The 57,671-nt window shown below is 46.6% G+C and carries 48 protein-coding genes (2 of these 48 cut by a window edge); 32 read left to right on the plus strand and 16 right to left on the minus strand.

Translation table 11 applies throughout. The annotated features are described in order from the left end of the window. On the minus strand, nt 1–807 hold the 5' portion of the coding sequence (locus DES35_RS09960; protein ID WP_114366511.1) for a glycosyltransferase family 4 protein. The gene continues 324 nt to the left of window position 1, outside the view; only the first 807 of its 1,131 coding nucleotides appear in the window; its start codon is at nt 805–807; its stop codon lies beyond the left edge, outside the window. 4 nt (nt 808–811) lie between these two features. Continuing rightward, nucleotides 812–1,729, minus strand: coding sequence for a glycosyltransferase family 2 protein (locus DES35_RS09965; protein ID WP_114366483.1), 918 nt, complete (start codon nt 1,727–1,729; stop codon nt 812–814). 270 nt (nt 1,730–1,999) lie between these two features. Between DES35_RS09965 and DES35_RS09970 the strand changes: the two genes are divergently transcribed. The 5 genes from DES35_RS09970 to DES35_RS09990 all read left to right on the plus strand — a co-directional run bounded on the left by DES35_RS09970 (nt 2,000) and on the right by DES35_RS09990 (nt 6,251). Further along, nucleotides 2,000–2,812 (plus strand): hypothetical protein, encoded by an 813-nt coding sequence (locus DES35_RS09970; protein ID WP_114366484.1) that lies wholly within the window; start codon nt 2,000–2,002, stop codon nt 2,810–2,812. Beyond that, the gene (locus tag DES35_RS09975; RefSeq protein ID WP_051889384.1) at nt 2,787–4,271 is read left to right on the plus strand and encodes an O-antigen ligase family protein; all 1,485 of its coding nucleotides are present in this window, start codon (nt 2,787–2,789) and stop codon (nt 4,269–4,271) included. Before DES35_RS09970 ends, DES35_RS09975 begins: the two co-directional genes overlap by 26 nt. A gap of 56 nt (nt 4,272–4,327) precedes the next feature. After that, entirely contained in the window at nt 4,328–4,918 is a 591-nt protein-coding gene (locus DES35_RS09980; RefSeq protein WP_160171994.1) for an NADPH-dependent FMN reductase, read from the plus strand. Between the two features lie 26 nt (nt 4,919–4,944). Further along, nucleotides 4,945–5,418, plus strand: a complete 474-nt coding sequence (locus tag DES35_RS09985) for a hypothetical protein (protein ID WP_125039463.1) — start codon at nt 4,945–4,947, stop codon at nt 5,416–5,418. An 83-nt stretch (nt 5,419–5,501) separates the two neighbouring features. After that, nucleotides 5,502–6,251, plus strand: a complete 750-nt coding sequence (locus DES35_RS09990) for a TrmH family RNA methyltransferase (RefSeq protein ID WP_051889383.1) — start codon at nt 5,502–5,504, stop codon at nt 6,249–6,251. Here DES35_RS09990 and DES35_RS09995 read toward each other — a convergent pair. After that, on the minus strand, nt 6,241–6,549 hold the full coding sequence (locus DES35_RS09995; RefSeq protein WP_037359897.1) for an isoamylase early set domain-containing protein: 309 nt from the start codon (nt 6,547–6,549) through the stop codon (nt 6,241–6,243). The genes DES35_RS09990 and DES35_RS09995 overlap by 11 nt on opposite strands. 773 nt (nt 6,550–7,322) lie before the next feature. On the opposite strand from DES35_RS09995, the gene DES35_RS10000 reads away from it, so the two are divergent. The 9 genes from DES35_RS10000 to DES35_RS10045 all read left to right on the plus strand — a co-directional run bounded on the left by DES35_RS10000 (nt 7,323) and on the right by DES35_RS10045 (nt 17,042). After that, on the plus strand, nt 7,323–9,146 hold the full coding sequence (locus DES35_RS10000; RefSeq protein ID WP_114366485.1) for a RecQ family ATP-dependent DNA helicase: 1,824 nt from the start codon (nt 7,323–7,325) through the stop codon (nt 9,144–9,146). Between the two features lie 59 nt (nt 9,147–9,205). Then, nucleotides 9,206–10,348: an acyl-CoA dehydrogenase gene (locus DES35_RS10005; RefSeq protein WP_037359895.1), complete on the plus strand. Its 1,143-nt coding sequence runs from the start codon at nt 9,206–9,208 to the stop codon at nt 10,346–10,348. Nucleotides 10,349–10,432: 84 nt separating this feature from the next. After that, nucleotides 10,433–11,485 carry a uroporphyrinogen decarboxylase gene (gene hemE, locus DES35_RS10010; protein ID WP_037359893.1) on the plus strand — a complete coding sequence of 351 codons (1,053 nt, stop codon included), beginning with the start codon at nt 10,433–10,435 and terminating at the stop codon, nt 11,483–11,485. A 77-nt stretch (nt 11,486–11,562) separates the two neighbouring features. After that, nucleotides 11,563–12,645: a cytochrome-c peroxidase gene (locus DES35_RS10015; protein ID WP_037359891.1), complete on the plus strand. Its 1,083-nt coding sequence runs from the start codon at nt 11,563–11,565 to the stop codon at nt 12,643–12,645. A gap of 149 nt (nt 12,646–12,794) precedes the next feature. Next, nucleotides 12,795–13,262 carry a hypothetical protein gene (locus DES35_RS10020; protein WP_037359889.1) on the plus strand — a complete coding sequence of 156 codons (468 nt, stop codon included), beginning with the start codon at nt 12,795–12,797 and terminating at the stop codon, nt 13,260–13,262. Further along, nucleotides 13,255–14,295, plus strand: a complete 1,041-nt coding sequence (locus DES35_RS10025) for a hypothetical protein (RefSeq protein WP_037359888.1) — start codon at nt 13,255–13,257, stop codon at nt 14,293–14,295. Before DES35_RS10020 ends, DES35_RS10025 begins: the two co-directional genes overlap by 8 nt. After that, nucleotides 14,249–14,629, plus strand: a complete 381-nt coding sequence (locus DES35_RS10030; RefSeq protein WP_114366486.1) for a hypothetical protein — start codon at nt 14,249–14,251, stop codon at nt 14,627–14,629. The genes DES35_RS10025 and DES35_RS10030 overlap by 47 nt, the downstream gene beginning before the upstream one ends. Nucleotides 14,630–14,950: 321 nt before the next feature. Next, nucleotides 14,951–15,766 (plus strand): enoyl-ACP reductase FabI, encoded by an 816-nt coding sequence (locus DES35_RS10040; RefSeq protein WP_037359882.1) that lies wholly within the window; start codon nt 14,951–14,953, stop codon nt 15,764–15,766. 85 nt (nt 15,767–15,851) lie between these two features. Then, nucleotides 15,852–17,042, plus strand: a complete 1,191-nt coding sequence (locus tag DES35_RS10045; RefSeq protein WP_051889381.1) for a hypothetical protein — start codon at nt 15,852–15,854, stop codon at nt 17,040–17,042. A gap of 64 nt (nt 17,043–17,106) precedes the next feature. On the opposite strand, the gene DES35_RS10050 is transcribed toward DES35_RS10045, so the two are convergent. Further along, nucleotides 17,107–19,983 (minus strand): DUF4961 domain-containing protein, encoded by a 2,877-nt coding sequence (locus DES35_RS10050; protein ID WP_051889380.1) that lies wholly within the window; start codon nt 19,981–19,983, stop codon nt 17,107–17,109. A 119-nt stretch (nt 19,984–20,102) separates the two neighbouring features. Here DES35_RS10050 and DES35_RS10055 point away from each other — a divergent pair, with 119 nt between their 5' ends. Together DES35_RS10055 and DES35_RS10060 are read left to right on the plus strand one after the other, a co-directional pair. Continuing rightward, complete coding sequence (locus DES35_RS10055) at nt 20,103–20,525, plus strand: hypothetical protein (RefSeq protein ID WP_125039464.1); 423 nt, start codon at nt 20,103–20,105, stop codon at nt 20,523–20,525. Further along, nucleotides 20,479–21,549, plus strand: a complete 1,071-nt coding sequence (locus DES35_RS10060) for a pyruvate kinase (protein WP_114366488.1) — start codon at nt 20,479–20,481, stop codon at nt 21,547–21,549. The genes DES35_RS10055 and DES35_RS10060 overlap by 47 nt, the downstream gene beginning before the upstream one ends. A gap of 6 nt (nt 21,550–21,555) precedes the next feature. Here the strand turns inward: DES35_RS10060 and clpX are convergent, their stop codons facing one another. Genes clpX through DES35_RS10075 form a run of 3 tightly spaced genes read right to left on the minus strand, consistent with a single transcriptional unit; the run spans nt 21,556 to nt 24,811 of the window. Continuing rightward, nucleotides 21,556–22,812 carry an ATP-dependent Clp protease ATP-binding subunit ClpX gene (clpX, locus tag DES35_RS10065; RefSeq protein ID WP_114366489.1) on the minus strand — a complete coding sequence of 419 codons (1,257 nt, stop codon included), beginning with the start codon at nt 22,810–22,812 and terminating at the stop codon, nt 21,556–21,558. After that, on the minus strand, nt 22,812–23,492 hold the full coding sequence (clpP, locus tag DES35_RS10070) for an ATP-dependent Clp endopeptidase proteolytic subunit ClpP (RefSeq protein WP_037359878.1): 681 nt from the start codon (nt 23,490–23,492) through the stop codon (nt 22,812–22,814). Before clpP ends, clpX begins: the two co-directional genes overlap by 1 nt. A gap of 8 nt (nt 23,493–23,500) precedes the next feature. After that, entirely contained in the window at nt 23,501–24,811 is a 1,311-nt protein-coding gene (locus tag DES35_RS10075; protein WP_037359877.1) for a trigger factor, read from the minus strand. Between the two features lie 166 nt (nt 24,812–24,977). On the opposite strand from DES35_RS10075, the gene DES35_RS10080 reads away from it, so the two are divergent. Further along, entirely contained in the window at nt 24,978–26,123 is a 1,146-nt protein-coding gene (locus DES35_RS10080) for an SPOR domain-containing protein (protein WP_125039465.1), read from the plus strand. Between the two features lie 601 nt (nt 26,124–26,724). On the opposite strand, the gene DES35_RS11565 is transcribed toward DES35_RS10080, so the two are convergent. Both DES35_RS11565 and DES35_RS10085 read right to left on the minus strand, forming a co-directional pair. Beyond that, on the minus strand, nt 26,725–26,898 hold the full coding sequence (locus DES35_RS11565; RefSeq protein WP_170125736.1) for a PID-CTERM protein-sorting domain-containing protein: 174 nt from the start codon (nt 26,896–26,898) through the stop codon (nt 26,725–26,727). Between the two features lie 20 nt (nt 26,899–26,918). Continuing rightward, nucleotides 26,919–34,838, minus strand: coding sequence for a beta strand repeat-containing protein (locus tag DES35_RS10085; protein WP_114366491.1), 7,920 nt, complete (start codon nt 34,836–34,838; stop codon nt 26,919–26,921). Nucleotides 34,839–35,119: 281 nt separating this feature from the next. Between DES35_RS10085 and DES35_RS10090 the strand changes: the two genes are divergently transcribed. From DES35_RS10090 to DES35_RS10130, 8 genes are all read left to right on the plus strand, one after another. Then, nucleotides 35,120–35,383 (plus strand): Lacal_2735 family protein, encoded by a 264-nt coding sequence (locus DES35_RS10090; protein ID WP_244906344.1) that lies wholly within the window; start codon nt 35,120–35,122, stop codon nt 35,381–35,383. A gap of 247 nt (nt 35,384–35,630) precedes the next feature. Beyond that, nucleotides 35,631–36,011 (plus strand): glycine cleavage system protein GcvH, encoded by a 381-nt coding sequence (gcvH, locus tag DES35_RS10100; RefSeq protein ID WP_114366493.1) that lies wholly within the window; start codon nt 35,631–35,633, stop codon nt 36,009–36,011. An 85-nt stretch (nt 36,012–36,096) separates the two neighbouring features. Next, nucleotides 36,097–36,534 (plus strand): VanZ family protein, encoded by a 438-nt coding sequence (locus tag DES35_RS10105; RefSeq protein ID WP_307718911.1) that lies wholly within the window; start codon nt 36,097–36,099, stop codon nt 36,532–36,534. A gap of 303 nt (nt 36,535–36,837) precedes the next feature. Next, complete coding sequence (locus tag DES35_RS10110) at nt 36,838–37,848, plus strand: ribonucleotide-diphosphate reductase subunit beta (RefSeq protein ID WP_037359865.1); 1,011 nt, start codon at nt 36,838–36,840, stop codon at nt 37,846–37,848. 31 nt (nt 37,849–37,879) lie between these two features. Then, complete coding sequence (locus DES35_RS10115; RefSeq protein WP_084180198.1) at nt 37,880–40,432, plus strand: ribonucleoside-diphosphate reductase subunit alpha; 2,553 nt, start codon at nt 37,880–37,882, stop codon at nt 40,430–40,432. A gap of 73 nt (nt 40,433–40,505) precedes the next feature. Next, nucleotides 40,506–41,012: a dihydrofolate reductase gene (locus tag DES35_RS10120; protein WP_170125738.1), complete on the plus strand. Its 507-nt coding sequence runs from the start codon at nt 40,506–40,508 to the stop codon at nt 41,010–41,012. Nucleotides 41,013–41,162: 150 nt separating this feature from the next. Further along, nucleotides 41,163–42,128, plus strand: coding sequence for a polyprenyl synthetase family protein (locus tag DES35_RS10125; RefSeq protein ID WP_235183086.1), 966 nt, complete (start codon nt 41,163–41,165; stop codon nt 42,126–42,128). A gap of 37 nt (nt 42,129–42,165) precedes the next feature. Beyond that, nucleotides 42,166–42,762, plus strand: a complete 597-nt coding sequence (locus DES35_RS10130; protein WP_037359861.1) for a riboflavin synthase — start codon at nt 42,166–42,168, stop codon at nt 42,760–42,762. Nucleotides 42,763–42,873: 111 nt separating this feature from the next. Here the strand turns inward: DES35_RS10130 and accC are convergent, their stop codons facing one another. Genes accC through DES35_RS10145 form a run of 3 tightly spaced genes read right to left on the minus strand, consistent with a single transcriptional unit; the run spans nt 42,874 to nt 45,795 of the window. Then, nucleotides 42,874–44,211: an acetyl-CoA carboxylase biotin carboxylase subunit gene (gene accC / locus DES35_RS10135; protein WP_037359859.1), complete on the minus strand. Its 1,338-nt coding sequence runs from the start codon at nt 44,209–44,211 to the stop codon at nt 42,874–42,876. 32 nt (nt 44,212–44,243) lie between these two features. Next, on the minus strand, nt 44,244–44,735 hold the full coding sequence (gene accB / locus DES35_RS10140; RefSeq protein WP_037359857.1) for an acetyl-CoA carboxylase biotin carboxyl carrier protein: 492 nt from the start codon (nt 44,733–44,735) through the stop codon (nt 44,244–44,246). Nucleotides 44,736–44,769: 34 nt separating this feature from the next. Continuing rightward, nucleotides 44,770–45,795 carry a beta-ketoacyl-ACP synthase III gene (locus DES35_RS10145; protein ID WP_114366496.1) on the minus strand — a complete coding sequence of 342 codons (1,026 nt, stop codon included), beginning with the start codon at nt 45,793–45,795 and terminating at the stop codon, nt 44,770–44,772. A gap of 396 nt (nt 45,796–46,191) precedes the next feature. Between DES35_RS10145 and DES35_RS10150 the strand changes: the two genes are divergently transcribed. From DES35_RS10150 to DES35_RS10160, 3 genes are read left to right on the plus strand one after another with little or no spacing between them, the layout of a single operon-like run. After that, nucleotides 46,192–46,914 (plus strand): alpha/beta hydrolase-fold protein, encoded by a 723-nt coding sequence (locus DES35_RS10150; protein WP_037359853.1) that lies wholly within the window; start codon nt 46,192–46,194, stop codon nt 46,912–46,914. A gap of 18 nt (nt 46,915–46,932) precedes the next feature. Next, entirely contained in the window at nt 46,933–47,955 is a 1,023-nt protein-coding gene (locus DES35_RS10155; protein WP_037359851.1) for an ATP-grasp domain-containing protein, read from the plus strand. Between the two features lie 17 nt (nt 47,956–47,972). Further along, a complete protein-coding gene (locus DES35_RS10160) occupies nt 47,973–49,076 on the plus strand; it encodes a carboxylate-amine ligase (RefSeq protein ID WP_037360000.1) in 1,104 nt (367 codons plus the stop codon). 271 nt (nt 49,077–49,347) lie between these two features. On the opposite strand, the gene DES35_RS10165 is transcribed toward DES35_RS10160, so the two are convergent. Together DES35_RS10165 and folK are read right to left on the minus strand one after the other, a co-directional pair. Continuing rightward, nucleotides 49,348–50,004, minus strand: a complete 657-nt coding sequence (locus DES35_RS10165) for a deoxynucleoside kinase (RefSeq protein ID WP_051889378.1) — start codon at nt 50,002–50,004, stop codon at nt 49,348–49,350. Next, a complete protein-coding gene (folK, locus tag DES35_RS10170) occupies nt 50,001–50,498 on the minus strand; it encodes a 2-amino-4-hydroxy-6-hydroxymethyldihydropteridine diphosphokinase (protein ID WP_037359996.1) in 498 nt (165 codons plus the stop codon). Before folK ends, DES35_RS10165 begins: the two co-directional genes overlap by 4 nt. A 61-nt stretch (nt 50,499–50,559) precedes the next feature. Between folK and sppA the strand changes: the two genes are divergently transcribed. Genes sppA through DES35_RS10190 form a run of 4 tightly spaced genes read left to right on the plus strand, consistent with a single transcriptional unit; the run spans nt 50,560 to nt 54,849 of the window. Then, the gene (gene sppA / locus DES35_RS10175) at nt 50,560–52,317 is read left to right on the plus strand and encodes a signal peptide peptidase SppA (RefSeq protein WP_114366497.1); all 1,758 of its coding nucleotides are present in this window, start codon (nt 50,560–50,562) and stop codon (nt 52,315–52,317) included. Between the two features lie 6 nt (nt 52,318–52,323). Continuing rightward, nucleotides 52,324–53,019 carry a queuosine precursor transporter gene (locus DES35_RS10180; RefSeq protein WP_235183085.1) on the plus strand — a complete coding sequence of 232 codons (696 nt, stop codon included), beginning with the start codon at nt 52,324–52,326 and terminating at the stop codon, nt 53,017–53,019. Between the two features lie 5 nt (nt 53,020–53,024). Continuing rightward, nucleotides 53,025–54,428, plus strand: a complete 1,404-nt coding sequence (locus DES35_RS10185; RefSeq protein WP_037359847.1) for a glycosyltransferase family protein — start codon at nt 53,025–53,027, stop codon at nt 54,426–54,428. Further along, complete coding sequence (locus DES35_RS10190) at nt 54,418–54,849, plus strand: RidA family protein (RefSeq protein WP_037359846.1); 432 nt, start codon at nt 54,418–54,420, stop codon at nt 54,847–54,849. Before DES35_RS10185 ends, DES35_RS10190 begins: the two co-directional genes overlap by 11 nt. A gap of 633 nt (nt 54,850–55,482) precedes the next feature. Here DES35_RS10190 and ychF read toward each other — a convergent pair. Continuing rightward, nucleotides 55,483–56,577, minus strand: a complete 1,095-nt coding sequence (gene ychF / locus DES35_RS10195; RefSeq protein WP_037359844.1) for a redox-regulated ATPase YchF — start codon at nt 56,575–56,577, stop codon at nt 55,483–55,485. A gap of 154 nt (nt 56,578–56,731) precedes the next feature. Continuing rightward, on the minus strand, nt 56,732–57,671 hold the 3' portion of the coding sequence (locus DES35_RS10200) for a threonine aldolase family protein (protein WP_037359842.1). Its footprint extends 104 nt past the window's final position; the window shows 940 of its 1,044 coding nt (coding positions 105–1,044); its start codon lies off the right edge, out of view — the gene reads right to left on this strand; it ends in the stop codon at nt 56,732–56,734.

The raw sequence follows: 57,671 nt of genomic DNA on the forward strand, positions 1-57,671 counted from the left end.
TGTGTTTTTGATATAGCCGGTAAAATGTATTTGACCGATGATCTCAGGGATTCCATTTTTTTCCAAAAGGTTCTTGACAAAATCCCGATTGAGGTCCCCCAAAAGCAATTTATGTGACTGATTTGATTGTTTACTGAATTCGGCAAATGCTTTCAGGGTGTTTTCTGTATTTTTTTTGGGATCTGTATTGCCCAGAAATACGATGTACCTCTCCGGAAGGCGATATTTTTCGGTCACTTCCTGCAATTTCCGGCGATCGGTAATTTTTTTGAAATGACTGCCCACTCCATTGTATATCACATATAGTCTATCCTTGATGGAAGGTAAAAAACGCAGGACATTTTCAACCTCGTACTGACTGACGGTAAGTACCCTGTTGGCCGCAGGTATGGCAGCTTTGACAACCCATCTCCTGTACATATTGCCAAATCGCTGGTAGGGAGTATATCCTGGAGCAAACAAAGGAAACTTTTCCAGGTAGATGACATCGTGAAGTGTGACCAAAAGCGGGATGCTGTGCCAGACCGGTGCAGTATTGGAAGTGCAGTGCAACAAGTGCACCCGGTCGCGCTCTGCACGGCGAGGCAACCAGACTTGCTCCCACAGCGGATACGGCGCTTTATGCACTATCACCTGAAAATTGCCTCCGGACTCGATGCACGGGTCATCGCCTTCATTTACATAGATAAAATATTCATTTTCATTGTCAATTTTTCTCAGTGCTTTCAACAATTCCAAGGCAACGAAATCCATTCCGTGCTTTTTTCTTCTGAAAATCCGCTGAGCTTCAAATCCGATTCGAGCCATCGCATTAAATTTTTTCAACGACCAAAGGCCTGACTTTGGCCGAATGTGTCAGATTCCAAAAAAATGCTTTCCAGAGGGCTTTGAGCAATCTGTATTCTCCTTTTGACAGAAATCTAAAAGTATTTACAGGCATTGAGACGAGGGTAAAAAAAATCCAGGCCGAGAGCAATCGTGTGCCACTGAAATTCCTCCTGGCAAAAAGGAGTCTGTTTCTGTTGAGATAATATACTTTGAGAGGACTCATTCCGCCCACTGACACAGACTCGCGGTGAATAATCTGCGATGTGCCCACATACCAGATTTCATAGCCGGCCTTCCTGATTCGTTCATTCCAGTCCACCTCTTCATAATACAAAAAGTAATCTTCGTACATTTCTCCTACTTTTTCAATTACTTTACGTGGGACAATCATGGCAGCTCCATGAATGTATGAAGTAGGTCGTATATCGCGATATTGACCCACGTCCGGCTCCTTGTAGCCGATTCCTTTGTTTCTCACAGTGTAAGGATTGATTGGCGTAGTACCGGCATACTGCAGCAATCCGGGAGGCTGATGATAGACTATTCGCGGACTGGCCATACCACATTCGGGGTGCTGTTGGAAGTGTGTGACCAGAGGTTCAAGAAATCCGGGTGTTACCAGCACATCGTTGTTGACAAAAAAAATATACTCTCCTGTGCAGTGCTTCAGACCAAAGTTATTGCCGCCGGCGAAGCCAAGGTTTTTACCAGTTTTTACAAACTTTATTTCGGGAAAAGTCTTCGGTATTGCATCAGGAGAATCCTTCTCACTGCCATTATCAACGATAACTATCTCTACATTTGGGTAGCTGACTTTTTTTAGTGAGTCGATTAGCTCAAGTGTCATTTGTGTCTGATTAAAATTGACAGACAAGACACTTACCAGCGGAAAGGATTTCATTCAGGTAAATTCTGGCAGTAAATGTATTTAATCCCCTCAAATACAATAAATGATTTTCTACATAGAAGTTCTATGGGTTCGCAATAAAAAATCCACTTTTATGCTGCGCAAAGGGGTTATTGCAGTCTGTAGTATCGAAATTTTTCAAGGTGTTAAGTGTTCAAAATTAAGTTTAGCCGCACATTGTTTGTTGACACTGAGCCTTTGGAAGAAAAAATAGTTAGATAGTAGCAACATCGAGGTATTTTTGTGTGAAAGTTTTTCGAAGGAATGAAGCAATTCCAATTGATACTGTTGTGCATTGGTTTTTTGTCCACCCAAAGTCAGCCCAAAAATCCGGAGCCTCTGATTGAACCCCTTGGCAAAAAGTATGTTCTTATCGATCGTGGCATTACAGGTTTTATGTACAGCATCGATGGTCAGTGGATCAGCAGCCCGATGAAAATTCCTGCTCGACTAAATTCCAGAGATAAAGAGGGCTTTAAAGTAAAAGACAATTCTCTGGGTACAGACAATATCAAATATCTCTACATGCATCGAATCAAATACGGCAACACCCAACTCTATGTATTGTACAAATTTTACACTGTGGGGTATTATAAATATGAAGCTACGAAGAAAGGTTGGAAAGAGGAAATCAGAGCATACTATTATGTACTTGATGATGAAGGGATTCAAAGTATTTTGAACTCTCCGAAAGAAGATGTGATGCTCAAAATAAAGATTTACGATTCTGGTGAAATTGGCCATACCAAACCCTCCAATGTTCAGAAAAAAGCATTGCTTCAAATCCGGATAAAAAAAGAATATGACAGGCAGTTGATCTTTCACATTGACAGGTCTCAGCCAGACGGATTGGTAAGGTTTTTCTTCTACTCACAGCACAAAGTATTTAAGGATACGGAAGGAGTTATTAAGCCTGATTTTAAGATTTCAGGCAGATCTCTATATGCTCAGCAAACCTTGCTTCAGTACATGTATTATCAGTTAGAGGCAGAGGAATTGGACAATTTTTTAAAATTGATCAATCCAAAGTTCAAAGACGACGAAGAAGAACATGTCTCAAACGCAGGACAGAATTAATCGATTCTTTCAAAACGATGTCGTAGCAGAACTGCTTCGATGGTTGGCTTTTTTGGGTTTAGCAGCTTTCACTGCTGTCCTCATCGCAAAAAAAGGCATCGCCATTGGGGCCGTACTATTGGCATTGCCGGTAGTGGTCGCCTATTTTCTTCTGTTTTTCAGGTATCCCAAGTTGGGTATATATACTTCCCTGGTTATCAGTTTTGTGCTTCCGATGGTCAACCGCTGGGGCGATTATTACGGCATTCCTCTGCCTCCCCTTGGATTGGGGGTGGACATCCTGCTTGTACTTACCTACGTGGTTGTGATTCTGAAATACTGGAGGCGGGTTGATTTTTCGGCATTGAGCAATGATGTAATGCTTCTTCTTACCATATGGATGGCTTATATCATCCTACAAGTTGCCAACCCACTGGCCTACAGCTTCGCGGCCTGGTTTTACTCCATGAGGGGTATTGCATTGTACCAGTTGCTGATCATCGGGCTGGGATTTTGGATGTTCAATAGTAAAAAAGACTTTTACAACTGGCTTCATTTGTTTCTCGCCTTCTCAGCCCTGGGCATTTTGTGGGCCATTAAACAAAAGTTCATCGGAGTATCTCCGGCTGAGCAAAAGTGGCTGGACGACGGAGAGGCCACCACACATGTGCTCTTTGGCAAGCTGAGAATTTTTTCCTATTATTTTGATGCGGGCACTTTTGGGGCAGCCATGGGGCATGTAAGCATCGTGTCAGCGGTGCTTTTTCTAGGACCCTATTCCAGGGTAAGGAAGACCTTTTACTTCTTGATGGCATTGTTTGGTTTTTATGCGATGATGCTCAGCGGCACCCGTGGTGCACTGGCTGTACCCGGATTGGGCGGCATAGCTTTTTTGGTAATGTCAAAAAATGTGAGACTTCTGCTGGCTGGAGCATTGGTCATGATCAGCGGCTTTGTATTCTTGAAATACACCACTCTGCTCCAGAGCAACTATGAGGTCAATCGACTTCGAACAGCACTGGATAGCGACGATCCCTCACTCAACACCCGAAAACGAAATCGAAAACGACTGACCGAATATCTTAGAGATAAACCTATAGGTGGAGGTGTGGGGACTACTGGTAGTTGGGGTAAAAGATTTTCACCTGGCACCTGGCTGGCTGATTTTGAACCCGATGGTCTCTACACCCGAATCAGGGCGGAAACCGGCCTTATCGGCCGTCAGTTTTATGTTTGGATGTGGCTGTATATACTCTTTAAAGCTATCTGGAAAATCTGGAAAATGCCTGCCGGCACAGAAGAGCACAATGTATCCATGGCTCTCATGGCCGGCTACGCCGGCATTCTGATGGCCAACTATGGCAATGCTGTCATGACACAGCACCCGATAAGCCTGGTCACTTTTCTGTCCATCTCCACAGTGTATACCATCCATCGCTGGAACAATCCGACCAAGCCCTATCGCGACAAGGAATGGTAGCCTGTTGCCTGAAAACAAAAGAACCACATATGCCGTATCTAAGTAAACACAAAGCAATGAACATTACCATCCTCTCCGGAGCTACGCGCGGTTACAGCAATTCTGTTTACGTGGCTACGCGAATCAAAGATATACTAACCTCTATTGATCGCAATCTGGATGTATTGCTGATCAACAACAGGGAAGTCCAGCTACCGGTATATGAAGACAACGATTTTCTCGACAGCCGGGAACTGGAAGCCATCCAAAAGGTTTCATCCCAGCTAAAAAGCGCTGATGCGCTGGTCATCGTTTCTCCGGAATACAACGGAGGAATGGCAGGAGCTCTTAAAAACACCCTTGACTACTTCAGAAAAGAATACGAATGGAAACCTATGGGCCTGGTCAGTGTCACATCTGGTACGCTTGGCGGCCAAAATGCCATGAATCAAATGGCTGCCTTCGCAAGCTATGTGGGAGCATGCCTGTGTCCTACCCGATTGCTCGTAAGCCAGGTCGATTCGGTGGTCAAAGCTCCGGCTTCTCCAGAAGCGTTGAGATTTGAAACCAATGCAAAAAAGTTTTGCAATGATTTGCTTTACTTTACAGAAGTTGTAAAAACCGGCATGTTAAATCTTAAAAACAAGGAATTTCTTAAGCAGATCTAATTACCTTTGTTAAAATGTTTACTCCCATGAAAAAAATTAAAATTTTTGCTTTTGTCTCCGCATTAGCGCTCTTCTACGCCTGCAATTCCAGTCAAAAAGAGGAAGAAACCAGTGAACAAAACACGGAGATGTACGAAGAAGAAAATGAGGATGCGCATCACGACCACGATCACGACCACGGTCAACACACAGACCACCATGGTGCCGACCAGGCAAATGCAGATCAGTCAACTCCCGCCCAGCAACAGCAAACAAGCTCCCGTACCAAAAGAACTGCTACCAGCCAGGAAGAACAACCCGGACAAACAACTACTCTAAAAGAAGCTATACAGCAACAAGGCACACAACTTCAAACGCCACAGACCCAGGAACCTGGGGAAAAAAAGACTCAGGCCTCTGATGATGCCCAAAAAGCCACTCAGGAGCAGCAGAAAGAGTACCGCAAAGATTTGATGCGCAGAAGCCGAAACAATACTGAAAAGACTGGCGAAGGCCAATAAATTATCTGCTTAATTTGGAAAGAAGCCGCCCCAAATGGTGGCTTTTTTATTTTTGAACACCCTATAAAGCCTGGTTGTCAGCTATGCCGCTCTCTAAAAGTGAAATCAAACTGATACGGTCCCTACGACTTAAAAAATACAGGTATCAGCACCAACTTTTCGTAGCCGAAGGAAAAAAATTAGTAGAAGATCTCTTGCTTTCGAACGCAATTCCTTACAAACTACTCTCCACCGATGAAACAGACAGCCATACCTATCAATATATCAGCCCGAAGGATATGGCGTCGATTAGTCTACTGGAAGCACCCTCAACTCATTTAGGCGTATTCCACATACCTGCTGAAGTCCATATTGAGCAACTACAACCCAAACAATTTTTTGCCCTTCATGCCCTGCAAGACCCTGGAAATCTCGGTACTATCATTCGCTCAATGGATTGGTTTGGTCCGGTACCTGTAGTCATTTTACCGGGCACTACCGATCCATTTTCACCCAAAGTAGTTCAGGCTTCAATGGGAAGTATCTACAGGGTCCCAATCATCAGATGCCGGCCTGATGAGCTGTTGAATTATCTAAAAAAAGAAAACATATCTCTCCTTGCTGCCCATATGACCGGACATCCTATTGACCAGTTTTCGGTTCCAGCCCGTTTTTGTCTGGTTATAGGCAATGAGGGAAAAGGACTGACAGACTTTTCTCTTCTGCCAGACTTTTTGGTAAGCATCCCACCTTCGCCACTTTCAAAAGCCGAGAGCCTTAATGCCTCCGTATCGGCAGGAATCCTGGCTTACCGGCTATTTAGCTCAGGGAGCAGAGATATTCTTACAGTTTGAGAACCCCGTTTTGTGCGTCGCCTATACCAGCCGGCACCAGATCATCGGCCTGGCTGTCGTTGATGTAGTCGGTTCCGTTAATTACGTATCTAAACTGATACGTAGAATCTTTTGGAAGCTCTACCTGAAGGCTGAATCCACCGGACTTGAGCTTTTTCATCGGGTGAGCAGAAGGGTCCCAGCCATTGAAATCGCCAACCAATGAGGCGGTCTCAGCATTGTGCACTTCGGAAGCATCAAGGGTGAAGCTCACCTTGCACACATCTTTGGTCTTAAAGTATTGCTTTTTGATTGCCATAGCAAGAAAATTTGTTGACAAAATTAGCAATCAAAAATTCTAAAGCAAACTTAATCAATATTTTACACATTTCCTTAAGCGTACCCAACTCCTGTACATTTCGTACTACTTTTCTGTTGTTTTCAAAGTTTGGTTTTGTTTTTCCAACGATAGCTTAAACATCATGTAAAGAAAACCATGTACAAAGTACACGACTCTTCTCCAGATCTGCCAAATCCTTTTACATTAGTTTTGATCATACTCACATCAGGGCCAGTAGTGTACTTAGGTACATTCGTATAGAAAAATTAGAAAATATCCGTCCATTCTTTTTTACATTTGAGAGATTTGAAACTGTTGTAAATTTTTTATTTTTTTTTGACGGAAAATATTCACCATTAAAGAGTCCAATAAGCTTTGGTTTTAACTAAGTTTTTTGATTTGCCGGTGAAAAACTTCCTGGGTTCCTATTTCAAAATCAGCTGATGCGTGATATCGTTCCTTTAGTAGTTGCACATCAGATGGAAGGGGCTTTAGAATAGGCGATTTTCCTTAGTAATCCGAGATATTGAAAAGGATACATTCATTTTTTGGTTGCGCAGAGAACAATATTTAATTCGCATGCTATACGCGTTCCTACTCTACAACCTATCAAATCCCCGGTCTTGGACAGCGGAAGGGATACGTGTAGGGCATTGTGCTGTGCAATACATCGCAGAAGTAAACTTATCTGCCTCCTTGACAGCCATTGATCTCATGTACCTTTGTTGTTGAGACCAGGAGTAATTTGAACGTTGACACCGATAGAAGCACTTCGACAGTATTGGGGGTTTGATGCATTCCGGCCATTACAGGAAGAAATTATTTCCTCCTCAATGAACGGCGTGGATACCCTTGCTCTGCTTCCGACGGGAGGAGGAAAATCGCTGTGCTACCAGGTGCCGGCACTTTGCCTGCCAGGGTTGGCGCTTGTTATATCTCCTTTGATAGCTCTGATGAACGATCAGGTAGCTAACCTGAAAATGAAAGGAATAAAGGCAGCAGCCATCACCTCACATCTCTCGAAGCGGGAATGGATTGATGTGCTCGACTCCAGCGAGAGGGAAGATCTGAAACTTCTCTATCTGAGCCCGGAAAGACTCCTGCATCCCCTGGTACTGGAAAAAATCACTGCTAAAAAAATTTCCTTGATAGCAGTAGATGAAGCCCACTGCATCTCCCAATGGGGTCACGATTTCAGACCAGCCTACAGGAAAATCGCTCAATTCAGAAACGCCCTTGGTATCGACATTCCTTGCCTGGCACTCACAGCTACAGCCACACCCCGGGTCGTGGACGACATCGTTCGATCGCTCAACTTCAGAAATGGCTATCAGGTGTTTAAAAAAAGCTTTCACCGACCCAATCTCAGCTACAACATCCGTCTGGTCGAAAACAAGGTTGACGCTCTTATAGAAGCCTTGCGGGCCGTACCTGGAAGCGCAATTGTATTTATGCGCCAAAGACTAAAAACCGCGGAAGTGGCCCAAGTACTCAAAGCCAGAGGCATCAGCGCTGATTTTTATCATGCAGGGCTTCCGGCTCAGCTACGAAAGGAAAAGCAACAAGCCTGGATGGACGATAAAATCCGGGTAATGGCTGCGACCAATGCTTTTGGTATGGGAATCGACAAACCGGATGTACGTCTGGTGGTCCACCTCGACATAGTCCCCTCGCTTGAAGAATACTTTCAAGAGGCCGGCAGAGCCGGCCGTGACGAAAAGAAGGCCTATGCAGTCTCCTTTATCACTGCAGCTGATCTCAGGAAAATAGAGCAACTGTTGCAAACAGGCTATCCCACCATCGATGAGATCACCACCCTCTACCAAAAGCTCCACGAATTTCTACGATGTGCTGTCGGACAAGGACAATGGGATAAATTTCCATTTTCAATTCAGAAATTCGCACAATATGTCAATCTCCCCAAAAGCAAATGTTACGAAATCCTCAGTTGGCTGGAGCGGGAAGGTTATATTGCCCTTGACGATGAAGTACTCCAACAATCAAAATTAAAGCTGTATCTGGACTTCAGAGATTTTGACAAGCGATATGCTGCCCACTCGGATATGGTAGATGTGGTAAAAGCAGTCCTGAGACTTTATGAAGGGGTCAAGCATTCATCTGTTGATATCGAAGAAAGCCGCATCGCCTATGCAGCAGAACGCTCCGAAAAACTGGTCAGACGTGTACTGTACCAATTGAGCAGAACCGGCGACGCTGACTACCACCCTAAAGAAACAGACGGATATATCACATTGCTCACCAATCGAATTGAAAAAAAATACTTTACCATCAATCATAAAGAATATAACGAAAGAAAACGACACTACCTCGACCGACTGAAAGCAGTTAAAAGTTTCTATCAAAGCACAACTGAATGCCGGGTGACCATGCTGCTACGCTATCTTGGCGAACATCGCCCGCAACCCTGTGGGTGCTGCGACTTTTGCAGAGATGCCCGAAAAGCCCGTAATAACGACCTCAACCCTGACCTGCTGCGCAAAGCCTCTGAAAATGAATGGATCATACGAGATAATACGGGTAAAATACTTTGGAAAAATTCGGTGAACAAGTCATAAATAGCCCTTGTATCGACATTACATTTGCCCGGATAACCAATCGATAAACGAGAAGAAAAATGAATTTTCAACTGACCGAAGAACACATAATGATCCAGCAGGCTGCAAGGGATTTTGCACAGAATGAGCTGTTGCCCGGTGTCATTGAAAGAGATACTCATGAAAAATTCCCCGCCGAGCAAATTAAAAAAATGGGTGAACTCGGATTTATGGGCATGATGGTCGATCCTAAATACGGAGGTGCAGGGCTGGATACCATCAGCTATGTACTGGCCATGGAGGAAATTTCTAAGATCGATGCATCCGCTTCCGTATGTATGAGTGTCAACAATTCACTGGTATGCTGGGGACTGGAAAAATATGGAACCGAAGAACAGAAACAAAAATACCTGGTTCCCCTGGCCAAAGGTGAGATCATCGGTGCCTTTTGCCTCTCCGAACCTGAAGCCGGTAGTGATGCTACCTCCCAAAAAACCACCGCCATCGACATGGGCGACTATTACCTGCTCAACGGTACCAAAAACTGGATTACCAACGGCAACTCGGCCAGCGTATATCTGGTCATGGCGCAAACCCACCCCGAAAAAGGCCATCGCGGAATCAACTGCCTGATTGTCGAAAGAGGCATGGAAGGTTTTGTCGTAGGTAAAAAAGAAGAAAAAATGGGCATACGTGGCTCCGATACACATTCGCTCATGTTTACAGATGTGAAAGTTCCCAAAGAAAATCGCATTGGCGAAGACGGATTCGGATTCAAATTTGCCATGAAGACCCTCTCCGGCGGACGCATTGGGATTGCTGCCCAGGCACTGGGAATCGCTTCAGGAGCCTACGAGCTTGCCCTTAAGTACAGCAAAGAGCGCAAAGCCTTTGGCAAAGAAATCTATAAGCATCAGGCCGTTGCCTTTAAGCTCGCCGATATGGCCACTGAAATAGAGGCTGCCCGCCTGATGACCCTTCGCGCTGCATGGCTCAAGGATCAAGGTCTTCCCTTTGACAAAGAAAGTGCCATGGCCAAGCTCTTCGCCTCTGAAATAGCTATGAAAACCACGGTCGAAGCTGTGCAAGTCCACGGCGGATATGGCTATGTAAAAGAATTTCACGTAGAACGACTGATGCGCGATGCCAAGATCACTCAAATCTATGAGGGCACCTCAGAAATTCAGCGTATCGTCATTTCCAGAGCCATCCTTGACCAGTAACTGTTCAAGCTCACAGGCAGGTGCTTCAGCCTCTGAAAAATCTCAGAGGCTTACTTAGAATTCCATTTACTTGAGTTTGAATCCATGACTTTACAAAATACATTTCAATCAGACCATTTATTGCTCAAAGCCCTCCGCGGTCAAGAGGTTTCAAGACCCCCGGTGTGGATGATGCGCCAGGCCGGCCGATACTTGCCGTCCTACATGCAATTGAGAAGAAAATACGATTTTTTTACCCGGGTCCAGACACCAGAACTCGCCTGTGAAATCACCCTCCAGCCTGTAGACCAAATAGGGGTGGATGCAGCCATTCTGTTTAGCGACATTTTGGTAGTGCCTCAAGCCATGGGTCTTGAAGTCCAGTTAGTGGAAAACAAAGGCCCCTACCTTCCAAAAACCATTGAAAACCGCTCCGACATCAATTCACTCGTAGTATCCGAAGCAGCCGATCGACTAGGCTACGTCTATGAGGCTATACGGCTGATAAAGTCTGAGCTCAATGGCAAAGTACCTCTAATCGGTTTTGCCGGAGCACCATTTACCCTACTGTGCTACATGGTAGAAGGCAAAGGCTCAAAAAACTTTGACAAAGCAAGGCAATTTTGCATTCGCCGGCCGGATCTGGCACACATGCTACTTGCCTCCGTTACAGAGGTCACAACAGAATATCTGAAACGCCAGGTACAGGCCGGAGCCGATGTGGTTCAGGTCTTCGATTCCTGGAGCGGACTGCTCTCACCGGATGATTTCAAAGCATTTGCTGAGCCGTATTTGCTATCCATAGCGGAGGCACTGGCGCCATTAGCTCCTGTCATATTATATCCAAAAGGCTCCTGGTATGCGCTACAAGACCTCTCCAATTCGCCTTACGTCGCTGCCCTGGGAGTAGACTGGTGCATCAGTCCGTCAATGGCCCGCAAATTAACCGGTAGTACTATCACCTTGCAGGGCAATTTTGACCCGGCACATTTGCATGCCCCCGTCGATCAGATTAAGAAGGAAGTTCACCGTATGATCCGGGAATTTGGCCATCGCCGTTACATCGCCAATCTCGGCCACGGCATCACTCCCGATGTGCCGGTTGACCATGCCAGAGCCTTTGTAGATGCCGTAAAAAGCTATACGCCGGATATGTGATGTTCAACGCATTTTTGCTTTGAATTGAAACAAATAAGATGGGTTTTGACTTAAATTTGTAGTCAAGGTCGCCGATAATGAGAGGTAATGCACTTGTTTTTTGGATGATTGTCGGGCTGGTGGTTGTTGCAGCCTGTTCCAAAGATACCAAAGGGGCTGAACCTGTCCATACACCGACGCCGTATCAGCTGAAGGTTCCAAGAGGGTTTCCTCCCCCATTGCTCAACCCCGACAATCCACTCACTGTAGAAGGAGTTGAGCTCGGACGTCATCTTTTTTACGAAAAAAAACTCTCCCGCGACAATACCTTGAGCTGCGCCAGCTGCCACAAGCAGGAATTTGCATTTTCCGATGCTCCTAATCGCTTCAGCAAAGGGGTAGATGGACTCAGCGGCAGTTTCAATGCCATGCACATTGTCAATATGGCATGGCTGCAACACTTTTTTTGGGATGGCCGCTCTCCAAGTCTCGAAGAACAGTCCTTTCATCCGGTGGTCGACCCTCTGGAACTGAATACTACCTGGGAATCTGTGTTGGAAAAGCTCCGGCAGACCCCCAAATATCCGCCTATGTTTAAAAAGGCCTTTGGCACAGAAGAAATTACAGTGGAAAGAGTCACTAAAGCCATCGCCCAATTCGAACGCACGCTGATATCAGGCAACTCCAAATTTGACCAGTGGCAGAGAGGTGAAGCTCAACTCACTGAGCTGGAGCTGTTTGGTTTTACCCTTTTTGAAACCGAAAGAGGAGACTGCTTCCACTGCCATGGCTCCACCACCACAGGCAATCTTTTTGGCGCTTTTGGTCAATTGGTCTTTACCAACAATGGCCTCGAACCTGACGCCACCATGCCCCCAGGCCGAATGAATGTAACCGGTAATCCCGCTGACCGCGGGAAATTTAAAATTCCTTCCCTCCGCAATGTAGCCGTTACCTTTCCCTACTTCCACGATGGCAGATTCCAAAACCTCCAGGAAGTCATCGAATTCTACAACATGGGCGGGCACCCCTCCAACACCATTGATCCCAATATGAAAGCTGCGGGTGTAGGTCGCAACTGGACTCAATACGAAAAAAGCGCCTTACTGGCTTTTTTAAACACCCTCACTGATGTGGAATTCCTTACCAATCCTGCCTTCTCCGATCCAAATGAAGAGTAAACAAGATTATACGACACTTTATTTTTAGATATTATTTAACATTATTCATTTGGAAATATACCCCCCCCCCTCATATTTGCAAAGCTTTAACTAAAAGTGGCCATCTGGTTAAGCACTTCAACCCATTGTTTAACCAAAAAGTTAACGTAATGAAAAATGCAATTTTTGCCCTATTGGCCATGGCAGCCATCTCCTTCAGCTGTCAAAAAACCGAGCCATTCACGCCCCAAGCCCAAGTACCTGAGTTGAGTCGTGTACCCGATACCATTTACCGGGCTACGTTTCTGCCTAATAAATGGAGTGGTACAAAATTAGAATGCATAAATGAAAAAGGTGATTGCTTTGATGAGGTGGAAGTCAGAACCATCCCCTCGGATCAACGAGACCTGCTGGCAGCTATGCTCACCATGGAGCCGGCACAAGTAGCCGAAGTATTTGCCAACAACCGGCTCAGTGCATTCGCTGACTTTGCCAGACCTGAATTTGAAGACATTCTTCAATACCTCAGCGCCCAGGGCGCAGTGGTAGAAAAAGTACTTGCTCAAAACACAGATTTTTATAAATTTAGCTCCACAGAAGGTACGCTCTTGTTCGTAATTCCAGTGGTCAATGATTAAAACATACTATTTACCTACAGCACAGGCAGGTTTACTGCTTGTGCTTTTTCTCTTTGCATCATGCAGTCAAAAAAAGCAAGAAAAAGCACCCAATATGGTGCTTGAAAGAGAAATCTATCTGGGCGATCAGCTGTATGAAAAAATACAAATCAACTCAATAACCGATGAGGGAGTTTTTATTCTAAACAAAGGAAAACAACAAATATGTCTGCATACCGAGGATACTGTGCTATACTGTGTTGATTTAAAAAGATATACCAATGGCAGGCCTGTTTTTTCGTGCTCATTTCTCGATACGTGCAACTTTATGCTTGATGTACTTAATTATAATGACACTACAAAAAGTTTCATGGGGATATTATATGATGACAGAACATACATCAATTACATTGTTTCGAAAAATTGCGTCCTGAAAGAATTTATAATCGACGATTTTTCAGGCCATGAAGATGCAATACATTTATTGTATGGATTAAAAAATTTTTCGGACAAGTATGTTGTACTGGAAAGACTGCCCCAGGAAATAAATTATTCAAAAGTTAATCAAGCTTCTTATTTGGAATTGCGTGATTTTGAAGGGAATCTTTTAAACAAAATCACAGAAGACCCCAGTAAAATAAAATACAATTTTTTATACGCTGTTTGTGAAGATGGGCTATATTTTGTAAAAGCTGAAGATTCCTGGAAAACAAACAAACTTTTAGGTTTAGATACCGTGTATTTCATGAATGAACATGAAATAAAACCGGTATTTTGCTTCCCAATGAAACCATATAAATCAACGTTAATTGCCTACTGTCCTGACACAAGGTCTATTGCATTGCTCTACATTATATTGGATGAAACTTCTGAACACTACAACCGGAAAGTAGTACTTATCTATAACCTGGACAAAAAAACACACTATTACTTTCCTGTTCGCCGGGATTTAGTATTTATCCCCTTTCAAATTCACAAGGGAAAACTATATTTTCACAAATACAACCATGAAAACCATACAATCAGCCTTTATTCTCATACTATTCGGCATTAAAACCATCGGGTGTTCTTCAGAAAATCGCGATTTTCTGGACATTTCACCCCAATCCGAAATCACTGATAAAAACTACAACCTCATAGTCATCAACCCCAAGCAATGCTTCTCCTGCATCAGAAAAAACGAAGAACTCATTGAACAAGCCAGAAAAGACACTTCACAAGAATATGTAATACTCCTGCCAACCAATTTTTCATGCGTTAACCCGGCCTACAAAGGATTTACTTTAGTCTACTACGAATTAAACCGCTCTACCTTCCCATTCGATGAGTCGTTTATTGCCAACAAATACAAGCCGAAAGGAAATAATCTGATAGTGTATAAAAATTAATCCACCTGCACAAGCAGTATGAAAAACAGAAGAATTCTGAAAATATCTATCCTTAGCTAATTAAAAGCTCTTCACTGTAAGAGGTTAAGCCCGTCCAGGCTATTGGTTCTGAGTCACCTGCACAGTAAGAATAGCTTCAGTGAATTCGCTGTATGTATGACACCAGGAATCGCATGATTGCTGTTTGTTTATCAATTTCTCGAAGAGCATATTCTGCCGGGATTGTGGTGAATGCCGGAAAAATCAGTTTGTCCGATATTTCAATGACTGTGAAACCCGAAAAGAAAAAATTGCTCTACTTTTGGCCAAAAGCAATAAGCAATGGCATTTAATTTATTGAAAGGAAAAAAAGGGATCATTTTCGGAGCTCTTGATTCCAACTCCATCGCCTGGAAAGTAGCAGAGCGTGCTTTTGAAGAGGGAGCGAAATTTACACTGACCAACGCTCCAGTAGCCATGCGCATGGGTGAAATACAAAAACTGGCCGAAAAAACAGGTTCAGAAATCATTCCGGCAGATGCTACATCGGTCGAAGACCTGGAAAATCTCTTTGCGAAATCCGTTGAAATACTCGGTGGTCCGGTCGATTTTGTTTTGCATTCGGTTGGCATGTCGGTCAATGTGCGCAAAGGCCGCCCATACACGGATCTCAACTACGACTGGCTGGCCAAAGGATGGGATGTATCGGCGGTATCTTTTCACAAAGTACTTCAGACCGCCTGGAAACTAGATGCCATTGCCGAATGGGGCAGCGTAGTGGCTCTTACGTACATAGCAGCGCAGCGCACCTTTCCCGACTACAGCGATATGGCCGAAAATAAAGCCTATCTGGAATCCATTGCCAGATCCTTTGGGTATCACTACGGAATCAGGAAGAAGGTTAGAATAAACACCATATCGCAATCCCCTACACGTACCACGGCCGGCAGTGGTGTCAAAGGGTTTGACGCTTTCATTGATTACGCAGAGAAAATGTCGCCTCTCGGCAATGCTACCGCCGATGACTGTGCCAACTACTGTGTAGCGCTCTTCAGCGACCTGATGCGACGGGTGACCATGCAAAACCTTTATAACGACGGAGGCTTTAGCAGCATGGGCGTGTCCGAACTGGTGATGAAGCACTTCGGAACCGACTAAGTCTCGTTGACCAAAATTTTTTGGCAGAAACCGGCATCTGTACAGCCGGTTTTTTTGTTTAAGACGGTACAATGGCAAATCATACATGAAAAAGTTCGCAACCGTTATTTTTTCTTTGATAAGTTTCACACTTGGAATGAGTACACATCCGGCTACAGCACAGCCATCGCTGCAAGGTTATGTGCGTTACTTTCCGCTGCTAAGCATGGATCGCAGAGATTTCAGCTTTTCACCAGTCAATCATACGATTCACAACAGAATAAACTTCAGTTATTCGCATAGCTTTATTAGGGTATATGCCGGCCAGCGAACCAGGCTTTTTTCAGGCCCCAACGCTTCCAATCCTTTTTTTAAAGCCTTCCTGGAAAATGACCTGAATGGCCCGATTGACATGAGCTTTGTGCTGCATCAACGAGGTGATTTTCTGGCCCATACCATTACTGATAGATTTTACCTGGATTTTATGGGCGATACCTGGCAGTTGTCCATCGGTCGTCAACGCATCAATTGGGGTATCAATCTTGCAACCAACCCGCAGGATTTGTTTAACAATTACTCCTTTTTTGACTTTGACTATCCGGAGCGACCGGGGGCCGATGCCATCCGGGTTCAACGATTTCTTAGCCCAACCTCCCGAATAGAAGTAGCTGCTGCTCCCGGGCGAAAGAGATCTGCCGCAACACCCGGCAGGTGGGAAGTGCAGAATTCGGTGCTTGCCGCCTTATGGGCGTTTAACAGCAACGGCTATGATGTTCAACTGACAGCCGGCTACTTCAGACACCGGTGGCATGGTGGCATCGGCTGGGCCGGACATTTGTGGAATGCAGGCTTCAAAGGCGAAATCAGCTATTTTCACGATATCGAGCCACTGCAGGGTGTTCGGCCCGGAAATATAACCGCTACCATCAGTGCTGATTACAGTTTTGAAAATGGAGTTTTCCTGACCCTTGAAACTACTTTTAATCAGAGAAGATCCTCCGGCGGTGGGTTAAATCCGCTTACAGCCCTCATCCCCCGCAGCGCTGATGATGTGGCTTTTTCACAATGGCAGGTGCTGGCCGTAGCAACCTATCCGATTAGCCCGGTGCAGAGTTTTACCTTATCAGGCATCTGGCTCCCGGAGGAGAAATTGCTCTTTGCCGGCCCCTCTTATGTGTACAGTGTTTGGAAAAATGTGGACATTAACTGCCTGGCACAGCTCTTCTTCGCTCCAAAAGACAACCCCATCAATGCCGCAGGGTATACGCTGGCACTACTCGCCACATGGAGTTTTTGAAAGACTTCGGATTTCTGAATTGAAAAAAGCCGGACTTTGCCGGCTCTTTGCTCTGTGTACATGTTCATCTGGTCAACTTGTTGATCCGGTAGGTAGCGCTATGGTGTTTTCCGGACAGCTTTAAAATATACAATCCCGGGCGCAATTTGGCACCAGAGTCGTCTGCCCCGTTCCACCAGTAAAGTTGATTTCCAGCTTCTAGCTTCTCTCCTTTGAGTAAGGTGTGCACCTTTCTGCCACCCAGATCATATATTTCCAGGGTAATTTCATCGGGCAGAGAGAGGTAAAAGTCGATGGAGGTCCCGGCTGAGGTCATGGGATTGGGATATGTCCTGAGGCCCGGATCGTCTAAAAACCTGGTAATTTCGATTTCATCCGTTGATAGTGGTATGACGGGAGACAAGTCAGGAGCAGGAAGCTGCAGAGTCGTGTAAATGCGGTATTCGCCCGGCTGAAGGGTGATTTGTGCATTCAGATCGGTCACATTCAGGCTGGTGCTGGTAAAATATTCATACCAGGTGCCCGTCTTGTTAAATCCCGGAACAAAGGAAATGGGTTGTACGTGAATGTTTCCAAGAATGACCACATCCATGGTCGGGTGGTAAAGAAAAATTCTCTTGATCAGGCCTCCAACATCGAGGTTAAAATTATTGGTCGAAAAAGCAGGATATTGGGTTTTAAGTTTTGAAACCGCTGCATACACTTTATAGAGGCGGGCCCTGTTGGTCACCTGAATGTAATCCCAACGTATGGGCTTGCGATCGGTACGGCAGTTGGGACTTATTGTTCCGTTCGAACAATAATTGATTGAATAGGGATACCCCAATTCGTCAAACTGCCACCACATTTTAGGACCAGGAATGGGAATCAGCAAAGCAGCGATCATCTCAGAGCGTTTCAAGGCTGTGTTGAGCTCCCTTACATTATGGGCCTGATTGGAAGTATTGCCAAAGTTGAGCGCTTCATACACCAGTCTTTCCTCGTCATGGCTCACGGCATATCCTATCAGATGGGGATGATTCCATCCTCTGGCTTGATGGGATACCCAGCTGAAATTGCTATTGGACTGAAAACCCAGGATGCTTTGCTTGTATTGCTCGTGCATCATTCCCCAGAGCATCATTCCGTTGTTGGCAAGTACGGTTTCTTCGTCGTTGTCGGCAAAGTGCTCCAGAATCACATAAGCAGTGGAATCGACACTCCAGATGTGTGACGAATAGTCCAGCCAAATGTTGATACGGCTCTGGTCGTACTGATTCCAGGCAGCTATATTGCCAAGGGTGAAGTTTTGGGTAAATCCCTTGGAAAGGTCAAACCGATAGCCGTCGATCTTAAATTCTCTGATCCAATACTCCATTACGCGTTTTGAGAATTGGCGGGTGTGCGGACTTTCGTGATTGTAGTCATAGCCTACGCCAAAAGGATGGCGGTCGGTTTCGTTAAACCACGGATTGTCGGGCGTTGGCTGTCCAAACTGGCCGGCATTGGGATTGAAATACATCCGGACCTGCGGATTCTGACCAAAGGAATGGTTCAGCGCAATATCGAGTATTACGGCGATGCCGTTGCGATGGCACTCTTCTACAAAGCGTTTAAAATCGTTTTTTGTTCCGTAATATTTGTCTACAGCAAAGTAAAACATGGGGTTGTACCCCCAGCTTTCGTTGCCTTCAAACTCCATGATCGGCATGATTTTCACGGCATTGATGCCCAGTTCCTTCAAATAAGGGAGGGTGTCTTTCAGCGATTTGAAATTGTGGGAATGGATAAAATCTCTTACCAGCAGTTCATAAATCACGAGTTTTTCCTTCGGAGGCCTTTGATAGCTGATGGTGGTATCCCATTGATACGGCTCTTCACCCGGTTGCAGTACGGATACCACATGCGAAGTTTTTCCATAAGGATAGCCGATCAGATTGGGATATACGGTTGGAGGGATAAAGGGATCGTTCCAGGGATCGAGTTGCAGATCGGCGTATACATCCCCCACTTGTAGCAGGGTTGAGTCGATCCAATATTGATATCGGTATTGCTGTTTTGGGGTAAGGCCATTGATTTGAATCCACCAAATATCTCCGTTTTGGTTTTTTTTCATGAAATACTTGGGATCGAGCTCCCAATCGCTCCAATCGCCTACTGCATACACAAATTGTTTATTAGGTGCATGCAGACAGAGGATCAATGACGAGTCGTTTAAGTAATTGATTCCATACTTAATGTTGGCCGGAGGATTTTGCACAGATACAGGTGGCTGTACGATAAAATAAATTGAATCGTGAACAGTGGTTGAGCCATTGGAAGCCTCGAGCGAAATGTAGTGTTTTCCAAACCCTAGCAAATTGGTATTGATGCTGGCTGTGATGGTTTTAGCATTGGTTTGCTGACTGATTGTAGTGCCGTTTACTTTAATGCTCAAAGTTCCAAAGTCGCTGGAAGCACCTTCAATTTCGATCACCTGATTGATTTGCCGGATTTGATGGTTTCCGAAAGGTTTAATAAGCTTCGCTGCAAATTGGCCCGGCTGGTAGACATCTACGAAGATGTCGCTTCCATCGGCATTGCGCCCTACCCTGGTGCCAGAAGCATTCCGGAAAACAAAAGCCATCTTATGCACTATGGTGCCGGTAGGCAGGTTGTAAAAGGTAGGGATGTGATAGGTGATTTGATGTTTGTTGTTGCCAATTGGAGTCATGAGCACTTTTGGGTCTGCCGTACCCCAATTGCCCTGCACATGCATCCAGGAAGTGGGTGTAGGACTAGTATTGGTGATGACTCCAGTGTGAGCGTAAATGGGCACGAAACCAGCAAGAGCACCATTGCCTTGGGTAGCATCGTAAATGATCGTGACCGTATCGTTTTGAGTCGGAAAAACAGGGATTGTAGTTATTACCTGGGCATGCACCCCAATCCCTGCCAGGCATACAAACAATATTTTCCTCATGTCTGCTAAAATAAAATTGCTAATATAGTGTAATAATTACACTAACCGAACAGCATTAGGTAAATCATATCATTTTTCTTTTCTATATACAAAAATTGGCCTTTCAAAGTCTTCATCTTATGAACGAAAGCCCGCACCTAGTCAAATTTTTGCAAGATTTGGAACACCAGTTTTGCCAAGCCGAAGCATCCGAAATATGTACAGCAGTACACGAACAGATGCGTAGCTCTGCAAAAAATCTGTACAAATACCTAATCCTGAGAAGCTACGATATGCGACAGGCTCAACAAGAGCTCCACCATCTGGGTCTGTCTTCTTTAGCGGCCGCTGAAAGTCATATCCACTATCAGCTGAGCAAAGTGCTGGGATGGCTCTGTCCTGAGTACATATCAAATCCCTGTTCTATTGACGATTTTACAGGGAGAAAATTGATTGCCGATAGGACTGAGATGCTTTTTGGTCCAAAAAAATCAACCCACGGAGACCCCTTACCTGATGGTTACCATAGACGAAAAAGCATTTGGCGATCCCCGATATTTTGATCAGCTGCTGCTCCACGGAATGAATGTGGCCAGGATCAATTTTGCTCATACTGATGAAGCAACGGCAAGGTCTATGATTGCGGCTCTCAGAAAATCCTCGGCCAGGGTAGGTATTGCTTGTAAAATCTACATGGACCTGGCCGGTCCAAAAATCCGGACCGTGATACCAGGGAACAAAAAAAAGATCAAAATTCAAGCAGGCGAAATAGTGAACCTGTGCACGCTCAACTCAGAACCGAGAGATAAAAAAACGATATGGGTAAGCGAAGCATCCATCTTTCAGACCGTATCGCCGGGCGACAGGGTCTTTATCGACGATGGAAAATTCTATGGAATTGTCGAAAAAAACGACTGCGATAAAGTAGCGGTCAGAATCCTTCGAACCCCTCAGGAAAAAGCTGAAATAAAATCCGATAAAGGAATCAACCTGCCCGATACACAGCTAAATACACCGTCTCTGACATCCGAAGACATAAAACATCTCCGATTAGCCGGGGAGTTTGCTGATCTTATTGGGTATTCATTTGTGCGAAAAAGGGAAGACATCAAAGTGTTGCGAACCTACATGCGAGAACTTAACATTCAGGTTCCGGTCATTTATAAAATCGAAACATCAGAAGCGGTTGAAAATTTCCCGGATTTGCTCATAGAGGCCATGCGCGAACCTTTGTTTGGAGTAATGATTGCCCGGGGAGACCTGGCAGTAGAGATAGGGTTTGAGCGGTTGGCTGAGATTCAGGAGGAATTGCTTTGGCTGGCAGAGGCGGCCCACATTCCCATGATCTGGGCCACACAAGTGTTGGAAAACCTCAACAAAACCGGGATATTGACGCGCAGCGAGATATCAGACGCCGTAATGGCTTCCATGTCCGAATGTGTGATGCTCAACAAAGGAAGGAACATCCATCAGACCATGAGGACCTTATCCGACATATTACAGCGCGAAACATCACATCGACAAAAAAAGCGCTTCACCATGCGATCCCTCAGCATAGCAAAGCGCTTTCTGCACAAAATTCAATAGCCAAAATCAGGACACGGCCTTGAGATGTTTGAACACATCGGAGTGTTCCAGCTGCATGGAGGCATATTCCACGCTGAGCACAAAGGTGTTTTCCTTAATTTGCATGGATGGCAGCTCAAACATGGCTTCCGTGAGAATGGTTTCACAAATGGATCTCAATCCTCTGGCTCCCAGCTTATAGCTTACCGCTTTATCCACGATGTAGTCAATGGTTTCGTCCGGTACTATCAATTCAATGCCATCGAGGGCAAAGAGCTTTTTATACTGCTTGAGCAATGCATTTTTGGGTTCTGTAAGTACTCTGCGCAGCGCCTCTGCGTCCAAGGGTTTGAGATGGCACACCACAGGAAGGCGCCCCAGCAATTCGGGAATCAGACCAAAAGTCCTGAGATCGGAGTGATTGACATATTCGAGCAGCTGCTCTTTGCCAAGAGACCTCTGAAGGCTGGAGTGATAGCCTACGGTTGTGGTGTTCAGTCTTCGGCCGATGATTTTGTCGATTCCCTCAAAGGCACCTCCGGCGATAAACAGGATGTTGCGCGTATCGACTTCGATAAACTTTTGCTCAGGGTGTTTTCTGCCGCCCTGTGGCGGTACATTTACCTTACTGCCTTCCAGCAGTTTCAGCAAGGCTTGCTGTACACCCTCGCCCGATACATCCCGGGTGATGGAGGGATTGTCACCTTTTCTGGCAATTTTGTCGATTTCGTCAATAAATACAATGCCTTTTTGTACTGCTTCCACGTTGTAGTCAGCAGCTTGCAACAAGCGTGTGAGAATGCTTTCCACATCTTCGCCCACATAGCCGGCTTCAGTGAGTACAGTGGCATCAACCATCGCAAAAGGCACGTCGAGCAGCTTAGCCACTGTACGTGCCAGAAGGGTTTTACCGGTACCCGTCTCACCGACGAGTATGATGTTGGATTTTTCCAGTTCTACATCATCAACTTCCGCACTTTCGCTAAAAATTCGCTTGTAGTGATTATATACAGCCACAGAAATGACTTTCTTGGCCATGTCTTGTCCGATCACATATTCATCGAGATACGACTTGATTTCGGAGGGTTTGTATATCTTGGTTTTTTTCTGACCGGAGCCGGGTTTGCGTTTTTTAGGTTCCTCACCCATTTCAGCACTTACCAGGTCATAGGCCTGCATCACACAATAGTCGCAGATCAGGCCGTTAATGCCTGTGATGAGCATGTTTACATCATTCTTTTCCCTCCCACAGAAAGAGCAAAACTGATGGTCAGGACTTTTCATCAGGAGTTTGCATTTGTTTTTTTAGAGAGCAGAATATCGTCGATCATGCCATATTCTTTGGCTTCTTCGCTGCGCATCCAGTAGTCGCGGTCGCTGTCAGCCGATATTTTTTCAAAAGGCTGTCCGGTGTGTTGTGCCAGGATGTTGTAAAGCTCATCGCGAACCCTGAGCGTTTCCTTCAGGGCAATTTCCATATCAGAAACCTGCCCCTGAGTACCGCTCATCGGCTGGTGTATCATGATGCGGCTGTGCTTCAGTGCAGTTCTCTTGCCTTTGGTTCCTGCACACAGCAGTACGGCAGCCATAGAAGCAGCGATGCCCGTGCAGATTGTGGCTACATCGGGTGCCACCACTTGCATTGTATCGTAAATCCCTAAGCCTGCATACACCGATCCGCCGGGTGAATTCAGATAAATCTGAATGTCCTTTTTCGGGTCAACGCTCTCTAAAAACAACAGCTGTGCCTGCACTATGTTGGCTACCTGGTCGTTTATAGCGGTTCCCAGGAATATAATCCTGTCCATCATCAGACGGCTGAATACATCCATCTGGGCCACATTCAACTGACGCTCTTCGATGATGTAAGGAGTCAACGAATTGGCCAGATACGATTCCACGTTCAGAGATGAAATGGATTTATGTTTTATGGCATATTTTTTAAATTCTTTACCGAAGTCCATTGTCAAAGCTATTTTTGATTAGAAAGTATTTCTTTGAATTGGGTAAACGTCACTTGGAAGGGGTTTGTTTTTACGGATTTAATTTTCTCAAAAAGAGCCTCTTCATACACCCGATCATACATGGTTTCGGATTGACGACTGTCGTTGAGGTTGTTTTCCACAATTTGGACGATCAAATCCTTAAGGGCCTCCCTTTTTTCTTCATCAATGCTGTTCAGGTGTTGATTGACATAATAATCTCTGACCTGCTCCCTGGAAATTTGTATATCCAGAAGCTTATTTATGGCTTTGCTGATGATGTTGCTTTTGATTTCGTACTCAAGCTGAGGGTATATGGATTCGAACTTTATTTCTTTGTTTTTTTCCTCCCGACTCCACCATTTTTCTAAAAATTCTTTCGGAATTCCATTGATTTTCGCTTCTGCTTTGGTCTTTATGTGTTGTATGTACACCCTTAAGGCGTCTTCGTTCAGATACTTTTCTATTTGTTCACGAATGGCGCTTAAAAGCTCCTCTTCGTTGTCAAACTTTCTGCTGTGTCCGAAGATCAAATCTTTCAACTCATCCATGGAAGGATCTTCGAAGCGGACCATTGCATCAAAGTGCAGATGATGCGCGGCTGTCAGTTCAGAAAATTTTTTATCATCCGGATTGACCAGAAATTCAGCAATGCGAATTTCCGTGTTTTGTTGGTCAAAAGCACTTTTAAATTCATCCAGTTTTTCGGGCAGGATGTCGGATTTGAGCACTACAACTGCATGGTCATGCGGCTGGCCGGGCTGCTGGTGGTCGTCATGTGCTGAGGTATGAACCAGAACTCTGAATCCATCGGCTTGAGAAAAATCATCGGTTGTTACGGTTTTCTTGTTTCGGATTTTGATGTTTTCCAACTCTTGTGCAAACTCCTCATCCGTCAGATACACCTGATAGAGGACTTCGCTGTGCAAATCCTCTGTGGAGAGCTCCAAGTCAGGTTCTAAGGCATATTCAAAGTGAAAGGCAAGATGTTCACCTGTGGTAAAATCTGCCTCCGGTGCCAACTCAGCCAAAGGCTCGAGTAGCAATTTCAGATTTTTTTCTTTCAATTCTTGATTGAAATAGGAATAGACCTTTTGGTATGTTTCATCAAAACCCAAACCTTGTCCATACATTTTCAGCACTACAGCTTCCGGTGCTTTGCCCGGACGAAAACCCGGTATGTTGGCAGTGCTTTGTACTTTTTTTAAGGCTTTTTTTCTCTCAGCAAGGTATTCTTCTTTCGACACAGTTATGGTCATTCGCTGATGATTATCAGAAAGTTCTACGGTCGTATTTTCCATTGTACGCTAATCAGTTTGAACCGACAAAACTATCCAATTCCAGGGTATTTTATTGGACTTTGTTAAAAAACCACGTAGTCAAAAAAAATAAAAAGGTGTTTTTAACAACTTTGTTTTATTTCCTTTAAAATTATTCTACTTTTACCGCATTATTAATCCCATCCAAATGAAAAATATGTTACATTCCGTAACTCTACTCCTATCAGTATTTTTTTCAACTTTGAATTCCATAGCTCAGCATGGACATTTTGTAGTGAGCAGTACCATAAGCTTTCTGCAGAATAGCTCTCCACTTGATTCGAGGGAATTTGCCAGATATAAACTAAACACTGCTCTGACCCCTGAAATTGGCTATCAATTCAATGATAACTTTTATGCAGGCGCTTTTTTGTCCGTTGGGATCTTGAACGGTGCAGACATCACGCGCTATTACGAAACTACTTTTTTCTCCCCCGGAGTTAACGGTCGTTTCAATTTTATGCCGCTGATTAGTAATCGTACGAAAGTCAGGTTGGAAGCTGACGCTGGCCTACAAGTGTTGTCCTTCTACGGCACATTGTACAACAGAAATTCCAATGCCCGCCTTAGCCAGGTGCCTGCCAACAGAAATACCCTGAGTTTTGGACCGGGTGGATATTTAGGTGCGCGCATGGCCTTCCCGGTATCGAAAAGTCTCGGAGTTACAGTGGGCTACCGATGGCATGTGCTTAACAATCCATGGATCGATTTGGTCAAAAAAACTACGGACGAGTCTTTTTCATTCATACACGATGTGCATGTAGATTTGAGACTTTCCTTAGAAAATATGCTGAAGGGTAATGAAGTTCGAGTGGACAGAAAAAAATACCAAAACCTGAACACCCAATTACAAGACCTGCAGCAAAATCAACAAAGACTGGTTGCCAGCAATGAAGCCAGACTTAAAGAGAAAGACGACCAAATCGTGGCAATGGCTCGCGAAATCGACAGCCTGAGGGCTTACATCGCCTCCATGCCCGAGAGGGAAACGGATAGCGACATGGCTCCTGCTGTTTCCTCATCGACCAGAAGTCCCGGAAAACAAGTTGACCCTATGGATGCGGTCAAGACCAAAGCCTTCCGAATCGTCGTCGGCAGCTTCCCCACTCAGCTCATGGCTCAATCCTATATGGAAAAATCCCCGCTGAACAATCCGGATATGTTTGTGGTGTATGTAGAAGACCTCAAAACCTACAGGGTCATTTACAAATCGTATCCTACACGCGAAGCCGCTGCAAAAGACCTTGGAAAGGTGCGTGAATCTGTGAAAACTGCCTGGATCATCTATTTTTGAGTGCTTTTAATTTAGGTTCTATTTACTTCAAAACTCTGTGGTTGGATGTTCTTCTTCCACAGAGTTTTTTATTTTGATGCTGCTATTCTTTTATTCTCCGACTCTGGAAATCTAAAGCTTTTAGCCCTGTAAGTACTAAATTCGTAAAACATCATACTGTTCAAATGCAAACTATAGCATCTCTAAACATAAGAAAAAATTTTTTCGATTATTGGTCATCCGCATTAACAAAATGAATTCATATTTCATTCTACAGAAATGAAAACCCTATCGATTGAATTTCGGAAGATAATTTATTTAAGCTAAACACCGAGCGGGTTTTGTTCAAAAAATTCATGCTTTAAAAAATTATTCTCAGTGGGTTTAAAAGCACCGGAATGCTAATACCATATTGATGAAAAAACTCTGTAGGAGCGATATGTCAATAAACCGGCTTTGAAGAAAAGCGACGAATATGATTAATCAATACAAACCAGGGAAATGTTGACATCATCTCCAAATCTAACAAAAAAACAAGTTCTGCAAGGATTTTTAATTCAATAAAAAACCCACATCCGATCAAGCCGGATGTGGGTAAAACCTGATCATAAACCAATGTATATCAATCTTTCCTCTCCCTCTGTTTACGGGCATATTCGCTGATGCCGTAGGTAACACCTGCAGCTGCCAGCAGGCCAATGATGCCATCCAGAGGAGTGGGATTGTTGGGCATTCCGGGCTGGGCAATCAATACCATCGGCAGTATGGCTGTCAAAGTCAACACAAGCTTTTTCATAGCGATCAATATTTTGAAGATTAGTAAACAAACTTTACGGTGGTCTGACCTTCGCGGCTGATCAATTGGACCATGTAAACTCCCGGACGCAGGGAGGGAATTGACCACCGGGTCAGCTCTCCGGCTCCGATAGCGATGACTTCCTCTGCTATGCGCTTGCCGCTTACATCCACCAGCCTGGCGGTAACAGGCCCGCTGAATCCGAGTGATTTCAGATGGATGCGGCCGTCGAAATACCATGCCTGAAGTCCTTTGATTCCACCGGATGACAGCTCCTGCTGGCCTACGTTGATCTGGTTGTAGTGCAGCACAAAGCGATCTTTGTTCATCTGTGGAGTGTGGGTGAAGGTGTAGGCACTTTGATTGTTTTGGAATACGAAGGTGGCATTGGTCTGCTTGTCTTCCAGGGTCACTTCGATGGTCGGGTCTATTTCATCCCGGTTGATGTGGAAGGTGAAGGTGCCTTGTACATCGCTTTCAAACCATACCGGCACGCTGGCTGTGCCCGTAAACGCCGGTAGATAGTTGAGTGCAAAGGATTGCATGCCGCTGCGGCTGTACACATTGTGCATGCCAGCATCGTTGCGCAGTTTGTACCCATCGTACAGGCGGTCGAAGCCAGGTGTACCATTGTTGTGGAAGCTGATCACAGCCTGATCGTCATATCCGTTGGCCGTGTTGGTCACTTTGATTCGTGTCAGCACTTCCCCGGCACCTGGTTTCTCGATCACCTGAGTACTGTTGGTGCTGCGCTGAGCGATATCGGCAGTGAGCGGCTCTGAAACAGTGGTTCTGATCCAGAAGCCCTGCATGGGTGGAATGTACCGACGATTGGAAGTCTCCGAAGTATTCCAGGCGACCCAGCCGGTATTGGTAGAGTTGCGGATGTAGATGGCAGCTCCTGTGTTGGGTCCGAGGGTCTGGCCGTTCCAGTCGTAGGAGGTCAGGTATGGATTTGCCAGGCAGTTCCAGCCGTCCGTAGGCCCGTCGATGGTGGGGAAAGTAGGTGTATTGGTGTACCCCAATGTAGCTGTCAGATTGGCTGCACTTCCGTAATTTCCGGTCAGCGACACGGCACCGGGTATTGGTCGGATAAAGGTGCCAAAGGGCGAATTTCCGAAGTAGGCCACATATCCGAGTCCGCGGATAAAGTTTTCGGTCGCGCTGGCAGGTAATACATAATCGCCTGTGGAGGCATCCCAACGGCGCAGCGGAGACTCTGTCGCACTGGTCACATTGAATTCACTGGTGCCGTCGTGCAGCTGATTGATGGGCACAGCAAAGGGCGATCCGATGGTATACCAGCGGGCGTTGTTGGGTCCGGTGGATGCATTCAGATACATCTGGCGGGTGAAGGTGCCGCTGCCCCTCACCGCTTGCTCCAGCAGGGAACCATAGCCTGAAGCCGTGGCTTCCAGCAGCACATTTCCGTTGTTGGCTAGGGCTGATGCACTGCCCATGGTCAGTGAGCCGCCGGCTTTTACCGTGAGGGTACAGCCAGTGGCGATGAGCAGTTCTTCATCGAGATTCACGGCTGAAGAGATCTCCGGCTGGGTCACTGAACTATTGATCACAGCTACCACAGTAGATGCCGTAGGTACGGCACCATGACTCCAGTTGGCAGTATTGGTCCAGGCGGCTGTGCTGCCGAGCCAGACTCCGGGTACTGTGCCTTCGTAAGCGCCTTTGGCAGGGGCGGTAGCGCTGCGGGTAGCACCTGTGATGTCGGTAGTTATGCCGCTGATGGGTTGGGCAAAATAGCCGTTGAAATCCGTAGGTGTCAGATCAGTAGAGGAGGTAAAGCTGGGATTGCGGCTGATGGACATTCCGTCCTGACCGGTGGCCGTCTGCCAGTCGGTGAGGGTGGTGATGTTTGTATTACCAAACATTCCAATATTCTGCGCAAAATAATTGTTGAAATTGATTGTGCTAAAGGGAAGGGATGAAGATTCTATTGCGACAGCGTATCTCGTGCCGGTAGTCATCTGATTGGCTATCACGTTGTTTTGCAGTACGTTTCCGGATGTCGTAATGTTATGCACCAATACTCCGGAGCTGTTAGCAGCATTTGGTTGATTGGTCACCAGATTGATGGAATTGTGTGCAATCAAATAGCCCCCTCCGCTCTCCAGCCGTATTCCAACTCCATTATCTGTTCTATTACCAGTCCATCCTCGTCCTCTTATATTGCTGATGGAATTGTTTACTACCGACAGGTTTGTGCTGGATGAGGTTGAAGCTAACCGAATACCGCTCATACCCCATGCATTAGAATGAAAATTAAATGCGTTATCAATTATGTTTCGAGCAATTGTGCCGCCGGATTGAATCCCAGCAACAGCTATCGCAGCAGGGTCATTGTTGTTAATATTAGCTAAGATACCAGTAATGGTATTGCCCACCACGGAAATGTTTGACTGATTGGATACAAAAATACCTGAATGACCTATGGAATCTCCCACTGCTAACGGGACAATCTGATTGAATGAAACCAAATTGTTATCCTCTGCTGACGTTGGACCAACTAAGACAATTCCATATAGAGCTTTTCTTATGATGTTTTCTGTATACAGATTATCGGAATTTGGAGCCAAAGCTGCAGTTCCAATGGTCGGTCCGCTGGAAACAATGGCGGCTAAAGTGCCAGATGTTGAACCTCCTTCTAATATACAGTTCCTGATCACATTGTTGGTAGCGCCATTTCCGGCCGAAGGTGAAATCAGCCAAATACATGCTGCCGATGATGAGGTACTGCTATTAACTATTCGAAGATATTCGCCACTGCCACCAAACCTTCCGTCGATGGTGACCCGATCCGCTCCATTAAGGCGTATCAGGCCGCCGGCAAACGAACCGGAGATCAGTCGCGGGTCGGCATCATCGGGTCGGATGGTAATGGTATATCCCCCCGGCGAGACTTCTCCAAATTCATTCAGAGCTACCGTGCCAGGCTCCGTGATATCGCTGATGATCTCAGCGATCAGATCACCCCCCAATAGTGAATTGTTGACCGCCTCAAACAATCCTCCGGTGCCCGTCAGTGTGGCATAGGTGCCTCCGGTGCCCACCGTTACCGTGCCGGAGAGCGGAGTAGCTATGGAGTATTGATTGATTGTGCCTCCAATGGGAAAATTAGCAGCGGTCAGCGCCACAGAAGTGGGTGCGGTGGCAAATGTACCGGAATTGATCCCCACATTGGGCGTAGGTGCCAGGTCCTGTGCCACTACAAAATATTGAATCACATCGCCGGCCGACACAGCACCTCCGTTGAGTAGGGTGTAGTCGATGGTAAAATTGAAAGGAGAGGAAGTATTGGAGGCTTCCACAAACTTCCAGCCGTTGTCGGAGGAGGTGTTTCCTGCGAAGGTATTGTTGTCCGATGACTTTTTGTAGTAGATCCTCGGCCGTGTGCCGCTTGTCGTATTCACTCCGCTGACGTCGGTAATGGTGGCAAAACCGGTCAACACCCGTGAAGTGCCCACAGGACCATTGCTAAGCGCAGTGTAGCTGATCGCCGGAGCAGCTAAATCTGCGACTTGTTCATAGGCCCCGATGGTAGGAGTCGTAGCACTTCTCGAGGTGCCGAGAAAATCCACCGTGATACCGCTGATCGGAGTACCCGCTCCTACTAAGGGAGAACCCGGCTGAGGAGAAAGATTTGTATTGGAGTTAAACAGAGGATCTGCCGAAATGGAGTTGGCATCCTGACCGGTGGCTGTCTGCCAGGCGGTGAGGGTGGTCACATCGGCTGAACTGATAAAACCAAGTATTCCCTCCGGACCGGATGGATAATAATCGTTGTAGTTGATCGTGGTAAAGGCTGAAGCTGCTGCTGCAGAGTAGATGGCATAACTCTTCGATGTGGTATTTCCAAGATTGTCCATGCTGTTGGCAAACACATTGTTTCGAATGTCCAAATTGCTTGCTCCGCTACCCACATACAAAGCTGTTGTAATCGTTGATGTTGCCGCACGGGTATATGTATTGTACATGTTAACGCTGTTGTAATAGAGGTTTATACCGCCAGTGGTGGTAGTTAAGGTTGAAGAATTACCAATAACCCCAATCACAATACCCATTGACGAAGAATTGCCGAAAGCGCTCCAGTTATCGCCTGTAACTCCGTACACCACATTGTTTGCCAGGGTGATGTTGCTGGATGTGGAGCCAGTACCTACTGTAATCCCTCTGCCACCATAACCGTCTGAGCCCGTATAAGCACTTCTTTTTACGACATTGGATGAAACCATGGTATTGCTCACCCCTGTTTCCAGCGAAATGCCTACAGGGGCATTGGATGTACTTTGTTGTACATCTACCTCATTGCCAGAAATGGTAGAGCCTAAAACATTGCTTACGCGGATGCCGATGGCTGCGACGCTCGTACTGCAGGTTACTGAGTTGCCTGAGATGGTCAGGTTGTCTAAGCCGCCGGCTGAGGTAGAAGCCGTTCCAAAGGCATAAATACCATTGGAGGCAACCGTAATGGTGTTGTTTAAAATGGAATTGTCATCGTTGTCGGCACCCGAACTGCCCAGGGTACTGCCTCCAAGGTGAATGCCATACGTCGTAGCAGCGATGGTACCGGTAGAGATTGTACAATTTCGTATCGTATTGTTGGTAGCCCCCTGGCCTGCTCCGGAGCTGATGAGCATAAATACGGCAGAACTGCTTGTCGAGGTATTTTGAAAGGTCAACCAACTGCCACTGCCACCAAACCTTCCATCGATGGTGACCCGATCTGCTCCATTCAGGCGTATCAGGCCGCCGGCAAACGAACCGGAGATCGTTTTACTGCTGGCATCGGCCGGGCGGATGGTCAGGGTCCAGGGACCTCCGGATTCTGTAAATTGATTCAGAGCATTGGCGCCGGTTTCCGTCAGATTGTCCAGAATTTCGGCTACAATGTTTCCGGATACGATTTTGGCATTGATATCCGCAAACAATCCTCCGGCTCCGGTAAGCGAGGGATAATCACCTCCGGTGCCTACCGTGACCGTACCGGAAATGGTGGGGACAATATTGAACGTATTGATGGAGCCGCTGATCGGGAAATTTCCGGACACCAGGGCCACAGAAGTGGGTGCGGTGGCAAACGTACCGGAATTGATCCCCACATTGGGCGTAGGTGCCATATCCTGTGCCACTACAAAGTATTGAATCACATCGCCCACAGACACCCCGCCACCGTTGAGTAAGGTATAGTCGACGGTAAAGTCGAAAGGTGAGGATGTATTGGAGGCTTCCACAAACTTCCAGCCGTTGTCGGAGGAGGTATTGCCCACAAAGTTATTGGCATCCGTTGATTTTTTGTAATATATCCTAGGCCGTGTGCCGCTTGTCGTATTTACCCCACTGGGATCGGTGATGGTGGCAAAACCGGTCAGCACCCGCGAGGTAGCCACAATGTCGTTGCTTAACGTGGTGTAGGAAATCGAAGGCCCTACTAAATCCAGCGGAGTCATATTCCCTTCAAAACCTCCGATATCAGGTGTAGAAGCACTGCGGGTGGTGCCGTAGTAGTCATCCGTAATTCCTAAAATGGGCACCCCTCCGCTTTCAATCTGGGTTGGGATGTTCAGGTCAATTTTCAGAAAGTCAGCAGAACTGCCTGAGATGCTCTGGAAATTGGGATTTTCGGTCACAGAGGCTGCATCGCGGGGCGCTACACGGGCCTTGTAGTCCGAAAGCGTCTGATCCGAATTGGTCCCATCGAAGAAAATCAGATTGGTGGTGCTGGGCGTTCCGGCATAAAACAAATTGTTGTTGGAAGCGCTGGCAAAATTTGCAAGAGCAGTACCCGACCTTTGATAGGCAACTGTTCTACCCGTGCCGTTGGCCGTGGATACATTCACAAAAATGTTGTTGCGCATGGTCAAAGCTGCTGTAGTAGCTGTGGCATTAGCAGTAACAAACAGCGCTGCCGAACCAAAATTTGTGGCCGAAGAGGATGCATCTAAATAAACTGTATTGTAGGATAAACTAATTGTAGTATTTGGTGTAGCAGTTGTAATATTAATGCCTCTTACAGCTGGAACTGTCGCAGCACTGATACCTGCATTGGGGGCTTTGATGTCTGCAATCAGGTTGTTGTAAATATTTGCTGTACCCGCGGTACCTAAGCCAGCTAGAAGCATTCCGGAGACGATCGGGTTACTGGTGGACGTGCTCTGGATGTTGTAGATCTTGTTTTTAAACACATTGGGGGAGCTGCTGATGTTTTCGATGCCAATTATCGTGGTTCCGGCGCCACTGATGCTGTGGACAGTATTGCCGGACATTGTTCGAGTACCAGTGGTTGTCCAAGCATAAATGCCCCTGACTATTCCTGTTCCGTTATGAGTTAGATTGTACACTAAGTTATTGCTATATGTTTCTATCGTTGGGCTTGCAGAACTTCTGATTCCATTCATTTCACCCGAACCACTTGTTTTGATGCAAGACAAATTATATACTTGATTATCGTTAACAGTTAAAGTACTGGTAGGGACCTGTATACCGTACATGATTGAAGCCGTACCTGAGCCACCAATGCTCATATTGGAGACTACATTGTTATTTACGTTAACCACCATACCGCTGACACCACCAGATACAAAAATCCCAATGGTCGTTCCGCCTGTAGTTCCGGTTCGGGATATGTTGTTTACGGTGTTGTTGTTTACATTGAATGTGGACGCGGCATTACTTCCGGTAGTGTAAATTGGATACACTGCTCCACTACCCGTCAGAGAGGCAGTAGAATAGCTTAGATTTGTAACGCTGTTGTTGGTAATATTTAAAGTAGCGGGTGCAGCAGCACTATTAAATATTCCGAAAAACGACGCACCACTGGTTGCTGTCAGGTACTCGCCGGTGATTGTGTTATTGGTGATGTTTACCGTATTGCTTGCCGGTGTAGCTCCCATTCCGCTTTCAATAGCAGCGACTTGTTGCGTTGTTCCACCGCCTTTGATGGTGACGTTGTTGTAGGATATGGTAGCATTGGCGCTGAGGCCTGCCTGAGCAAAGATGCCTCTCAGGGTGTTGGGATGATTGACTCCGGCTCCGTCGTTGTTGTTGAGGGTATTGTAGGAGATGTTGATGCTCCATTGGTGGTTGGCGCGAATTCCGGCCGCCGGATTGGTCGCACTGGGTGCCCCTCCGTAGTTAAGAATGGTGTTTCCGGTGGAAGCGCTGGTTCCGCCGATGTCGTTGTTCAGGTCACCAAGAAAGGTTAAGGGGTCAGGATTAGGCCCGACTCCTGCAGTGGCAGCAAAACCACTGAGGGCGATGCCGTAGTTGCAGTTTTGAATGGTATTGCCGTAAAACTTGTTGTTTGAATTGGAGCCGGAAGCGGCTGAGGGTGTCAGGGCAGTGGTAGCGGCTGTTCTGGTGGAGTTGATCACCAGGATGCCCACAGAACCTTCTACCATAGGCCCGGAACCTGACGCATTGTTTACTCTATTGAGTGTGATGGTACAATTCTTTATTGTCACATTCTGACATCCGTCGGCAGCACTGGCCTTAAACAAGGCTAATCCAAACTCCATCGTAGCCGGGTTGGCTGCATTTGGATCCAGCAAGTCAATCCCATCAATGGTCACGTAGTCGCTGCCCGACAATGCCCAGATCCCATCCGGACTTGCTGAAGTAGGTGTGGAGGTACCGGTGTAGGCGATGATTTGAGGATTGGCTCCCACACCGCTTTTTTGAAAGACGATGGGGTTGGCAGCTGTGCCAGTAGCCGTAAGTACAATAGTGGATAGGATGGTTTCCGTATGTCCCGCAGCCACATTGAACGTAACCCCCCCTGCACCTACGCCGTTGGTGTTGAGGTCCGCTACAGCTGCAGCGATGGAAGCATAATCGCCCGGGATGTTTTTGGTGCCCGTGAGGGGCTGGGCATGCAGGCCCCAGGTCAAGATGGCCAACAAGGTTATTGCGTACACTTTTTTCATATGGGAAAATTTACGTGCAATAGTATTTCAATGCTTTTTATCTTGCAAGCATCATTTGTTAAATTATGCCATTTTCTTTACGTATTTTATTAAAAAACGAATTTTTTATTTTTTTTACCTTACTGATTTCTAAGTGTTTTTTCTTTTTATTTGGTTGCACGATATATTTTTTTGTAAGATTTTATTTGTTATATTTATAGCTTAACATTGCGGCAACATTCGCAGTAGTGCATTGACAAACCATTGATTATCAAAAAATTTCTGATGACTGCACCATCAAAGTGGCAAAAAATTCGTTTAGAGAATTACCGGTAGGCACAAACAATTGGCATATCTATTTGTCTTACATTCAAAACAGAAACAACATGTTTGGACTCTTCCGGAAAAAAGACCCTCTGAGCGAACTTCAGAAAAAATATGAAAAAACAATGGCGGAGGTGCATAAGCTCTCGCACGTCAACAGAAAGAAAGCCGACTTGCTGATGGCAGAGGCTGACAACATCGCGCGCCAAATCGAAGCATTGAAAAAGGCAAAAAACCGATAGGACAGGCCGATGCATTGCATTTCGCGGGTTACACAAGAAGCAGTCCAAGTTGAATGCGGCAGGTGCATCTGTACAACAATGCAGAGGCCCAGGCATCGAACAGCACCTGAGAGGAGCTGTGTGAAGCAAAAACCACCACATATTTTGCCCGGACACCTCCTGGTCGAAGGTGCAACGCGAGGTTATACAAAATTTCAATAAAGTGCATCCCTGAAAAGTACATTTGCCTCAAAAATTTGAAGTAACCATGAACATACCCGCTGATCTTCTCTACACCAAAGACCATGAATGGGTGCGCATCGAAGGCGATATCGCAACGGTGGGCATCACGGACTTTGCTCAAAGCGAGCTGGGCGATATCGTCTTTGTGGAAATCGAGACCCTGGGCCAGACATTGGAGCGCGAAGCCGTATTTGGCAGCGTAGAAGCCGTAAAAACCGTCTCTGACCTATACCTGCCTGTTTCCGGTGAAATCGTGGAAGTCAACGAAAAAATCAACTCCAATCCCGAGCTGGTCAACAGCGACCCTTATGGCGAAGGCTGGATGATAAAAGTGAAACTTTCAGATCCATCTGACCGCTCCGGACTGCTTTCTGCCTCTGAATACCAGCAGCTGATCGGCGCCTGAACCGACTGTAGAGGGTGAGAGTCCGACCGTTGGATTTCTGATACAGGGGTTTGGGCAGAAGCAGGGCGGATGGATGGTGTCTGTAATGCTTTGCATCTGCTCACGCCCCTTTCAAATATGTAAATCGATGGAGAAATATTTTCGCTGGATGCCCTTTGCTACATACACTGCAGTGCTGACCTATCTGCTGCTGATTCCATCCGACCGGCTTCCCTCCCTGCTGGCCGAAACCAGCGACAAGATTCTCCACTTTCTGGCCTTTGCCCTCCTGATGTTGCTGTATCTGGCCGGGTTGAGCAATTTTTTCATACGTCGAAAGGTGCACATGCCCTACCTGGTAGCGGGCTTTGCGGGCCTGAGTCTCTTCAGCGGACTGCTCGAAATTTTTCAATACTTCATCCCCGGGCGCAGCGGGAGTCTAGCCGATTTTGGCTTCAACAATCTGGGGCTTTTGGCGGGAGGTTTTTTTGCCCGGATGGTAAACTGTCTTGTTTCATCTTGCACTCCCTCTGCTTCCGATTAAAGCAGCACGGCAGTCAAGCGAATCAAATTCTTTTTTACACGGTAAGTTATTAACAATTCGTGTGAATTAATGTTGGCCTCATTTGGGCTCGTTTCATGAATTGCATTGGCCTTTTCTAAATTTCAGCAACTTATCCCGTGCAATTTCTGTTTTATGTTAGTAAATCCGTTGGATTGTCGAAAACTAACATTTGGTACTTCGGTTTTTATTTTTCAGTTTTGAAACACCTTGGGAAAACGTCGCTCAACTGAGCCCCAGCCTGTTACATATATTATTGAAATTCAACATTTTAACTAAAAAACTATGGCCACAGAAATTGAAAAGACTACAGAGCCCTTGCTGATGGAAAACAAGGACCGCTTTGTGCTATTTCCCATCCAACATCACGACATCTGGCAATTTTACAAAAAGGCAGAAGCCTCCTTTTGGACGGCCGAGGAGATCGACCTGCAGCAAGATCTGACCGACTGGAGCGATAAGCTCAACGACGACGAGCGCCACTTTATCAAACACATCCTCGCATTCTTTGCCGCCAGCGACGGCATCGTCAATGAAAATCTGGCGGAAAATTTTGTCAATGAGGTCCAGTACACCGAAGCCAAATTTTTTTACGGCTTTCAGATCATGATGGAAAACATTCACTCTGAGACCTATTCCTTATTAATTGATACCTATATAAAAGACCCGGTAGAACGCGACCGGCTCTTCCACGCCATTGAAAACTTCGACGCCATCAAGGAAAAAGCCGACTGGGCCTTGCGCTGGATCAAATCGCCGTCCTTTGCCGAAAGGCTCATTGCCTTTGCAGCTGTGGAGGGCATATTCTTTTCCGGGGCCTTTTGCTCGATCTTCTGGTTGAAAAAGCGCGGCCTGATGCCGGGGCTCACCTTTAGCAACGAACTCATCTCGCGCGACGAGGGCCTGCACGCCGACTTTGCCGTGCACCTGCACAACCACCACCTGGTAAACAAAGTGAGCCAAAAACGCATCACGCAGATTCTCGACGAGGCCCTGAGCATCGAGCGCAAATTCATTACCGAAAGCCTGCCCGTGCGCCTGATTGGGATGAATGCCGACCTGATGACTCAATATCTCGAATTTGTGACCGACCGACTGCTCTCCGAACTGGGCTGCCCCAAGCTCTACAACGCCACCAATCCGTTTGACTTTATGGAAATGATTTCCCTGCAAGGCAAGACCAACTTTTTTGAAAAACGCGTGTCCGAATACCGCAAAGCCCGCGTACAGGTCGAAACACCAGCCGCAGAATCGGTAGCCGTAAAAGACGAAATTTCCTTCGACGCTGATTTTTAAACCGTTTAACCCCAACCTAATTGCCAAAACTATGTATGTAATAAAAAGAGACGGCCGTAAAGAGACGGTGAAATTTGACAAAATCACCTCCCGCATCGAAAAACTCTGTTACGGCCTCAGCCCTCTGGTCAATCCCATTTCCGTGGCCATGAAGGTAATCGAGGGCATCTATGACGGAGTGCACACTACCGAGCTCGACAATCTGGCTGCTGAAGTGGCTGCCTCCATGACCACCACACACCCGGACTACGCCATGCTGGCCTCGCGAATAGCTGTGAGCAACCTACACAAGAACACCAAAAAGTCGTTTTCCGAAACCATAAAAGACCTCTATCACTACATCAACCCAAAAACCGGAGAACACGCCCCGCTGATCGCCGAAGACGTGTATGAAATCGCACAAGAGCACGCCGAACTGCTCGACAGCGCCATCATCTACGACCGCGACTTCGGATACGACTACTTTGGTTTTAAGACCCTGGAACGGTCCTACCTGCTCAGGATCAACGGACAGGTGGCTGAGCGCCCTCAGCATATGCTGATGCGCGTATCGCTGGGCATTCACAAGCGAGACATCGATGCCGTGCTCGAAACCTACGACCTGATGAGCAAGCGCTATTTCACCCACGCTACCCCAACCCTGTTCAATTCCGGAACGCCCAAGCCCCAAATGTCGTCCTGCTTTTTGCTCACCATGAAAGACGACAGCATCGAAGGCATCTACGACACCCTCAAACAATGCGCTAAAATCTCCCAATCAGCCGGGGGTATCGGACTGAGCATTCACAACATAAGGGCCACAGGCTCCTACATCCGAGGTACCAACGGGACCAGCAACGGCATTGTGCCCATGCTGAGGGTCTACAACGACACGGCCCGCTACGTAGACCAGGGAGGCGGAAAGCGCAAAGGCTCCTTTGCCATCTACCTGGAACCCTGGCATGCCGATGTATTTGAATTCCTCGATCTGAAAAAAAATCACGGAAAGGAAGAGCTCCGCGCCCGCGACCTCTTCTACGCCCTTTGGATACCCGATCTATTTATGAAGCGGGTGGAGAAGGACGAGCATTGGACGCTGATGTGTCCCAACGAATGTCCGGGGCTTTGCGACGTGTACGGCGAAAAGTTTGAGCAACTCTATGAGCGATACGAAAGAGAAGGCCGTGGCCGCAAAAAAATCCGCGCCCGCGATCTATGGCAGAAAATCATCGAATCGCAGATCGAAACAGGCACCCCGTATATGCTCTACAAAGATGCCTGCAACGAAAAAAGTAACCAGAAAAACCTGGGCACCATTCGCTCCAGCAACCTCTGCACCGAAATCATCGAATACACAGCTCCCGATGAGGTGGCCGTGTGCAACCTGGCCAGCATCGCCCTTCCGATGTTTGTGGATGCGGGCAAGTTTAACCACAACCTCCTCTATGAAGTCACCTACCGGATCACCGTGAATCTCAACAAAATCATCGACCGCAACTACTACCCCGTGCCCGAAGCAGAGCGCTCCAACAAGCGCCACCGCCCGATAGGCATCGGCGTACAGGGCCTGGCCGATACGTTCATCAAGCTGCGTCTGCCCTTCACCAGTCCGGAAGCCAAAATGCTCAACCGCGAAATTTTTGAAACCATCTATTATGCAGCTCTGAATGCCTCTTGCGATCTGGCCATCTTCGACGGACCTTACGAAACCTACCCGGGCTCACCCATATCGCAAGGCATCTTCCAGTTCAACATGTGGGGGGTAGACGAAAGTCAGCTGAGCGGACGCTGGGATTGGGCAGAGCTGCGCCAACGCATCCTCAAAAATGGCGTGCGCAACTCACTGCTGCTGGCACCTATGCCAACCGCATCCACATCGCAAATCCTCGGCAATAACGAATGCTTCGAACCCTACACCTCCAATATTTACACCCGCAGGGTGCTTTCCGGTGAATTTGTGGTCGTCAATAAACACCTGCTGCAAGACCTCATGGCGCTGGGGCTGTGGAGTGAAGAGATGAAAAACGAAATTATCAAAGCCAACGGATCCATTCAGCACATCGACATCATCCCCCTTGAAATCCGCGAAATATACCGAACGGTTTGGGAGCTGAGCATGCGCGATATCATCGACATGGCAGCTGACCGCGCCATCTTTATCGACCAATCCCAGTCGCTCAACCTGTTTGTAGAAGCTCCTACTCTGTCCAAACTCTCCAGCATGCACATGTACGCCTGGAAAAAAGGACTGAAAACCGGCATGTACTACATGCGCACACGGCCGGCAACCGATGCTATCAAATTTACCGTGAGCAAAGAATCCTCACTTACCCAACCCACGGCTGAGACCACCCCAAATCTATTGCACCGATACTCCTACGCCGAGCGCGAGGCCGAAAAGCGCGCTGCCGAGGAACTCGCCCGCAAACGCATAGAAGCACTTGCCACACAGCAACGCAATCATCAGGCGACACGCCCGGCAGAAAAAAACACTCAACCTGACCTATTTGCTCCGCAACAGGATGCCCCCGCTGCCGACGAAAGCCAAAAAGCCATCGCCTGCAGCCTGGACAATCCCGATGCCTGCGAATATTGCAGCTCGTAGACTTTTACCCGTACCCGTCATCATAAGCCGGACACCCTTCCGGCTTTTCTTTTTGAAAAAACATAAATTCAATATGCCAGAACTCATTATAATCGCAGCCATAGCCCAAAACCGCGCTCTGGGACGCAACAACCAATTGCTTTGGCATCTGCCGGCCGACCTTCGCCACTTCAAAAAACTGACCATCGGACAAGTTGTACTGATGGGAAGGCGAACTTATGAATCCATCGGCCGCCCCCTACCCAACCGAATCAATGTGGTCATCACCCGCAATCGCGACTTCCATCCGCAGGGAGTGGAAATCTTTCACTCGCTGCAGGAAGCCATCAAAGCCAAGAATGACTGTGAAAAGCTCTACATAGCCGGAGGAGCGGACATTTACCGACAGGCATTGCCGCTGGCCCACCGCATGGAGCTCACTATCGTACACCGAGATTACGATGCTGATACATGGTTTCCGGAGTGGAATCCGGACGAATGGGAAACCCAAAACACACAGCAGATCACCGACCGAGATTCCGACACAGAAGTACAGCTTACTTTCCTCTCCTTGATTCGAAAGCAAACAACATCGCCGTAATCAAAAAAATTATTAAATCAATCCCGATCCAAAACCATCGTCCTCCCGTAAAGTTACTTATCTGACTATGGCCTGGATGTTCGGCGGGAATTGTGTGTGTAATATTGCATCGGATACGAGAGCTCAACGTTTGTGGAAAAGCAGATATCATTGGACGAAATAAAAAGACCTGTTGCACAGGAGCTGGCACTGTTTGAAGAGAAGTTCCGGCAGGCCATGAAGTCCAATACCCCTCTGCTGGACAGAATCACACACTACATCATTCGCCGTAAAGGAAAGCAACTCAGACCCATACTGGTATTTCTGACTTCCCGATACTTTGGCCAGGTAAGCGAACAGACCTACCGAGGTGCTGCATTGATAGAGCTGATGCACACTGCTACTCTGGTACACGATGATGTAGTGGACGAAGCTTATTACAGAAGGGGATTTTTCAGCATCAATGCGCTGTGGAAAAACAAAATAGCTGTATTGATCGGCGATTACTTGCTTTCCAAAGTGTTGCTGCTGGCAGTAGAACACGGCGATTTTGAAATGCTGAGACTCGTCTCTACTGCCGTGCGTGAAATGAGCGAAGGGGAGCTGCTACAGATCGAAAAGGCACGACGGCTGGACATCGATGAGCACGTGTACTACGAAATAATCAGGCAAAAAACCGCTTCGCTGATAGCGACTTGCTGCGCTGTGGGCGCTTATGCAGGGGGGGGCAGTGCAGAACAGGTGCAGTTGTTTACAGAATTCGGGCAGCACCTGGGTATGGCCTTTCAGATCAAAGACGATTTGTTTGACCTCGACCCGGATAGCAATTCCGGCAAACCTTCGGGTATTGACATTAAAGAGCGCAAGATGACTCTGCCACTGATTTATGCCCTGAACCATGCCGGTTTTTTAGAAAAAAAACAGATTTCCTACCTTGTAAAATACAAGAGCAACGATCCCAAAAGCGTGAAGAAAGTCATTGATTTCATCCTGGGAAGCGGAGGAGTGGAATACGCCAAGGAAAAAATGAAGGAGTACCATGCAGCAGCCATCGAAATACTGCAAAAGCTGGGGGGTGGACCGACGGAAGAATCGCTGAAACTCTTGTCGCTATACGTACTCCGGCGCAAGCAGTAGAAGAAATCAGGGATGGTGTAAAAAAGTGCAAGAAGACATGTTTACAGGAATCATTGAGACATTGGGCGAGGTAAAGTCCATAGAAGCCGAAGGCTCCAACATACATTTTGTGATTGAATCGGCAATAAGCCATGAGCTCAAAGTAGATCAGAGCGTGGCGCACGACGGCGTGTGCCTCACGGTGACCGATCTGCCGGGTACCGGACGGCATCGCGTCACAGCCATTGCCGAGACCCTAAAGCGCACCAACCTGGGTAGCTGGAAGCCAGGCACATTGGTAAACATCGAACGAGCCATGCAAATAGGCGGCCGACTGGACGGCCACATGGTGCAGGGCCACGTTGATACCACAGCCGTACTGGTCTCGGTAACCGACCAGGGAGGTTCCTGGGATCTGGTATTCACTCACCCCGAAAGTCCGGAATGTATCACTGTGCCCAAGGGGTCGATATGTGTAAATGGCGTGAGCCTGACAGTAGTAATTTCCCGGTCGGATTCCTTTTCGGTATCAATCATTCCCTACACATGGGAGCATACCAATCTGCGATTGCTGAAGCCCGGGGACCGCGCCAATGTAGAATTTGACATTCTGGGCAAATACATTCACAGATTTTTAGCCGTTTATCGCCAATAAAACATCGGACATCTGAAAGCAAACGGGCACCACAGAGACTCTTGCAGAGAGTATCCAGGCGCCCGTTAGAGATGATACATTTCAGGTCCCAGGACCGGCGAAGTGAGAGCGTTATTTCAGCTTAAAGTTTTCGAGGAACTTGGTGGTGTAGTTTCCATTGATGTAGTCAGGGTGGTCCATGAGTTGGCGATGGAAGGGGATGGTAGTTTGAATGCCCTCAATGACAAACTCGTCGAGTGCCCTTCGCATCTTGTCGATGGCTTCTTCACGGGTCTGGGCGGTAGTGATCAGTTTGGCAATCATGCTGTCGTAGTGAGGCGGGATCACATAGCCGGCGTACACATGCGTATCGAGCCTTACGCCATGACCACCCGGAGCGTGAAAAGTAGTGATGCGGCCCGGACACGGTCTGAAGTCGTTATATGGGTCTTCGGCATTGATCCGGCATTCGATGGAATGTAGCTTCGGATAATAGTTTTTGCCGGATATGGGTATTCCATAGGCCACTTTGATTTGTTCGCGGATGAGGTCATAATCAATGACCTGTTCGGTGATGGGATGCTCCACCTGAATGCGGGTATTCATCTCCATAAAATAGAAGTTTCGGTGCTTGTCCACGAGAAACTCTACGGTACCCGCGCCCTCATATCTGATGTATTCGGCAGCTCGAACGGCAGCTGCACCCATTGCCTCGCGCAGCTCAGGTGTCATAAAGGGGGAGGGGGTTTCTTCAGTAAGTTTCTGATGCCGTCGCTGGATGGAGCAGTCGCGTTCGGAAAGGTGGCAGGCTTTGCCCGTAGAGTCGCCTACGATCTGAATTTCGATATGGCGGGGTTCTTCGATGAGTTTTTCCATATACATGCCATCGTTGCCAAAGGCTGCTGCCGCCTCCTGCCGTGCGGTTTCCCAGGCTTTTCGAAGTTCTTCTTCGTTCCAGACGGCACGCATGCCTCTCCCACCCCCACCGGCAGTAGCCTTCATCATCACCGGATAGCCGATTTCACGGGCTACAGCTATGGCATGGTCGAGGGATTGGAGCAGCCCGTCACTACCGGGAATGGTCGGCACACCGGCTGCTTTCATTGTGGCTTTGGCAGTAGCCTTATCTCCCATTTTTTCGATCATCTCAGGAGAAGCACCGATAAATTTGATGCCGTGCTCGGCACAAATTTTCGAGAATTTGGCATTTTCGCTCAGAAAGCCATAGCCCGGGTGGATTGCGTCGGCATTGGTAATTTCAGCAGCTGCTATGATGCGAGGGATATTCAGATAGGATTCTTTGCTGGGAGGCGGACCTATGCACACGGCCTCGTCGGCAAAGCGCACATGGAGGCTGTCCTTGTCCGCAGTAGAATAAACAGCTACTGTCTTGATGCCCATCTCTTTACAAGTCCGAATGACCCGCATGGCGATCTCGCCACGATTGGCAATGAGTATTTTTTTAAACATAATACTCCTGATTGAATTATTAAGTATTTGATTTACAATGGCTCTACAAGAAAGAGCGGCTGGTCGTATTCCACGGGCTTCTGATCGTCTACAAGTACTTTTACGATCCGCCCATCGATTTCGGATTCAATTTCATTGAAGAGTTTCATGGCCTCAATGATGCAGACCACCTGTCCTTTTTTGATTTCTGAGCCCACTTCTACAAAGGGTGGTTTGTCGGGCGCCGGTCTGCGGTAGAATGTGCCTATCATAGGCGATTTGATGGTGAGGTATTTAGACTCGTCGGCAGCCGGAGCAGCGGGTTTGGCAGGCTCAGCAGGTGCTGCCGGAGAGGCTGCTGAAGGTACCTCTACCACCTGGTGAACAGGAGCCGCGTGTGCCACTACAGGCACTGACTCTACCGGATAGGTGACCCCGCTGTGCGTTTTGATGGTGATTTTAAAGTCCTCTGTTTCGAGACTGACTTCTGAGGCACCTGATCTGGCCACAAATTTTATTAGATTTTGTATTTCTTTCAGGTCCATTGCGCTATGATTTTACATGGTTTAGATTCAGAATTTACTCAATATAAGGTTTACCTACGGCACTGCCGTCATATGCCCATTTTACGTATACAGCACCCCATGTAAATCCTCCTCCAAAGGCAGCCAATATCAGGTTGTCACCCTTTTTCAGCTTGCTTTCGTAGTCCCACAGCAAGAGGGGTATGGTGCCGTTGGTGGTATTTCCATACCGGTGAATATTGAGCATCACTTTAGTGTCGTCGAGGTTCATTCGCCTTGCGGTAGCATCTATGATTCTCTTGTTGGCCTGGTGTGGTACCAGCCAGGCGACATCATCGGGGGATAGGCCGTTGCGCTCCATGATCTGAGCCGCCACCTCCGCCATATTGGTCACGGCAAACTTAAAAACAGCCTGTCCTTCCTGATGCACAAAGTGTTCGCGGTTTTCTACCGTGCTTTTGGTAGGCGGGTACATACTTCCTCCGGCTTTGATGTAGAGGTATTCCCGACCTATTCCATCGCTGCGGAGGATGTGGTCCAATACTCCGTACTGCTCATCGCTGGGCTCCAGCAACACGGCACCACATCCATCGCCAAAAATCACACAGGTAGTGCGGTCGGTGTAATCGATGATGGAAGACATCTTATCGCCACCAACCAGCAGCACTTTTTTATAGGAACCTGTCTCCACAAACTGTGCAGCCGTCACCAGACCGTACAAAAAACCTGAACAGGCAGCCTGCAGGTCAAAGCCAAAGGCATTTTTTGCTCCGATTTCGCTGCACAAATAGGCAGCAGTGGAGGCCACCGGCATATCCGGCGTGGTAGTACTTACGATCACAAGGTCGATTTCGCTGCCGTCTATGCCGCGTTTTGTAAGGCATTCGGCTATGGCTTTTTTTGCCATATACGATACTCCAAGACCCTCTCCTTTTAAAATTCTGCGCTCTTTAATGCCCGTCCGCGTTGTGATCCACTCATCAGAAGTGTCTACCATGGTTTCGAGCAGGGCATTGGTCAATCTGAATTCAGGAACATATCCTCCAACAGATGTGATGGCCGCCGTGATTTTGCGATCCATAATACAGCTGATAAATAAATTTTTTAAGGCTGCAAATGAACAAAATTCAATCTAAACTATACGAACAATTTACATGCTTGCATAACATTGAGGTAAAATACCACACATAAACGTGCAAGGCTGCATCCCCCCTGAAATGCTTTCACCAAAAAACGGCAGGGCCGATAGATTTTTTCCGATGGACTACGAACTACAACAGCTCCATCCGCCGATAGCCAATGCAGCAAAAAAATGCTTCACAAGTTTTTTTTAGCAATTAACTAAGAATCATCAGTGATAGAATAAGATTTCGGCCTCTTTAAGTTAAAATAAAAGAAAGATGCATCGGGACTGCGGATTTAACGGATTTTTTTATTTCTTGCAGCCAACTTCTTTGTAAAAAACCGCCCCTTCGGAATGACAAATGAAAGGTACATTAAATGGCATTCGAGCCACTTGAACATGGACATTGAAATGCTGGTGTACGGATATAAGGGCATGCCCTTACTCATTTTTCCTACCAGCATGGGCAGATTCTATGAGGCGAAAGATTTCAGACTGATACATTCGATTGACTGGTTTCTGAGAGAGGGATTTTTCAAGGTGTATTGTATTGATGGGATTGACCGCTACAGCTGGTACAACAGATCTATTCACCCTGCCGACAGGGTTAAGAATCACATTTGGTACGACCTGATGGTGTATCGCGAACTGGTCCCGTGGGCCATGCACGAAACCGGATTTGGAAAGGTAGCTGTGGCCGGGTGTAGCTTTGGTGGTTATCACGCGGTGAACTTTGGTCTGAAACACCCCGACAGCACCAAATACATCCTCAGCATGAGCGGAGCTTTTAACATCAAAGGCAGATTGGACGGCTACTACGATGACAACGTATATTTTAACAATCCGCCGGACTTTCTGCCTAACGCATGGGATGACCACTTCAGAGACCTCTTTGTGTTTCTTGGAGCCGGTGAGTGGGACATCTGCCTGGGCGACAACTACGAAATGGCCGACTTACTCGGTCGAAGAGGTATCCGCAACTGGCTGGACATCAGGCCGCGTGAGGTTCATGATTGGCCCCTTTGGCGCATGATTTTTCCGCACTATTTGTCAATGATCGTCAACTCACAGGTATAAAAATTTAAACCCGCAACTATGAAGAAAATAGGAATTCTCTTTGGCATGGAAAGAAGCTTCCCCAAAGCTTTTGTGGAGGCCGTAAACGAAATGAATGTGGACGGAATCACGGCAGAACCTGTACAGGTAGACGTCGTTCAGCAGGCAATTGGTACCGATTACGCAGTAATCATCGATCGAATATCGCAGGATGTCCCCTTTTACAGAGCTTACCTGAAAAATGCAGCTGCAGCCGGTACTGCAGTCATCAACAATCCATTTTGGTGGAGTGCCGATGAAAAGTTTATCAACAACAGCATCGCCATATCGGTAGGTGTTCCAGTGCCAAAGACCGTACTGCTGCCGAGCTTTGCCAGACCCGACGATACCACCGATGCCTCTTTCAGCAATCTGGCTTTTCCGCTTTCCTGGCAAAACATATTTGACTATCTGGGCTTTCCGGTTTTTATGAAACCACATGCCGGCGGTGGTTGGAAGAGTGTCTTCAAAGTACACAATGTGGATGAATTTTTCAACGCATATCACCAAACCGGCCAACTGGTGATGATGGCTCAAGAAGCCATCGAATTTGAGGAATATTACCGGATTTACTGCATCGGACGGAAATATGTACGCATCATGCCTTATGAGCCTCGCAATCCACATCACCTGCGCTATGTAAGCGATAAGCATCCCTCAGCTGAAATGGAAAAATTGCTTACAGATTACGTGCTTCGCCTCAACAATGCCCTCGGTTACGACTTCAATACCGTTGAATTTGCCGTTAGGGATGGCATTCCGTACGCTATAGACTTTTGCAATCCTGCCCCGGATGCCGATGTACATTCGGTGGGCGAAGAAAATTTCAGATGGGTCGTCGAACACGCTGCCAAATATGCCGTGGAGAGAGCTCAGGCTCACAGAGATGGACAAATGAACCTCACCTGGGGCGACTTTGTCAAACGCTCGGTAACCGAATCAGAATTACCTGCCAGCGAAGCATCAAAAAAGACCTCAAAGTCTGGATCCTCTAGAAGTAAATCTTCGAAAAAAACCACTTAAAAAATTCTTACATGGGACTGCCTAAATTTACCCTCGGCGTAGAAGAGGAATACATGGTAGTACATCCCGAAACACGGGAACTTACCAGTCATGAACAGAAAATCGTGGAAATAGCTTCCCGGACGATGGACGATAAGGTCAAGGCTGAAATGCACCAGGCTGTGGTGGAGGTCGGTACTTCCATCTGCAACAATGTCCATGAAGTGCGCGATGAAATCCGAAAACTCAGAAAAAATGTCTCAGACATAGCCGGAGAATTGGGACTGAGAATCGGTTGCTCGGGTACACACCCCTTCTCCCTCTGGACAAAACAACTCATCACCCCAAATCCACGATACGATGAAATCGTAAACGAAATGCAAGAAGCCGCCCGAAGCAATCTGATCTTTGGCCTACATGTGCATGTGGGCATGCCCAACAAACCTACCGCCATGCACATCGCCAATACAATGCGCTATTTTCTGCCTCACCTTTATGCACTCAGCACCAATTCACCCTTCTGGGAAGGGAGAAATACAGGTTTTAAGTCCTTCAGAAGCAAGGTATTCGACAAATTTCCACGCACCGGTATACCCGACTATTTCGGAAGCTATGAAGATTACATGCGCTATGTAAATCTATTGGTGAAAACCAACTGCATTGACAATGCGAAAAAAATCTGGTGGGACTTACGTGTGCACCCCTTTTTCGACACCATCGAGTTTCGGATTTGTGACATTCCGATGACCTGTGAAGAGACCGTTTGCCTCACCGCACTCTTCCAGGCACTCGCAGCCAAAATCTTCAAACTCCGGCAGCAAAATATGGGCTTCATCATCTACCAGCGAGCCTTGATCAACGAAAACAAATGGCGTGCAAGCCGATATGGCATCGATGGCAAGCTGATCGACTTTGGAAAAGAAGAAGAAGTGCGGGTGCGCGTGCTGATCGAAGAGCTCCTCGACTTCGTGGACGATGTGCTCGACGAGCTCGACTGCCGGAGAGAAGCTGAATATGCGCTGAAAATACTGGAAATGGGTACAGGAGCCGACCGCCAGCTCAAAGTGTTTGAAGAAAGCGGAGGAGACTTTATCCAAGTAGTCGACTACATCCTGGAGCAATCCATTTGCGACTGCGATTGACTTTTTTGCCAAATTCCGTGAACTGTTTACCTGCAGCGGGAGACTTTTTTGTCTAACCGACACGGTTCCACTCAATTATTGAGCACCGATGAGTTCGAACCAGCATTTCCATAGTGACCTGACGCATCACCTGTGATTCCACAGATGATGGTATGATGCCGAATTGGCTGAAGAGAAAAATTCAGCAGTCCATTGATTTCAATCAATCAACACCCCGATATGCTTCTAAAATCTGAATGTATCAGAAATATGCTCCACCGTATGAGTGGGTTTACACAAGAGCTGCTAATTCATCCGGCCCGGAGACAAGGGTATTGCCTGTAAAATCCTTGCGAAGCAAAGCCTGTATCAACAGCTCCAAATGCTGGTCATTTCCGATAAAATCAAAAGATTCCCTGACCAGAGTAATCGTCGGGGTTGTAACCATTTTCAGAAAGTTCTTGTATTCTTCGGAAAGTCTGAGCAGATATTCTGAAGGGATGTTTTGCTCAAAACTCCTTCCTCTCGATTTTATGTTGGACATAAGAGTGGGCAGCTCTGCACGAATAAAAATGATCAAATCCGGCCCACGGATGGAGGAAAAAAGCGCATCGAAAAATTGACTGTAAAGGCGGAACTCTTTAGGCGAAAGATTTACAGAGGCAAAGAGCTTCGATTTCAGAGGATGGTAATCGCTTACTACATCTGGTTGAAACAAATCGGATTGGGTCAAAATACCAGACAATTGTGCATATCGCTCCGCCATGAAGGCCATTTCCACCGTAAAAGCCCATCGCTCCGGACTGGTATAAAATTCCTCCAGAAACGGATTGTCGGCAAACTGCTCCAAGACAAGGCGGGCATTGAGTCGCTGAGCGAGCATTTGGGCAAGTGTAGTCTTACCAGCGCCAATATTTCCCTCTATTGCAATGTATTTACCGAGTTTCAATTCAACTTTTCTATTTTGCTGTCGTCTCCACACTCGGAGAGCAATTCCATACAAGTCTTTTTTAGCACCGGATGCACCCAGTCGGGAGAGATTTCTTTCACCGGAACGAGGGCAAACTTACGCAAGTGCAGCCGGGGATGAGGAATGCATAGTTCATTGGATTGATATACCAATTCATACGAATGAATGATGTCGATATCGAGTTGCCGCGACTGATACCCCATACCCGAATTACGTCTCCGGCCAAATTGCTTTTCAATTTCCAGCACGGTGTGTAAAAGTTCATCAGGTGAAAGTGAGCATCTAACCTCCACGGCCATGTTCAAGAAGTCGTCACCAACCATCCCCCAGGCCGGTGTTTTAAAAACAGAGGATTTTGCGACAATTTCAAGACCCGACTGAGCCAATACCATCAATGCTCCATCAAATGCCGTCAATACCTCACCTTGATTTCCCCCCAAGAGGAGTACATAATGATTTTGTGAATTTTGCATATTGCCGTTTCTGATGACCAAACTATTATTGTATCATTGCAAATGAAAAATATTCCGCACAATGAAAACTTTTTTCAAAATGTTAATAGCCAGCATCCTGGGTGGTGCCATTTTGCTATCATTGATCATTTTTATCATCGCTGGCATTGGCATGGCCAGCAAAAAAGAATTTGTGCTGAAAGAAAATACCGTACTGAGCATTGATCTCAATATTCCAATACTCGAAAGAAACTACAACAACCCCTTTGAAAACTTTGACCCATTTACCGGGGAGCCGCAGAAGAGCGTTGGTCTGTACGAGCTGATAAAAGCCATCGACGAAGCTTCCGAAAATGAAAAAATTGCTGGTATTTACCTGAAAGCCGGAAGCGTACAGGCCGGATTTGGCACCTTAAAAGAGTTAAGAGATGCCCTTCTGCGCTTCAAAGATTCCGGAAAATTTATTATCGCCTATGATGAAAACATGTCGCAGAGAGGCATGTACCTGAGTAGCGTAGCCGACAGCATTTATGTGGCTCCTGAGGGTATTGTCGAATTTGGCGGCCTATCTACATCTATTCCCTTCTTCAGAAAATTTCTGGAAAATGCCGGCATTAAGGCAGAAGTGGTGCGTGGCAGCAACAACAAGTTTAAATCGGCCGTAGAACCCTACCTGGAGTATGAAATAAGCGAAGCAAACCGCCAGCAGATTTCTACCTTACAGCAATCCATCTGGGCCGTGATGCGAAGTGATATATCCAAATCGAGAAACATAGCTGAAAATACACTGGATGACCTGGCTAATACACGTGAAGCTACCTTGCCGGCAAAAGCAGCCGAATATGGTCTGATCACCCGACCTGCTTACATCGATGAGATCCGAAATGTACTTACAACACTTACCAACAATGAAAAATATGACGATGTACATTTTGCAAATGCCTCACAGCTTCTGTCGACAGCCAGAAAGGAAAAAACAAAAGTTGTGAAAGACAGAATTGCTATCGTATTTGCCCAGGGAGAGATCAACAGCGGAGAGGGGAGCGAAACACAAATCGGCAGCGATCGCATCGCGGCTGCCATTCGCAAGGCCCACGAAGATGACAAAGTGAAAGCGATCGTACTCAGGGTAAACAGTCCGGGTGGCTCTGTACTCGCCAGTGACATCATTCTCAGAGAGGCTATCCGGGCCAAAGAGAAAAAGCCTTTTATTGTATCCTTTGGCGATCTGGCTGCCTCAGGTGGTTATTACATCTCCTGTATGGCCGATACAATCGTAGCACAACCCACCACCATCACGGGTTCTATTGGTGTATTTGGCCTGTTTTTCAGCGCTCAGGACCTGCTCAACAACAAGCTGGGTGTACGTTTTGATGTAGTGAAGACCCACGAATTTGCAGACTTTGGCGCTGTAGACCGCCCGCTCAAAGAAAGTGAAAAGAGATTTCTGCAGCAGTATATCGATAAGTTCTATGGCGAGTTTTTGCAAAAAGTGGCAACAGGCCGTAAGCTGGATTCGCTTTTTGTGGACAGCATTGGCCAGGGCAGAGTATGGACAGGTGGATGGGGCCTGAAACTGGGACTGGTCGATGTGCATGGAGGTCTGAATGATGCACTCAAAATAGCAGCAAAAAAAGCCGGTCTTGAAACCTACAAAGTCGTAGAATATCCGGAGCCAGAAAACCCCTTAACTGCGTTTCTCAAACAATTTGGCCTTGATGCCACCAGCCGAATGAAAAAAGAGCTGGGGATGCTTTATCCTTATTACGAGAGGATTAAAAACCTCTACAGTCAGCAGGGACTGCTCATGCGAATGGAGTACGATCTAATGTTTGAGTAATCCGTATTGAGCCGGAAAAGCGAAATTCCCATCACAGATAAAGCACGGAGAGACTTTATGCTACTCTCTGCGCTTTTCGTCAGTGCACTGATCACGTGCAACCTGATAGCCAATAAATTTGTGGCCTTGGACCTCGGTTTTAAAACGTTTATCATCTCGGCTGGAGTACTGCCTTATCCCATCACTTTTCTGATCACCGATATCTTATCGGAAATTTACGGTAAAAAGAAAACACAGGAAGTAGTTTTGTTTGGCTTTGCAGCTGCGCTGTTTACGTTGTTGATACTATTGCTCGGAGCATCTTTTGAGGCCATACCCAATTCGGTAGTATCGGATGAGACCTACAATCAGGTGTTTAAAAACTCATGGAGACTCATTGGTGCTTCGATGGTTGCATACATTGTGGCTCAACTGGTCGATGTGCGTTTATTTCACTTTTGGAAGCGGCTGACCAAGGGCCGGATGCTATGGGTCCGAAACAATTTTTCGACCATATTGTCCCAGCTGGTTGATACGACTTTGGTGGTTACCATCATATTTATTGGGCGGGAAGACCTCCCCACAATAGGCAGGTATATCCTGGATGGATGGATATTTAAAGTCATCATCGCAGCTCTGGATACACCCTTTTTCTACGCGGGTGTATATTGGTATCGCAAAAAGTATCACCTGTCCTCTGCCCATCAGGAAGTGGACTTCTAAAAGATATGAAAATCCGATCTCACCGAATTCAATTGTTTCTGCTGCAGGTAGCAGTCATAGCTTTGAAGATCCCGTTTCTAACCCTGGGGTTCGGACCTGAGGAAGACGCCTGGGGACATGTGTACAACATCATTGAAATTTTTGAGCAAGGCCATTACATAGTGTCGCGTCTTCCCGGTCATCCGGCCTACGAAGCACTGATGTTTCTGCTTTTTCCGCTGATTGAGTTTCCATTTATCATCAATGTACTTTCAGCTTTGGCAGCGGCTTTTGCCATTCGTGAATTTTATCGCATTGCTGTGTTCATCGGTATTAAGAGGCCTGTGCTGTGGACCCTGGCTTTTGCTCTGATGCCGGCATTCTTTTTAGGCAGCACCTATGCCATTGATTACAGCTTTACAATCTGGCTGATCCTTCTCTCCACAAGAATGCTCCTGAAGCGCAGGTATGTTTCGGCCGGATTGGCCATTGGGTTGGCCACGGCCTTTCGCATTACCTCATTGGCCATGTTGCTTCCTGCAGTTCTGTATCTGTACATGCAAAAGTCCAGATTCAGAAATTACCTCTTGATCCTATTATCTTCTGCCGCTGTGTCTTTGGTTTTTTACACACCGGCTATACATCAGTATGGTATTGGATTTTTCGATTATCACAAGCCACCCGGTCCGGGATTTTTAAAGGCCTTTTACAAGCTCACCTTTGGTGCCATAGGAATTATGGGTGTTGCAGGTTGTATCCTGTTGGTCATCAATGTGGCCAAAAATTCAATTGGACAGGTGGTCATCGGTCTTAAAAATCCGTTTTCCATCTATCTGCTTAGCGGATTGATGTTGTTTGTCTTGTCCTACTTGATGCTTCCAGAAAAATCGGCATTTGCCATACCCATTTACACCTTTTTATTTCTGATTTTGGGCACTTTTGAAAACAAAGGTTATCAGGACTACGGACTGGCGATGATGTGTATTTCGCTCTTTGCATTTGGCATCCAGTTTATTCATCCTTTTAGAGGAGCAAATCCTTTGTCATATTCCATCTCGGTGCAGTCTGCCGATCAGGAAATTCAGTTCTCTCCTCATGTGGGGCTTTATTTTTCAGAACTTCAAAAAAGAAAAAACAAACTGAAATATGCCAATGCTGCTTATGAAACACTGGCCGGAATGCCTCCCTCCCAAACAGCGGTAATCACTGGTTGGTGGTATGCACAGCTCAAAACAATGGAATGGCTTAGGGATGAAGAATTGCCTGTAAAACTGGTCTATTACGTAAATGAGAAAGAGTTGGAGGAATTGGTTCGTCAAGGCTATCAATTCCGACATCTGGAAGACCTCCATGAGGTAAACGACCGGCTAAAAAACACCAACATTCAATTACGATCAGAACCCATAACCATCAGCTACGATGAGCAATGAACACATCACAACCGGACAGGCACCTAAACCCGTAGGTCTGTATCCACATGCCAGGAGAGTGGGAAACCTGCTTTTTCTATCAGGCGTAGGGCCAAGAGTGGCAGGCTCAGGCCCAAACGATTCGGCAGTACCCGGATTGGTCCTCGACCACAATGGAAATTTTAAAGAATTTGACTTCGAGGCACAGGTTCACTCTGTATTTCAGAATGTGAAAGCCATATTGGAGGCCAGCGGCAGCAAATGGGAAAATCTGGTGGATGTGACCGTATTTCTGGTGAATATGAAAAGAGACTTTCACACCTTCAACCGCATCTATGCAGCGTATTTTAAGGACAATCAACCCTGCCGTACTACGGTCGAAGTCAATGCCCTGCCTACACCTATTGCCATAGAACTGAAGTGCATCGCAGTAATAGAGTGAACCATTGATTTTACCGGGCTTATACATCACAATAGTAAAGGAAAACCCCCTTAAGTCTGGCATGATATCGGGCGGGTGATTGGCCACAACATTGTAGCCAACACCTGTTTCGCCCATCACTCTTTCTCACTCCATAGCAAATGAGGTCGATAAAAGATGCAAATTCCGAAGTGCGATTGGTCTCTACTTCAGGAGCTACCGGGTTTGGTATGGGGAAATTGTTGCTCTTATTAATTTTTTTTCACTTGTAAATGCACTTCCTGATGTGCTGCTTTGAAAGTATTTGCCTGATGAAATTTGTCTTTTCTGGTTTTAGTGAGCGTATATGCAGGCAAAGGCACTTATCCGAGATGAACGGTACTGATTACCTTCTCACTTAATGTGGTAAAGCTGGTAAAAAGTACTAATTTCCAGACTTTATAAATATGGAAAATGAGATGCTGAACTTAAAAAAAAAATCCCGGACTTGTGGTCCGGGACTTTAAGTGGCTTAAAGCGATTAACACAAAATTTACCCAAATGAAAAAAGCGCACTTAATTGGAAAGAACGTTGATCATTTAAGGTCAATCTTTGTACCAAAAAGTGACTTTTGAGGGTCAGGGTTGTTAATGATAGATTAAAATTTGAAATAATTACACATTGAATCTAAAATGCATGATATCACCGTCTTTTACCACATACTCTTTGCCTTCAATGCGCAGTTTGCCGGCTTCTCTCACGGCTGCTTCTGAGCCATATCGGATGTAGTCTTCAAAAGAGATGACCTCTGCTCTGATAAATCCTTTTTCAAAATCGGAATGAATTACCCCGGCTGCTTTGGGTGCGGTATCGCCTTTGCGTATGGTCCATGCTCTGACTTCCTTTTCGCCTGCAGTAAAAAAAGTCTGCAGGTTGAGCAGCTCATATGCGGCTCGGATCAAGCGGTTAACTCCGGGTTCTTCAAGACCCAGCTCTTCAAGGAATAGTCTGCGTTCTTCATAGCTCTCGAGCTCGGCAATTTCACTTTCAATCTTAGCTGCCAGCAGAAGGACGCCGGAGTTTTCGGTCTTGGCGATTTCTCTGATTTTTTCCACCCATTCATTGCCGGTAGCAGCGGATTGTTCATCTACATTGCACACATAGAGTACAGGTTTGGCGGTGAGCAATTGCAAGCCCTTGACAATCTCAGTTTCATCCTCGTTTTGAGGGACAAACATTCTTGCATTTTTTCCTTCCAGCAGGAGATTTCTAATTTGGGTCGTGACGGCCAGTTCCTTGGCTGCTGTTTTATCTCCGGTTTTAGCTGCTTTTTCTATCCTGCTGATCCGTTTTTCTATGGTTTCAAGGTCTTTGAGTTGCAGCTCGATGTCTATTACCTCCTTGTCCCTTACGGGATCTACTGAACCATCTACATGGATGATGTTGGGGTCGTCAAAACAGCGAAGCACATGAAGTATGGCATGTGTTTCTCTGATGTTACCGAGAAACTGGTTGCCTAATCCTTCGCCTTTAGAGGCCCCTTTGACCAAACCCGCAATATCAACAATCTCTACGGTAGCCGGTACCACTCTTTGTGGTTTGACCAATTCGGCGAGCTTCTCAAGCCTGGGATCCGGCACATTTACCACGCCCACATTCGGCTCTATGGTGCAAAAAGGAAAGTTTGCACTCTGTGCTTTGGCATTTGACAGACAGTTGAACAAGGTGGACTTCCCTACATTTGGGAGTCCTACAATTCCACATTTCATTTATTTACAATACAATAGACCGGCAAAAGTAGATGAACATACGATTAAACATTCTATAATTTTCGATGAGCTGGTTTGGTTTTGAAGTGTGCTTTTGCCTTGTAGTCCGAAATTTTTTCTCCGGCTTTCAGAAGCTTAAGCTGGATAGAAGCACTTACTGAATGAAAGTATTTTCGATTTTCAATCCTTTGAGTATTTCAACGCATTGCCGGATCTGATGATCATCAATGTTGAGGTGAGTCACCATTCGTAGCCATCCCTGACCCATATAGATGCATCTGATCCCATTTTTTTCCAGCGTTTTCTGAACGTGTATTGGATCAGCGGAAGTCCGGAAAAAGATGATATTGGTCTCAGGATCAATCACTTCTGTCACCCAGTCAAGTTTTTTTAGGGTTGTTGCAAGATCAGTAGCCCGCCGATGGTCGTCGGCCAGGCGCTCAATGTGGTGGGTGAGTGCATAGATGCCGGCAGCCGCCAACAAGCCGCTTTGCCGCATTCCTCCGCCGAGTCTTTTGCGGATGCGCCTGGCTTTGGCTATAAACTCCCTATCGCCCATCAATAAGCTTCCTACCGGACATCCCAATCCTTTGGACAAGCATATGCTCATGCTGTCGGCCAATCCGTGATAATCAGATGGTTTTTCCCCTTTTGCTACCAGCGCGTTGTAAATCCTTGCCCCGTCGATATGTACTTTTAGTCCTAGCCTTCGGGCCTCATCAGACAATTTTCGGATGTGTGAAACTGCGTAGCATGTACCTCCTGCTTTGTTTACTGTATTTTCCAATGAAAGCAAGGATGACCGGGCATGATGGTCATCAGCCGCATTGATGTTCTGGCTTAGCGAACCGGGAGCTATCATTCCTCTTACACCGTCGAGCAGCCGCACACTGCAGTGGGCATTGGCAGCTATTCCCCCGCCTTCATACCAATAAATATGAGAAAGGCGATGGCAGAGTACTTCGTCGCCGGGTTGTGTATGGACCATGATAGCGATTTGATTGCACATCGTCCCTGAAGGGCAGAACAGTGCCGCATCGAAACCCCAGATTTCCGCTGCCATTTGCTCCAATCGGGCTGTTGTCGGATCCTTG

The organism is Schleiferia thermophila, from assembly GCF_003337435.1.
GTDB classification, from domain to species: domain Bacteria; phylum Bacteroidota; class Bacteroidia; order Flavobacteriales; family Schleiferiaceae; genus Schleiferia; species Schleiferia thermophila.

Coding starts and splice junctions, on each gene's coding strand:
- DES35_RS09965 (WP_114366483.1), bottom strand. CDS start 1,729: ATGAAATCCTTTCCGCTGGTAAGTGTCTTGTCTGTCAATTTTAATCAG.
- DES35_RS09970 (WP_114366484.1), top strand. CDS start 2,000: ATGAAGCAATTCCAATTGATACTGTTGTGCATTGGTTTTTTGTCCACC.
- DES35_RS09975 (WP_051889384.1), top strand. CDS start 2,787: ATGTCTCAAACGCAGGACAGAATTAATCGATTCTTTCAAAACGATGTC.
- DES35_RS09980 (WP_160171994.1), top strand. CDS start 4,328: ATGAACATTACCATCCTCTCCGGAGCTACGCGCGGTTACAGCAATTCT.
- DES35_RS09985 (WP_125039463.1), top strand. CDS start 4,945: ATGAAAAAAATTAAAATTTTTGCTTTTGTCTCCGCATTAGCGCTCTTC.
- DES35_RS09990 (WP_051889383.1), top strand. CDS start 5,502: ATGCCGCTCTCTAAAAGTGAAATCAAACTGATACGGTCCCTACGACTT.
- DES35_RS09995 (WP_037359897.1), bottom strand. CDS start 6,549: ATGGCAATCAAAAAGCAATACTTTAAGACCAAAGATGTGTGCAAGGTG.
- DES35_RS10005 (WP_037359895.1), top strand. CDS start 9,206: ATGAATTTTCAACTGACCGAAGAACACATAATGATCCAGCAGGCTGCA.
- hemE (WP_037359893.1), top strand. CDS start 10,433: ATGACTTTACAAAATACATTTCAATCAGACCATTTATTGCTCAAAGCC.
- DES35_RS10015 (WP_037359891.1), top strand. CDS start 11,563: ATGAGAGGTAATGCACTTGTTTTTTGGATGATTGTCGGGCTGGTGGTT.
- DES35_RS10020 (WP_037359889.1), top strand. CDS start 12,795: ATGAAAAATGCAATTTTTGCCCTATTGGCCATGGCAGCCATCTCCTTC.
- DES35_RS10025 (WP_037359888.1), top strand. CDS start 13,255: ATGATTAAAACATACTATTTACCTACAGCACAGGCAGGTTTACTGCTT.
- DES35_RS10030 (WP_114366486.1), top strand. CDS start 14,249: ATGAAAACCATACAATCAGCCTTTATTCTCATACTATTCGGCATTAAA.
- DES35_RS10040 (WP_037359882.1), top strand. CDS start 14,951: ATGGCATTTAATTTATTGAAAGGAAAAAAAGGGATCATTTTCGGAGCT.
- DES35_RS10045 (WP_051889381.1), top strand. CDS start 15,852: ATGAAAAAGTTCGCAACCGTTATTTTTTCTTTGATAAGTTTCACACTT.
- DES35_RS10050 (WP_051889380.1), bottom strand. CDS start 19,983: ATGAGGAAAATATTGTTTGTATGCCTGGCAGGGATTGGGGTGCATGCC.
- DES35_RS10055 (WP_125039464.1), top strand. CDS start 20,103: ATGAACGAAAGCCCGCACCTAGTCAAATTTTTGCAAGATTTGGAACAC.
- DES35_RS10060 (WP_114366488.1), top strand. CDS start 20,479: ATGGTTACCATAGACGAAAAAGCATTTGGCGATCCCCGATATTTTGAT.
- clpX (WP_114366489.1), bottom strand. CDS start 22,812: ATGAAAAGTCCTGACCATCAGTTTTGCTCTTTCTGTGGGAGGGAAAAG.
- clpP (WP_037359878.1), bottom strand. CDS start 23,492: ATGGACTTCGGTAAAGAATTTAAAAAATATGCCATAAAACATAAATCC.
- DES35_RS10075 (WP_037359877.1), bottom strand. CDS start 24,811: ATGGAAAATACGACCGTAGAACTTTCTGATAATCATCAGCGAATGACC.
- DES35_RS10080 (WP_125039465.1), top strand. CDS start 24,978: ATGAAAAATATGTTACATTCCGTAACTCTACTCCTATCAGTATTTTTT.
- DES35_RS11565 (WP_170125736.1), bottom strand. CDS start 26,898: ATGAAAAAGCTTGTGTTGACTTTGACAGCCATACTGCCGATGGTATTG.
- DES35_RS10085 (WP_114366491.1), bottom strand. CDS start 34,838: ATGAAAAAAGTGTACGCAATAACCTTGTTGGCCATCTTGACCTGGGGC.
- gcvH (WP_114366493.1), top strand. CDS start 35,631: ATGAACATACCCGCTGATCTTCTCTACACCAAAGACCATGAATGGGTG.
- DES35_RS10105 (WP_307718911.1), top strand. CDS start 36,097: ATGCTTTGCATCTGCTCACGCCCCTTTCAAATATGTAAATCGATGGAG.
- DES35_RS10110 (WP_037359865.1), top strand. CDS start 36,838: ATGGCCACAGAAATTGAAAAGACTACAGAGCCCTTGCTGATGGAAAAC.
- DES35_RS10115 (WP_084180198.1), top strand. CDS start 37,880: ATGTATGTAATAAAAAGAGACGGCCGTAAAGAGACGGTGAAATTTGAC.
- DES35_RS10120 (WP_170125738.1), top strand. CDS start 40,506: ATGCCAGAACTCATTATAATCGCAGCCATAGCCCAAAACCGCGCTCTG.
- DES35_RS10130 (WP_037359861.1), top strand. CDS start 42,166: ATGTTTACAGGAATCATTGAGACATTGGGCGAGGTAAAGTCCATAGAA.
- accC (WP_037359859.1), bottom strand. CDS start 44,211: ATGTTTAAAAAAATACTCATTGCCAATCGTGGCGAGATCGCCATGCGG.
- accB (WP_037359857.1), bottom strand. CDS start 44,735: ATGGACCTGAAAGAAATACAAAATCTAATAAAATTTGTGGCCAGATCA.
- DES35_RS10145 (WP_114366496.1), bottom strand. CDS start 45,795: ATGGATCGCAAAATCACGGCGGCCATCACATCTGTTGGAGGATATGTT.
- DES35_RS10150 (WP_037359853.1), top strand. CDS start 46,192: ATGACAAATGAAAGGTACATTAAATGGCATTCGAGCCACTTGAACATG.
- DES35_RS10155 (WP_037359851.1), top strand. CDS start 46,933: ATGAAGAAAATAGGAATTCTCTTTGGCATGGAAAGAAGCTTCCCCAAA.
- folK (WP_037359996.1), bottom strand. CDS start 50,498: ATGCAAAATTCACAAAATCATTATGTACTCCTCTTGGGGGGAAATCAA.
- sppA (WP_114366497.1), top strand. CDS start 50,560: ATGAAAACTTTTTTCAAAATGTTAATAGCCAGCATCCTGGGTGGTGCC.
- DES35_RS10185 (WP_037359847.1), top strand. CDS start 53,025: ATGAAAATCCGATCTCACCGAATTCAATTGTTTCTGCTGCAGGTAGCA.
- DES35_RS10190 (WP_037359846.1), top strand. CDS start 54,418: ATGAGCAATGAACACATCACAACCGGACAGGCACCTAAACCCGTAGGT.
- ychF (WP_037359844.1), bottom strand. CDS start 56,577: ATGAAATGTGGAATTGTAGGACTCCCAAATGTAGGGAAGTCCACCTTG.